Genomic DNA, 53,384 nt, shown 5'->3' on the forward strand with positions numbered 1-53,384 from the left:
GGCGGCCGGTCGGCGCGCCACGCCGGTGGCTGAAGAGGCTCGTATCCGAGATCGTGCAGCGCGGGTCCACCGCGACCCCGGCGACCCCGGCCTCGAGGAGCTGGCGGCGCAGGCCCGCCCGGAGGTCGAGGCCCGTGGTGCCCTTCTTGGTGCGACTGGCACTTCCGGGCAGATGCTTTTCGACGTCGGCCTGCATCGCCGGGGGCACCTCGTACTGCTCACCGGAGGCCGCCGGCCCGAGGAACGCACCGATCGACTCGACGCGCGCACCGAGTTCGACCATCACCTTCAGGGTCTCGCGCACGATGCCGACGCGAGCGCCCATGCGGCCGGCGTGGACGCCGGCGATCACCCCGGCCTCGTCGTCGCTGAGGAGCACCGGCACGCAGTCGGCCGACAGCACCGCGAGCGCGAGACCCGGCGTGGTGGTCACGAGCGCGTCGGTCGCGGGGACCGGCTCGTCGACGGGTCCCTCGACCACGGTCACATTCCGGCTGTGGATCTGTTCCATCCAGACGACCGACGATGCGGGCAACCCGATCTGCTCGGCCAGACGATTCCGGTTGGCGGCCACCGCCGCCGGGTCGTCTCCGACGTGGTCACCGAGATTGAACGAGTCATACGGTGCCACCGAGACGCCGCCGGCACGCGTGGTGACCACACGACGAACCCGCATGCGGGTCAGCGCTTCATGAAGGACGGCACGTCGACGTCGTCGTCGTCGAGGTGCACGGTGTTGCGACGCGGGGGCTCCGGCTCACGCTCGCCACCGAAGGGGTCACCCGAGCCCTTCGGCATGTCGCCGAAGAGCGGGTCGTTCTTCGGCGGCGCCGAGACCGCACCGGCCTGTCCCTGGCCGACGGCCGTGCGACCGGACGCGGCCGGGACGTCGGAACGCTTCTTCGGGGTGCCGCCGTCGAATCCGGCGGCGATGACGGTGACGCGGACCTCGTCGCCGAGGTTGTCGTCGATCACGGTGCCGAAGATGATGTTGGCGTCCTCGTGGGCCGCCTCCTGGACCTGGGTCGCCGCGTTGTGGATCTCGAACAGTCCGAGGTCGCTGCCGCCGGCGATCGAGATCAGCACGCCCCGGGCGCCTTCCATCGACGCCTCGAGCAGCGGCGAGTTGATGGCCGACTCCGCCGCCTTCTTGGCGCGGTCCTCGCCGCGGGCGGAACCGATACCCATCAGCGCGCTGCCGGCGTCACTCATGACGCCCTTCACGTCGGCGAAGTCGACGTTGATCAGACCCGGGGTGGTGATGAGATCGGTGATGCCCTGGACACCGTTGAGGAGCACCTCGTCGGCGCTGCGGAACGCGTCCATGAGGCTCACCTGGGCGTCGCCGAGCTGCAGCAGGCGGTCGTTCGGGATGACGATGAGCGTGTCGCAGGATTCACGCAGGGCGGTGATGCCCGCCTCGGCCTGTCCCCCGCGACGCTTGCCCTCGAAGGAGAACGGGCGGGTGACCACACCGACGGTGAGCGCGCCGAGTTTGCGGGCGATCTGCGCGACGACCGGAGCACCGCCGGTACCGGTGCCGCCACCCTCACCCGCGGTCACGAAGACCATGTCCGCACCCTTGAGGAGTTCCTCGATCTCGTCGCGGGCGTCCTCGGCGGCGCGTCGGCCGACCTCCGGGTCGGCGCCGGCACCCAGGCCACGGGTGGAGTCGCGACCGACGTCGAGCTTGACGTCGGCGTCGCTCATCAGCAGGGCCTGCGCGTCGGTGTTGATCGCGATGAACTCGACTCCCTTGAGCCCCTGCTCGATCATGCGGTTGACGGCATTCACGCCGCCGCCGCCGATGCCGACGACCTTGATGACGGCCAGGTAGTTGTGCGGTGGCGTCATGCGCTCGCCTTCCTCGTAATGGATCGTGCTCTGTGTTTCGGGTGCTGATTTCTCAGCACCAGGTGCTGGCAAAACCCTAAACCTGAACCATAGATTTAGAGTTATGTCAAGTAGTTCGTTGTGGAGATGACGCTAGGCATCGCGGGCCCCGGTATCCACAACAGCGCCCGGCGTGTCGGGAAGTCGCACCCGAATTTCGGTGAATCCGGCCGATCGTCAACGAATCTGGCGCCGCTCCGGCCGACGGAGACCGCCGGGATCACTTGTACGCCGGGAATTCGGGACTCGACACGTTGTACATCTTGGCGTCGCGGCTCAACAGGTACGTGAGGGTTCGCGCCTTCTCCGCTCCCCGGTCGCTGTCCCCCCACACGACCCGCCGGTTCTCGGTGAGGATGAACTCGATGTCGACCGGCGAGGTCGCCGTCACCCGGATGACCTGCCGCGCCAGCGATTCCGGGAGTCCGGCGACCGCGGCGATCGCCTCCCGGGTGGTGGGATCGGCCGGGCCGGGATTCGGGGTCTCGAGCACGGGGAGCTTGAGCACCTCGGGCGGCACGCCCTGGGCGCGGACATAGTGGAGGAAGGACACCCCCGAACGATCGAGGACGTGGACCTCGTCCCCGCTCGTCACGATCACCACCGGCATCCGCTCGACGACGGTGATCGTCAGCGACGACGGGTAGGACCGCTGCACCCGGACCGATTCGACCGACGGGATGGTGGCGACCCGCTGCGCGACGGCTCGGGTGTCCACCTGGAGCAGCGGGGTGCCCGGTGCGACGGCGGCGGCGCGGAGTATCTCGTCGGCCGGGACCGAACCGTTGTCCCGGATGTCGGTGTTGCGCACCGACATCAGCGGGGTCAGATAGGCGATCAGGACCAGCCCGACCCCGGCGGCGACGACCATGAGGGTGCCGAGGATCAGGCGCGACCGGCGGCGGGTCGGCCAGCGGATCACGGCACTCCCGTGAGGTCCCCGTTTCCGGAGCCCTCACCGTTCTCGTGCACGGCGTCGTTCCCGGTGCTCCCGCCGAGGGCGGCGAGGATCTCGGGTCCCTGCATGGTGATGTCGCCGGCGCCCAGGGTCAGCACGATGTCGCCGGGCCGGGCGAGTTCGGCGACCTGACCGGCCAGACGCGACAGATCCGGTGCGAACACCGACGGCGAGGTGAGCTGGTCCGCGATCGTCCGCCCGCTCACACCCGGGATCGGCGCCTCGCGGGCGCCGTAGACGTCGGCGACGACCACGGTGTCGGCGAGGTCGAGAGCGGTGGCGAACTCGTCGGCGAATTCGAGAGTGCGGGAATACAGGTGGGGCTGGAAGACCGCGATGACACGGCCGCGCGGCGCGTCGGGTCCGACCCGTGCGGCCATCATCGCCTGGGCCGCAGAGAGCACCGACCGCACCTCGGTCGGATGGTGGGCGTAGTCGTCGATGACCTCGACGCCGCCCCGGCGTCCGCGGAACTCGAAACGGCGATGGACGCCGCCGAATGCGCCGATCCCCGCGAGGACTCGGTCGAGGGCCCCGACCAAGTCGGTGCCGGTGTCGGCACCGTTCATCCGGACGGCGCCGATCACCGCGGCGATGGCGTTGAGCGCCATGTGTTCTCCCGGAAGCGGGAGCACGAGTTCACGGTCGACGACCGTGCCGGCCTCGTCGGCGGGGCCGGTCACCGGCGTCGTGAACCGGACCCGTGCCGCTCCCCCGGTGCCGCGCGGCTCCCAGGACAGCAGCGTCGCCACGTTGGGCACCACCGGCGCCAGCCCGGCGTGGGTCCCGCGGCCGTAGCCGACGGTCGTGACCCCGCGCGCGGCCAGGGCGTCGGAGACACGTCCGGCCAGTGCGGCCGATCCGGGGTCGTCGAGGCACACCACGAGGGTGCCGCCGGTCCGGATACGTTCGGTGAACTTGTCGAACACCTCCACATAGGCCTCGATCGACCCGAAGAAGTCGAGATGGTCGGCGTCGATGTTGGTGACGACGACGACGTCGGGGGTGTATTCGAGCAGCGAACCGTCGCTCTCGTCGGCCTCGGCCACGAAGACGGGGTCGCCGCCGTGATGGGCGTTGGTGCCGGACTCGTTGAGCTCGCCGCCGATGGCGAACGACGGGTCGCTGCCGGCGTGCTGGAGCGCGACGACGGCCATCGAGGTGGTCGAGGTCTTGCCGTGGGTCCCGGCGAGCAGCAGTGTCCGGTCGCCCTCCATGAGCTGGGCCAGCACGCGGGGGCGCAACAGGATCGGGATGCCCCGCGAGCGGGCGGCCACCAGCTCGGGGTTGGTCTTGGGAATCGCGGCATGCGTGGTCACCACCACCGACGGCCCGCCCGGGATCTGGTCGAGTGCCGACGGATCGTGCCCCACCTGGACGCGGGCTCCACGGGTGCGGAGTTCGAGGATTCCGCGGCTGTTCTTGGCATCGGAGCCCGACACCTGACCACCGCGGGCCAGCAGGATTCGCGCGAGCCCGGACATCCCGGCGCCGCCGATGCCGACCATGTGCACGCGGGCCAGCTGCGGCGGCAGTCCTCCGGTTCCCACGGTCGTCCCCTCGCTCATGTCGTCACCTCCCGCACCGTCCCGTCCGATTGTCACTGTTCGACGGCCGATCGGTGGGATCGAAACGCCCTGCGCGACGGCCTCCGGCCCGCACGGAACCCGCGGGCGAGTTCGAGAGCGGCGTCGGCCACGGCCGCGGCGGCATCGCGATGACCCGTACCCGCGGCGGCCGCCGACATCTTCCGCAGCCGCTCCGCGTCGTGCAGCAGTGCCGGCACCTCACGTGCCACCCACTCCGGGTTCACCGCCGAGTCCTCGATGATGAGTCCACCGCCGGCCTCGACGACGGGTAGCGCATTGAGCCGCTGTTCGCCGTTGCCGTGCGGCAGCGGCACGTAGATCGCGGGCAGACCGGTCGCCGAGACCTCCGCGACGGTCATCGCCCCGGACCGGCACATCACCAGATCGGCTGCGGCGTAGGCGAGATCCATCCGCTTGAGATAGCCGACACCGCGGTACGGCGGCGCGCCGTCGACGATCACCGGATCGATCGAGTTCTTGGGTCCGTACGCGTGCAGGACTCCGACGCCCGCTTCACCAAGAGCCTCGGCCGCCCCCGACACCGCATCGTTGAGACGTTGCGCGCCTTGGGATCCACCGAAGACAAGCAGGGTCGGGGCGTCCTCGTCGAGGCCGAAGTAGTGCCGGGCCTTGGCACGCAGGGCCGGGCGGTCGAGTTCGGTGAGGACACCGCGGACGGGCATGCCGACGACGGTCGCATCGAGTCCCGAGCCGTCGACGGCGGCCAGGACGCGGTCGGCGAACCGGGCGCCCACCTTGTTGGCGATGCCCGCCGAGGCGTTCGCCTCGTGGATGACGATCGGGATGCGGTTGCGTCGCCGCAGGTGCATCTGCGCGGCGAGGTAGGCCGGGACCGACACGTACCCGCCGAAGCCGATGACGACGTCGGCGTCCACGTCGGCGAGCACCCTCCGGGTCGCGGCGACCGAGGACACGAGCCGGCCGGGGGTCTTGGCGAGATCCATCCCGGGCTTGCGCGGCAACGGGACCGGCGGGATCAACCGGAGGTCGTATCCCCGCTCGGGCACCAGGTCGACCTCGAGTCCGCGGTTGGTCCCGAGCGCGGTGACGAGGGCCGTGGGGTCGATACGGGTGATCGCATCGGCCACGGCGAGCGCGGGTTCGATGTGGCCGGCGGTCCCGCCGCCGGCGACGACCACCGACAACGGCCGGCCACCCGGGCCTCCGGTCGTATCAGATTGTGCTGCACCCGAATTCACCGGCGTTGTCACTCCATCTCCAGCCACTGTGCACGTCTGTCCCGCGCAGCGAGATCCGTACCGCGAACACCGGATCAGCGGCGTCCCACACGGCCGTGTGTCGGCCGATCGCGCCCGGGATCGGCGGACCGCGGCGTACGCGGCTGATGCGCGCCCGCCCGCCATCCCGGTGACGCCGAGCGACGTGCACTGCCGGCGCCGGGATACCCGCCACGGTAGTCGACGCCCGCTCGTGTCGACGGCGCAGGTCGGGTGCGGCCACCCGTAGCAGGGCGCCGCGTCGACGCACCGCGTGCGGGTGCCGGTTCGGCGGACTTCGCCCGTTTCCACGGCATCGTGAAACGACCCCGGCTCGGAGCCGGCTCGGCCGGTCGTCCGCGACGGTTCGGCGCCCCGGTTCGTCCGGTCGCCCGAGGCCGTCCCGACGCACCCGGATGTCCGGCCGTCCGGCCGCCCGACGACCGGCGCTGGTCGAGACGATCGCGCAGGGTCTCCGCTCGCGACTGCCGGTAGCCCACCGGTGTCGGGAGCCGCAGTACACGGGCCAGCCGGCCCGGTGTTCCGGCGGTGAGCGCCGCGACCGCCTCCGGCTCGTGTCGTGCGGCGTTGGCCAGGAGACCGAGCATTGCGAGCACGGTCAGGGTCGAGGTACCGCCGGCCGAGATGAGCGGCAGCTGGATACCGGTGACCGGCAGCAGGCCGATCACGTAGCCGATGTTGATGAACGCCTGCGCGAGGATCAGCACGGTGATGGTCGCCGTCATCAGGCGCAGGAACGGATCGGTGGAGCGGTGCGCGATACGGAACCCGATGTAACCCAGCAGGACGAAGAGGAACACCACCAGCAGCCCGCCGAGGAGGCCGAGTTCCTCGCCGATGATGGCGAAGATGAAGTCGTTGTGCGCGTTGGGCAGATAGTTCCACTTGGCGCTCGACTGACCGAGGCCCACACCGAACACTCCGCCGTTGGCCAGGGCATAGGTCGCCTGGCGCGCCTGGTAGCCGGCACCCTGAGGATCGTCGATGCCGCCGAGGAAGCTCATCACGCGCTGCGACCGGTACCCCTCGGCGAGGGCGAGGATCACCGCGAGGATCACACCGGACACGGCGAACGCCGAGAAGACCTTGATCGGCAGACCGGCGAACCAGAGCATCGCGCCGACGATGATCGCGATGGTGATCGTCGTCGAGAGGTTCGGCTCGAGGATGATCAGCACGCAGACCAGCATCGCGACCGGAACCAGCGGGATCAGGAGTTCCTTGATCGACGCGTTGTCACGTCGCCGCGACGCCAGCAGGTGCGCACCCCAGATACACAGCGCCACCTTGACCAGCTCCGAGGGCTGCACCGACACGCCGGAGATGACGAACCAGCGCCGCGCGCCCTGGCTGAGCGTGCCGACACCGGGAATGAGCACCAGCCCGAGCAGCAGGATCGCGATGGCCATCGACGGCGCGGCGAAGCGCCGGAGCAGTCGGACGGGGACCCGCAGCATCAGATAGAAGACGATGAGACCCAGCCCGGCGAAGATGACCTGCGTCGTGAAGAGCCCGTAGGACGATCCCTCTTGCGAGTACCCCTCGACCGACGACGCCGACAGCACCATCACCAGACCGAAGGCCGTCAGCATGAACGCCATCGTGAGGACCAGCTGATATGAGGCCAGCGGTCGGGCCAGGAGGCTCCGGACGGCGTCGATGATCAGCGCCGGCAGCGAGGCGGTGACGGAGGCGGCGGTCGAGGCCGCCGCCGAGACGTCCGCGCCCGGCCTCGACCGTGCCGACGCGCGCTCCGACGCCGTGTTCCGCGCCGCACCGGACGGGTTCTCGCCGTCGGTCACGTCGTCCGTCGCATCGTCGAGGTCGCCGTCGTCCACCGCCGCGGCGTCGACCGAGGTCTTGTCGCTGCTCACGCGACTCACCGCGAGGACGAGGAGGTGCCGGCGATGTCCCGGGCGGCGTGCGCGAACGCGTCACCGCGCCGGCCGTAACCGGCGAACATGTCCAGCGAGGCCGCGGCGGGTGCGAGGAGCACCGCGTCGGGCGTCGGGTCACTCGCTGCGGCGAGCTCCCATGCCTCGGCGACCGCCCGGTCCATCACGGCGACGGCGCTGTCTGACTCCGAGGCTTCTGCCGACGACGAGAATGGTGTCGACGAGAGGACGGGTTCGGTCTGACCCTGGCGATGCACGTTCACCGTGCCATCGTCCCCTGTGAATACTGTGACTGTTGGGACTTCTGGGGCGTGTCGCACGATCGCTTCGACGACCAGGTCACGATCCCGCCCGATGGCGACCACCCCGGCGAGCCGATCGCCGACCGCGGTGAGCATCCCGTCCATCGACGCACCCTTGAGCAGGCCGCCGGCGATCAGCACCACGCGGTCGTAGGCGGCGACCGCCGCCTGGGCGGCATGGGGGTTGGTGGCCTTCGAGTCGTCGACGAAGAGGACGCCGTCGCGGGTCGCCACCACCTCGCCGCGGTGGGCGGCCGGCCGGAAGTCGGTCAGCGCCGCCTCGACGGCGTCGCGCCCGACACCGATCGCGAGGGCGAGTGCGGAGGCGGCGAGGGCATCGGACACACCTGATGGACCGGCCGGATGCACGGCGTCGGCGGGCAGCAGGCGACCGGCACCGAAGGCACGGTCGACGAGATGGCCGTCCTCGACCCCCAGCTGACCGTCCTGCGGCGCGCCGAGAGTGAAGCCGACACGGCGTCCCGCGCCCGGCAGGCCCGACGCGACCGGGTCGTCGAGACCCACGACCGCGATGTCGCCGCGCAGCGCGCCGGCCTTGGCGATCGCGTAGGCGTCGAAGGTGCCGTGCCAGTCGAGGTGGTCCTCGGCGACGTTGAGCACCACCCCCGCGGCCGGGCGGACCGACGGCGCCCAGTGCAGCTGGAACGACGACAACTCGGCGCACAGCACGTCGACGCGGGGCGTCGCCCGCATGGCGTCGAGGACCGGCAGGCCGATGTTGCCGCATGCCGCGCCGGCGCGGCCGGAACGCTCGACGATGTCGGCGAGCATCGAGGTGGTCGTGGTCTTTCCGTTGGTGCCGGTGACGACCAGCCAGGTGCGCGGCTCGCCGAGCAGTCCCGCGGCGTCGACACGCCAGGCCAGTTCGACCTCACCCCACACCGGTACGCCGCCCGCCGCGGCCTGACCGACGAGGTCGTGCGTGGGTGCGAACCCCGGTGACACGATCACGACCGCGGCGTCAGCGGTCCACGACGGGTCCGCGAGCAGATCGGCGATCGCGACCGCCTCCGCACCCTGCGAGAGCAGATCCGCGACCCCCGCCACCGCACGCACGGCCGCTTCCCGGGCGGCGGTCTCGGCGTTCCGCGAGGCGAACCGGTCGTCGGCGAGCACGATGTGGACGTCGCGGGTCACCAGGTACCGGGCCGCGGACATGCCGGCGGTACCCGCCCCGCCGACCACCACGGTCCGGCCGGTCAGCCCCAGCGGGTCGCTGCCCGGCGTGGGGTTCTCGGCGGTGAGCGGATCAGCCATTGGTGGTCAGGAACTCTCCGTAGAACAGGGACAGTCCCAGCGCACAGGCGATGGCCGTGAGCAGCCAGAACCTGATGATCACCGTGGTCTCGGCCCATCCGCCGAGTTCGAAGTGGTGGTGGAAGGGCGCCATCCGGAAGACCCGGCGGCCGGTGGTGCGGAAGAAGGCGATCTGGATGACCACCGACATGATCTCCGCCACGAACAGCGCGCCGATGACGACCGCGAGGAGTTCGGTGCGGGTCGTGATGGACAGACCGGCGAGCATGCCGCCGAGCGCCAGCGAACCGGTGTCACCCATGAAGATCTTGGCCGGTGCGGCGTTCCACCACAGGAAGCCGAGGCACGCACCGCCGCCGGCGACCGCGATGATCGCGAGGTCGAGTGGGTCGCGGACCTGGTAGCACCCGGTCGGGATGTCGCTGGGCGGCTTGGCGCCGCCGGCGCAGGCGTTGACGAACTGGAAGAACGTCACGAGGACATAGGACCCGAGGACCATCGCCATCGAACCGGCGGCCAGGCCGTCGAGTCCGTCGGTGAAGTTCACCGCGTTGGACCAGGCGGCGACCACCAGCCAGCAGAAGATCACGAAGACCACCGAGCCGAGGCCGATGGCGTTGATGTCGCGCACATAGCTGAGGTGGGTGCTGGCCGGGGTGAGGCCGTAGTCGTTGCGGAACTGCAGCACGAGGATGCCGAACAGGATCGCGGCGATGAACTGCCCGATCGACTTGGCGGTCTTGTTCAGTCCCAGGTTGCGGTGCTTGCGGATCTTGATGATGTCGTCGAGGAAGCCGACGATGCCCAGCGCGGTCGCCAGTCCCAGCACGAGCAGACCCGACGCCGTGGGGCCGTTGCCGGCATCGGTGAACAGGCCGACCAGGTGCGAACCGAAGTAACCCGCCCACAGCGCGGCCAGGATCGCGACGCCGCCCATCGACGGTGTGCCGCGCTTGGTCTGATGGCTCTGGGGACCCTCGACCCGGATCTCCTGGCCGAATCCCTGACGGGAGAACACCTTGATGAGCACGGGGGTCAGCAGGATCGACACCGCGATCGCGATCGCACCCGCGAGAAGGATCTGGGTCACCGTGTTGCCCTCGTGTTCGCTCGTCCGTTCCGGGCCACGCTCTTCTCTCCGACTCTGTTCGATGTTCTCGGCCGGCACGCCTTGTCGCGCGCCCTCATGGTGCGGTCCCTTCGTCCGCGGGACCGCCGCTCGTCTCCTCGCGGATCTGCCATCCGCAGCTCGTACCCCAGGCGGTGATCACCGAGTCCAGGTCGGCGCTCGCGGCCGCGAGGAGAATGACATCACCGGCGGCGGGACGCCAATCGGGGTCGGTGTCGACGAGCGCCGCGGCGTCCTCGACCGATTCGACGATGCGCGCCTCGTCACCCCAGGAACCCTCCATGACGGCGCCCTGGTGCAGGGCGCGCACCGATCGGGAGTCGCCCACGCAGAGAGTCTTGTCGACGGCCAACCGGACGGCCAGACGTCCGAGGAGATCGTGTTCGACGACACGCTGATTCTCGGCGCTCCCCTCGGGGGTGGCGACCTCGGCGATGATCGCCCAGGTGCGCGGCCGATCCCCCGCGGCGTCGCCGCGCATCTCCACCGAGGTGCTGCCCCGCATCGCACCGGCGTGCTCGGCGAGCCGGCGGATGAGCAGACGTGCGTCGTCGACCGTCACCGGCGTATCCCCGCGGATCACCGTGACGAACGGTCCGGTCATCGATCACCCTCCGCGGCCACCGAGCCGGCGGGTGCGCTCTGCGGGGTCGACGATTCCAGCGCTCGGGCGACGACGTCGCGGTCGTCGAACGGATGCTTCACGCCGTTGATCTCCTGCCCTGCCTCGTGTCCCTTGCCCGCGACGAGCACGATGTCGCCGGGACCCGCCCAGGCGATGGCCTCGGCGATCGCGGCCGCGCGGTCGGCGACCTCGCGTATCGGTTCGGCAGCCACCGGACGTTCGGCGGCGTCGACCGCACGCGCGCCCGCGAGAACCTCGGACCGGATGGCGGCCGGCTCCTCCGACCTCGGATTGTCGTCGGTGACGATGACGAGTTCGGCACCGCGTGCCGCGGCCTCCCCCATCAGCGGGCGCTTGCCCGCGTCGCGGTCTCCGCCGGCACCGATCACGATGGCCACGCGACCGGGTCCCTCGCCGAGCTGACCCCGCAGGGTCGCCAGGACAGCCTCGACGGCGCCGGGTTTGTGGGCGTAGTCGACCAGCGCGAGGAACGGCTGTCCACGATCGACGCGCTGCAGGCGTCCCGGGACACTCACCGACGCGACCGCGTCGAGGGCGGTGGAGATCGGCACCCCCGCGGCATGCGCCACGGCGACGGCCAGCAGGCCGTTCGCCACGTTGTAGCGGCCCGGCAGCGGGATGACGAGAACGTGGTCGCCGTCGGGTTCGGTGAAGGGGGTGTGCGAGGTGCCGTCGCCGACGAGATCCGACGGGCCGGCGTGCCAGTGTGCGGGCGTCGCACCGGTCGACACCGTCACCGGCTGCAGGTGCGCCGCCTCCCCCGGCCGGCGCGCGAGATCGGCCATCCGCCGACCCCACTCGTCGTCGACGCACACCACGGCGCGCACCGCATGGGTGGGCGACGACGGCACGAACAGCTGCGCCTTGGCGTCGAAGTAGGCGCGCATCGTCCCGTGGAAGTCCAGATGATCCTGCGAGAGATTGGTGAAGGCCCCGATCGCGAAGTGGGCGCCGTCGACGCGTCCGAGCGACAGCGCGTGGCTGGACACCTCCATGACGACGACGTCGACGCCGTCCTCGAGCATCGCCGCCAGCAGGGCCTGCAGGGTGGGCGCCTCGGGCGTCGTCAGCGAGCTGGGCTGGGCGACGCCGTTCACGCGGGTCTCGACGGTCCCGATGAGTCCCACCGAATGACCGGCGGCGAGCAGGGCCGCCTCGACGAGATACGACGTGGTGGTCTTCCCCGAGGTGCCGGTGATCCCGATCAGCTTGAGCCGCTGCGAGGGATTGCCGTACACGCGGGCGCTCACCGTGCCGAGCACGGTCCGCGGGGCCGGGTGGATGAGCACCGCGACTGCGGTCTCGGGCGGCAGGACGCGGCTGAGTTCGACCCGGCCGGCCGGGTCGGTGAGGATCGCGGTCGCACCCGCGGCGACCGCCTGGTCGGCGAAACGCGCACCGTGGGTGGCCGCTCCGGGCAGTGCCGCGAACAGGTCGCCCGGCTGCACGTCCTGGGCGCGCAGGGTCACGCCCTGCACGCTGGTGTCGCGGTCGGCGCCGCCGACGAGGTCGAGCCGGGCGCCGGTGGCCGTCGACAGGACGGTCGCCGATGTCGGCGCGACCTCACGCGGACGACCGGGGAGCTTCTTGCCCTTGCGCCTACCGGCCGACCCCTTGCCCGTGGAACCACGAGACGTCATGAGTTCGCCTCCTCGGTTCTTCCTGTCGGTGTACGTGCAGTCTGTCGGTCGGTGGTCGTGATCGGCGCAGAATTGCACTCACGATACCGACCGGGGATCGGCGATCGGGACGCGGTGCGCCGACCATGGCGGTCGTGATCAGTTGGCGGTGAGGGTCAGCCTCGGCGCCGGCGCGGAGAGCGGGACCTGGGCGCGTTGCAGCATCCACGACGCGATGGTCGAGAAGAGCGGACCGGCGGACTGTCCCCCGGAGCCGTCGGAGCTGCGCCGCGGGTTGTCGAGCATGATCCCGATGACGTAGCGGGGGGCGTCGGCCGGGGCGATCCCGGCGAACGTGATGTTGTACCGCGAGTTCGAGTAGCAGCCACAGGACGGATCGACCTGCTGGGCGGTGCCGGTCTTGCCGGAGACCTGATAACCGCTGACGGCGGCCTTGGTACCGGTACCCATCTGCACGCCCATCGGATCGTCCTGCACCACCGAACGGAACATGTCGCGAACGGTCCGCGCCGTCTGCTCGCTGACGACCCGCACCGGCTCCGGACGGGCACGCCCCTCCCGGGTACTGCCATCGCGCTCCTCGGAGACGAGGATGCGCGGCGGGACACGCAGACCGTCGTTGGCGATCGCCTGGTACATCGCGGTCATCTGCAGCAGCGTCATCGAAAGCCCCTGGCCGATGGGCAGATTCGCGAACGAACCGCCCGACCACTGACTCAGGGCGGGAACCTCTCCGGCACTCTCCGCCGGGAGTCCGACACCGGTGCGCTGGCCGAGTCCGAATCGCTTGAGCATGTCGGCGAAACGTTCCTCGCCGATCCGCTTCGCGAGCATCAGCGTGCCCACGTTCGACGACTTCCCGAAGATGCCGGTGGTCGTGTACGGCTCGACACCGTGCGGCCAGGCGTCCCGGACGGTGACACCGGACATCTGAATGCTGCCGGGCACCTGGTGGACGGTGTCCGGCCGGGTGAGGCCGTACTCGATTGCGGCCGAGGCCGCGACGAGCTTGTTGACCGAGCCGGGCTCGAACGGGGAGGTGACCGACGGGTTGCCGAGTTCGGCCTTCGGCTGATCCGACAGCGGCAGCGAGGCGTTGAACGTGCCGTCGTTGGCCATCGCCAGCACCTCGCCGGTCTTGGCGTCGAGCACCACCGCCGAGGCGGCGCGTGCACCGGATGCCTGTTTGGCCTTGATGACCTGGCTCTGGACGAACCACTGGGTGTCGGAGTCCAGGGTCAGACGAACGGTGGAACCGTTGATCGCCGGGTGCACGTTGCGCGTGCTGCCCGGGATGATCGCGCCGTCAGATCCGCGGTCATAGGTACGGGAACCGTCGCTGCCGGAGAGGATCGCGTCGAGCGAGGCCTCGAGACCGATGAGGCCGTTGCCGTCGTAGTTGACATCGCCGATGACGTTGGCCGCCAGGGAGCCTCCGGGGTAGAGCCGAATGCTCTCCGGGTCGGCGCCGACCTCCGGGAACTCCTCGGTGATGCGCTTGGCGACGTCCGGGCTGACCGCCCGCGCCAGGTACACGAAGGGCTCGTCGCCGGTCACCTTCCCGAGTAGGTCCTCTTCGCTGATCGAACCGCCGAGTGCGACCGACACGCCCTTGGCGATCTCTTTGAGCCGCTCGTCGACACCGGGCAGTTCGGCGTTCTTGCGGTGTTCCTCCTCGATCGACTTGCGAACCGCCTTGGGCAGGAACGTCAGTGACCGGGCCTCGTCCGTGTAGGCCAGCGGACGTCCGTTGCGATCGAGGATGGAACCCCGCTTGGCCGTGAGGACCTGGGTGTACTCGCGTTGCTGGGCGGCCTCGGCCGAGATGGACCCGGCCTGGACGGTGTGGACGACGATCATCTTGGCCGCCACCGCGAGGACCACGAGCAGCACGACGACACCGGCCACCCGCGTCCGGAAACCGAAGCTGTGCAGCCCCCCGCCCTTGCGCGGGCCGCCCTTGCCCGGCCCGCGGCCACGCGGGCCGCCGGCGGCGCTCGATCCCCGGCCCGGACGAAGTCCCGGGCCAGACGGCCCATGGCCCGGACGAGGTCCCGGGCCAGACGGCCCGTGGCCCGGACGACGTCCCGGGCGAGACGGCCCATGGCCGAGTCGCTCGAAGGTCGCACGTGTCATGGTCGTCAATTGTTCACCGCTTCAAGGTCGTGACAGGGATTTGGCATCGGCGGGTTGCAGATCGATGGGAGCACTGTGACGGCCCCCACGGCCGGCGAGCACCTCACGTACGGGGCACGACATTCGGTGCCGGGACCGGTGTCGAGGGCGACGGCTGAGGTGTTGTCCCCGGATCGGTCGACGTCGACGGACCCTCTCCCTGACCAGGTGTCGCCGATGGATTCGGTTGGGCCGGATCCGGATCGGGTTGCGTCGGGCTCGGTTGCGTCGGGCTCGGTTGCGTCGGACTCTGCTGCGCAGGCGGGTTGGGTGTGCCGGCGGCACCACCGCCGAGCCCGATCGAGTCGTCCACCTTGCGCGGATCGATGGTCTCGGTGGGGTCGGGCTTCGGCTCGGGGTTGAGATCGGCCATCGGCTTCCCCGATGCCGGTGCCGGCTTCCCGACGATACGGGGCCGTCGCGGGTCGTCGACGATCATCCGCGCCGGATTGTCCGCCGGGATCATGCCGAGACGCGTTGCCTCCCGGGACAGTTCGGGAGCAGAGTTGCCGGATTCGTAGCTTCGCTTCAGCGCATCCCGCTGATCGATGAGCGACTGGTTCTCCGTCCGCTCGATGCCGAGCTTGTAGGAGTCCTGGGCCGACTTGGTGGACAGCCACAGGCTCAGACCGAGACCCAGGACGAGCAACGCGATCACCGGGACCACGAAAGGCGTGTGCTGCAACCGTTCCCGGAACGAGACGCCGGACATCGACAGACCACCACGGACCGCGCGGGGTGCGCTCGTACCGGCCGCCATGCGCTTGTGACGGCGATCCAGCGCACGCTGGGCCGCCCGCGAGCGCGTCGCCCGCTCGGATTCGATGCGCGCCCTCCGCGACCGCCGGGTGTCGCGTTCCTCCTCGGAACGTCCGGTGTCGGAACGCCTGCCGCCGGAACGTCCGGAGCCGGGACGATTGGGGGCCTCGTGCAGGATCGTCATGATCAGCCCTTCTTCTCGACTCTTTCGACCGCCCGGACTCGCACCGGTGCCGATCGCGGATTGGTGGTCAGTTCTTCCTCGTCGGGACGCTCGGCGCCGCGGGTCAGGAGGCGGAACTCCGCGGCGGTTCCCGGCAACTCGACGGGCAGACCGGGCGGCGAGGTCGAGGTCGTGCGAGCCGCGAACTCCCGCTTGACGATTCGGTCCTCGAGCGACTGGTAGCTCATCACCGCGACGCGTCCGCCGACCGTGAGCACGGAGAGTGCTGTCGGCAACGCCTCGCGGAGGACGTCGAGCTCGTGGTTGACCTCGATGCGCAACGCCTGGAAGGTCCGCTTCGCCGGGTGACCACCCGTGCGCCGCGTCGCCGCCGGGATGGTGGCGTAGAGCAGCTCGACGAGGCGTGCGCTGGTGGTGAACGGTTCCTTCTCCCGCTCGCGCAGCACCGCCGAGGCGATCTTGCCGGCGAAGCGCTCCTCCCCGTATTCGGAAAGGACCCGGGCCAATTCGCCGTGGCTGTAAGTGTTGAGCACGTCCGCTGCGGTGAGCGGGTCGTCGGGGTTCATCCGCATGTCCAGCGGGGCGTCCACCGAGTAGGCGAATCCCCGGCCGGCCTGGTCGAGCTGCATCGACGAGACACCGAGGTCGAACAGGGCGGCGTCGATGGATTCCTCACCGGCCTCGTCGAGGACATCGGCGATCTCGTGGAAGGTGGCCTGGTGCAGCGAGATCCGGTCCGCGTGCGGTTCGAGTCTGCGTCGAGCGATCTCCAGGGCCGAGGCGTCGCGGTCGATGCCGACGAGGTGCACGTTCGGGAACGTGTTCAGGATGAGTTCGCTGTGTCCGCCGGCACCGAGCGTCGCATCGAGGAACACGCGTCGGTCTTCGGATTCCAGTGCCGGGGTGAGCAATTCGACGATCCGCCGGCCCATGACCGGGATGTGGCCGAACTCGCCGGAGCGGCGAGTGTCGTCACCAGTGTCATCCACGGAGGGCCCCCATCGGCGTGTCGGCCATGTCGGTCGGCAGAGTCGGCGTTTCGGTGCGAAAGGACTTGTCGGAGTGTCGTGTCGCGGACGGTGGACTCTCGCCTCGTGCCGCGCCCGGATGGAGCGAGGTCCCGACCCGATCACGCACCTGGCGTTGGGGAAGTACGCCAGGGTCGGACCGGATCGGGGCCTCGTGCCACCCGAAGCCCGTGCACCGCTTCCGCCTCGTCCCCTCTCGGCTACAAGACCGCGTTCAGCGCGGCCGAGTTCGCCGCCGAGAAGTTCTCCTCGTGCTGCGACTGGTACTCGTCCCATGCGGCCGAATCCCAGATCTCGAGGTGATCGAAGCTGCCGAACACCACGCATTCCTTGGACAGTCCCGCGTAGACGCGATGGTCGGAGGACAGGCTGATCCTGCCCTGGCCGTCCGGTCGCTGTTCTTCCGAACCGGCGAAGAACGTCCGCTGAAACGCACGCAGGTCAGGGTCGTTGCGTGACGCCTCGACGATCCTCGCCGCGATCGCGTCGAACTCTTCGGTCCGGTACACCGACAAGCTGTGGTCTTGGCCCTTGGTGACCACTACCCCTCCTGCCAGTGCGTCGCGGAACTTGGCGGGCAACGTGAGTCGCCCCTTGTCGTCCAATTTCGGCGTGTAGGTGCCGACAAATCGCACGGACATGTCGACACCTCCTGCCCCTGGGTTCCACGCTCCGGATCGCCTCACCCAGTGATGCCACAGTACCCCACTTTCCTCCACTTTCCACCCCAGAGGCCCACACCAGCTCCCACGATCAGCAAATTCGCAGTTCAGGCACGCAAAATATTTGGAGCTACCTGCGTGTCCACGGCGATCCGCGTCCGCTGGACGTCGGTCAGGCGTGTGACAGACGCGTTGGATGAGGCGCCAGATACCCGTGCGACCTGCGTCTCCGCGCCGGTGGGGCAAGGTGGGGTGCCCGGGTGGGGGAAAGTGGGGCCTCCCTGTGGGGGAAGGTGGGGAACCCCGGTTGGAGGAAGGGGCCGGGAGTGGGTCACGGCGGGGAGAGCCGAGGGGAGGACAGACAAAAGAGCCGCGCACCCCGTGGGGTGCGCGGCTCTTCTACGAGTTGTGCCCGTCAGGCCGGCGGAAACCTACTCCTGCTCGAACCGACGGTTGAATCGTTCTTCCATCCGCTCCGACAGCTTGCGCTTGGAGCCCGATGACCCGGACTGTTTCTTGCCTCCCCCGCGTGGCGAGGACGTCGCGGAGTCGCCGAGGTCGTCACCCCAGAGGGCGAAGAGGCCGGCACCGAACATCACCAGGAAACCCAGGAGGCTGACGATCGGAAATCCTCCGATGTCGATCTTGACGATGAGACCGCCGACGAGCATCACGAGGCCGACGACGAAGATCGCCACCGCCTGTAGGCGACGACGGCCACTCGACTTGCCCAGCCGACGACGCTTGACACTGGACGCAAACTTGGGGTCTTCCGCGTACAGAGCGCTCTCGATCTGTTCGAGCATGCGTTGCTCGTGCTCCGAAAGTGGCACCGACCCTCCTTCTCCCTGATCCGCGACGCCGACGACGGTCAACCACGACCAGTGAGGCGTCTGCGCCTTATTCTCCCATGATACGAGGTGAAATCTGCCGCGACCACCATTACTCGCTGTTGCAGCGCCGGATGCACATACCGGTACGACAACGGAACGCCGAAAGTGTGTCCGGCCTCACGCTGTTCGCCCGATTTGGGGGTCCTCTGTCCCGAATTTGCCTTGCTCGTAAGCGATGACCAGGGTTTCGACCCGACGAAGGAAGTCGAGGACGAGGAGTCGCATGCCGGCGACACTGTCGGGGTCGAGCGTTCGGATGATCCCCGACTCGATCTTCATCCGCACGGGCGACAGCGCGGCGAAGCGCGCCGCCAGCGGCGCGAGTTCAGGGGCGACCACACCTATCCGGGTCCAGGCGTTCGACGTCTTACGGCGAGCGGGACCGATCGGTTCACCGATCGCGAGCGCGGCTCCGGCGGCACGGAGCGCGGCAAGATAGAACTGACGGAATCGCTCGGCGTCGTCCTCGACCCCGTCGGCGTTGTCGAGTAGGAGATGTGCGCGCTGGAGGAGGTCGCGCGCGCGTCCGACCATCACCGGGTCGACCGGGGCGGACCGGCGGGATGTGGGCCGACCGGGCATGGCATCCTCCTCACTCGCGGACGACGGTGGCCGGTGGCAGACGCTTCCCTCGTCCGCCACCGGACCGTCATGTCGTCGGGATGAACGCGAACAGCTTGCGGAGGCACATTCATCGAACACCCGTTCGACACGTTCAATATAGCTAGCGGCACGCGTCTCTTCAAGGCGTGGGTCCGCGACCCGCACCCTTCTACAACACCGCGTCCCGCGACCCGATTCCGCCGAGTCCGCCGCACCGAGAGGACAGTCACGCCAGATGGTCGGAGAACGCTTGGCCGGGTCGGTGCGGGCCCGCACGGCGAGCCGGAAGACGACCCGCCGGTGACCGTCCGCCTGGTGAACCTCAGTGGTCAGGACTCCCGCGTGTGGCTGGAGCCCGCGCTCGACGTCTACGTGACCGCGATGGGATATCCCCGTGGGACCGAGGTGCACCGTGCCGCCCTCTGGCGCGAGCACATCGCCCGGCCGGGCTGGCGCGCGATCGGCGCGGTCGCCACGCTGCCCCCGCACGAGGCGCAGGCGATGCCGACCGCCCGGCGTCGGGTCGGAACGCCCGTCGGCACAGGTCCCGACGACGTTCTCGTGGGCATCGCCTACGGGTACACGGGGGCGACCGGCCAGTGGTGGAATCAGCAACTCCGGCTCGGGTTGCGGCAGACCGGGCGCTCGCCCGCGGAGATCGAGATGATCGCCCGCGACTACTTCGAGCTGACCGAACTGCACGTACACCCGACCGCACAGGGACGCGGCATCGGCCAGTTGCTGCTCGCACGCCTACTCGCCGACCGGCCCGAACGCCACGTTCTGCTGTCGACCCCGGAGATCCCGGCCGAGCAGAACCGCGCGTGGTCGCTGTACCGGCGGATGGGGTTCTCCGACGTGCTCCGGCATTTCACGTTCACCGGCGACCCGCGGCCGTTCGCATTCCTGGGTCGTCCGCTCCCCCTGGATCTCCAACCGCCGTCGGCTGGTCCAGCACGACCCGCAGGATAGAGGACATGGCACACCCGGAAACGATCGCGCACGGCACAGGACCCGCATGAGCGGGCACGGCGAGCGGCGCGACGCGGTGATCGTCGGCGCCGGCCACAACGGCCTGATCGCCGCGGCGTATCTTGCGCAGGCCGGACGGGACGTCGAGGTGCTCGAACGCGACGAGATCCCCGGCGGCGCCGTGTCGACCGTCGAGCGATTCCCCGGTCATCGGATCGATCGCGGTTCCTCGGCGCACCTGATGATCCGGCACTCCCCCGTCCTCGACGACCTCGACCTCGCCGCGCACGGACTGCGTTACGTCGACTGCGACCCCTGGGCTTTCGTCCCGGCGACCGCGACCGCACCGGCGATCGTCTTCCGCACCGACCTGGAGGCCACCTGCGCCTCCATCGAACGGGCCTGTGGCGCGAAGGATGCCGCGGCGTACCGACAGTTCGTCGAGACGTGGACGCCGCGGTCGGCGGCCGTCATGGATGCGTTCTACCGGCCCGCGACCATGCGGCAGTTCGGCCGGGCGTTCAGCGGTCTCGGTTCGACCGCCAGCACCGAACGCACCGGCCTCATCGGACGCCGCAGCGGCGCGATGATGAACCTGACCGCCGAGCTCATGGCTTCGGGCGACTCACTCCTCGACCGCTATTTCGACTCCGAACAGCTCAAGGCGGGACTCGCCTGGTTCGGCGCCCAGTCGGGACCGCCGATGAATGCACCCGGTAGCGCTCCGATGGTCGGGTTCGCCGCGCTGATGCACCGCATCCCGCCCGGCCGGGCGATCGGTGGCAGCGGTGCGCTGACCGACGCGCTCGTCCACCGCATCGAGGCCGATGGTGGGCGGATCGCGTGCGGGGACCCGGCCGTCTCGATCACCCGGTGCGGGAACCACTGGCGGGTGCAGACCGCATCCGGCGAACGTCGGTGCGCGCCGACGGTGATCAACGCCTGCCACGTGCTGACGACCCTGGACATGTTGGCGGCGGGCGGTTTCGACGCCGGGACCCTCGACCGCTGGCGACGGGACATCGTGGTCGGCAGCGGGATCGGGATGGCGGTGCGCCTCGGTACGACGGCACTGCCCGCCTATCGCGACCTCCCCGACGACCTGCCCGCGCACGGCGTCCACTCGGCCCTCGGGCTGCTGGTCACCGATCGCGCGCACCTGGTCGGCGCGCATGCGGCAGCGGCGGTCGGCGCAGTGCCACCGCGGCCCGCTGTCGTTGCGATGAGCTTCTCGGCGATCGATCCCACCCTCGCCCCGGAGGGTCGGCACGCGATCAACCTGTGGGCGCAGTGGCATCCTTATCGGCTCGCCGAGGGCGACTGGTCGACACTGGGCGCGCAGGCCGCAGCGGCGGTCTGCGCCGAGGTGGACCGTCACGCACCGGGTTTCGCGGAGTCGATCGCCCATCGTCATGTGCAGACCCCGGAGGACCTCGAATCCGAACTGGGCCTGATCGGCGGCAACATCATGCACGTGGAGATGTCGATCGATCAGATGTTCATGTGGCGTCCGACCCCGGACCTGGCGGGCCACCGTGTCCCCGGTGCCGACGGTCTCCTCCTGGCAGGAGCGTCGACACATCCCGGTGGCGGGGTGACCGGTGCGAGTGGATACATCGCCGGCCACGCCGCACTGCGTCGGAGGCGTTTGTTCCGTTGAGCGTCGGAGACGTTTGTTCGGCTGAGCGTCGGAGACGTCTGTTCGGCTGAGCGTCTGGCACGATGAGCAGCGTGCGATCGTCGATTCCCGAGCAGGGTGCACCTGAGTCCCTCCGCGATCAGTCTCGACGCCGCCGGCTGATGCCGGTGGCGGTGGTGATCGTGGCGCTCCTTCTGTCCCCGCTGATGGCCGGTTGTCTCGAGCGATCGACAACGGTGGGTGACCGGTATTCCGGCAGCGTCATCGTCGCGACGTCGCCGGACAATCCTCGTGGCGCGCCGCAGCTGGATCTCCCCGAATCGATGTTGGGGCAGGTCTCGGTGACCGAGTTCAAGGAGACGCCGGACGAGAGCGCGGAATCGGCCGCGCCGTCGGGGTCCGCGGGAGACGACAACGAGGACTCCGGTGACAAGCCCGACGAGGCGGTCACGCGCGTCGGCAGCCGCGCGAGTTTCACCGATCTCACCGCCGGCCAGTTCGGGCAGCTCGGCGACATCATCGCCGATGCGTACGGCGAGACCTCGCTGACGATGGACCTCACGGCCAAGCGCAGCGGCGAGGTCGTCCGCTTCCGCGGTGACACCGACCTCTCCGACCTCACCCCGGTCCGCGACTTCGTGCAGCTGACGGTCACGTTCGGCGGGCCGGTGACGGCCACCAACGGCGACCAGGTCGGCGAGTCGACGGTCACCTGGACCCCGGCGCCGGGCGAACCGTCGGACTTCAGCGCCGACGCCACCTACCCGGACCCGGCGACCGCCGCAGTGAGCAGTTGGTCGTGGTTCGTCGCCATCGTCTGCCTGATCGCGGTGCTGGTCATCGTGCGGATCGCCTATTCGAAGCGGTACCGCGGCCCACGGCCGGGACGACCGGTTTCCACCAACACCGCGCCGTCGACCCTGTCCGGCGAGGGACTCTCGGCAGCCGCCGACCCAACTGCGGCGACTGCGCCCAAGGACAGCTAGGGCCGCCGGGCCGGACGTCGGGCGGGGACGCTCAGGCCGGCACGTGCAGCGCGGCGTCGACGTCCACGCCGAGCCGGGCGAGCACCTCGCTGGTCGCCTTGGCGAAGTTGAGGCTGCAGAAGTGCAGGCAGGGTGCGCCCTCGGCGATGAGTCGTTCCGCGGTCTCGGTCGCGAAGTCGATGCCGACCGCGCGCACGGCGGCCCGATCCTCCTCGGGTCCGTCGCCCGCAGCCTTGGCGAACCGTTCCACCACCTTCGGCGGGATCACCGAACCGGACAGCTCGGCCATGCGCTTGATGCTGGCCAGCGAGGTCACCGGCATGATGCCCGGGATGATCGGCTTGGCGCCCTGCTCGGGGTCGGCCGCCTGCACCCGGTCACGCAGCCGCAGGTAGTCCTCGACGTCGAAGAACATCTGGGTGATGGAGTACTCGGCGCCCGCGCGCAGTTTGTTCACCAGGTTGCGGGTGTCGTGTTCGAGGTCGGGGGCACGGTGGTGACCCTCCGGGAACGACGCCACCCCGACGTGGAAGTCGCCGAGGGTGCCGATGAGACGGACCAGTTCCTCCGCGTATTCGACGCCGTCGGGGTGCTTGATCCACTCTCCGAGCGGATCGCCGGGCGGGTCGCCGCGGAGCGCGAGGATGTTGGTGATGCCCTGGTCGGCGTATGCACCGACGAGCGCGCGCAGTTCGGCGACGCTGTGGTTGACCGCGGTCAGGTGCGCCACCGGTAGCAGGGTGGTCTGGGCGGCGAGCTCGCCGGTGATGCGGACCGTGCGGTCGCGCGTCGACCCGCCGGCGCCGTAGGTCATCGAGACGAACGCCGGGGACAGCCGCTCGAAGATGCGCACCGCGCGCCACAGACGGGCCTCGCCCTCGGCGTCGCGCGGGGGCATGAACTCGACGGAGAACGGCACCGGTCCACGGTGCGGGGCGGACAGGCGTTCGACGATCGAGGGTGCCGGAGCGGTTGGGGTCACCCAAACAGTGTAGAGAGCGATTCGCATAGCCTGGCAGGGTGACCTCCGCCTTCCCCACGCCGGCCTCGCTCGATGCGGTCCCGGCGGCCGTCGAGACCGAATTGCGCAATTTCTTCGACGTCGCGGTACCCGCTGCGTCCGACATCGCCCCGGTGGTCGGCACCGCAGCGGAGCTGGTCCGGGATTTCGTGCTGCAGGGCGGGAAGCGGATCCGGCCGGTCTTCGCCTTCGCCGGGTGGCGGTGCGGCATGAGCGAGTCGGGGCGCGTCGACTCCGATGAGGCGTCGACCGTCGGCCGCGAGGCCCGCGACGCGCTGCGGGTGGGCGCGGCCCTCGAACTCGTGCAGGCCTGTGCCCTGATCCACGACGACATCATCGATCGGTCCGACACCCGGCGCGGACAGCCGACGCTGCACCGTGTGTTCCAGTCGCGGCATGCCGCGGCCTCCTGGGCGGGTGACCCCGCCGACCACGGGGTGGCCGCGGCGATCCTGGCCGGCGATCTCGCACTCGCGTGGGCCGACGACCTCGTGCACGATCACCGGCCGGGGGTTTCGACAAGCTCAACCAGCGGAGAAACAAGCTCAACCGGCGATCGGAGCTCAGCCACCCCCGAGTACCGTCCCCTGCCGCCCGCCGTCGGCGCCACCTGGGCGGCGATGCGCACGGAGGTGCTGGGTGGGCAGTTCCTGGACATCGTGAACGAGGCCAGCGGCGACGACTCCGCGGCCGCGGCCTATCGCGTGATGGAGTTCAAGACCGCCGCGTACACGGTGGCCCGCCCACTCGAACTCGGGGCGCGACTCGCCGGCGCGTCGGAGGATCTGGTCGCGACGCTGCGGAAGATCGGACACGACCTGGGCATCGCCTTCCAGTTGCGCGACGACCAGCTCGGCGTCTTCGGCGACCCCGAACGGACCGGCAAGCCGTCCGGCGACGACCTGGTCTCGGGTAAGCGCACCGCCCTGCTCGCCACCGCGCTGCGACGAGCGGACGACTCCGACCCCGCACTCGGGAGCCGCCTGCGCACGTTCATCGGCCGCCCTCTCGACGACGACGAACTGGGTTCCGCGCGAGCACTTCTCGTCGATGTCGGCGCGGTCGCCGAGATGGAGGGCAAGATCGACGACCTGCTCGGCGCCGCTCTCGCTGCACTCGACGCCGCCGACATCGGCGACGATATCCGCACCGAACTCACCGCGGTCGCCCACCGGACCGCACATCGCGAGGCGTGAACCCCGGCGTGGAAGCACCAACTGCGACGCCCACGCCCGCGGGCGGACGCGACCGTCCCGCACGTGGCGATCTGATCATCGGTGCGATCGGCTCGATCCTGGTGTGCGTGGGCAGTTTCGGAGTCGGTGATCCGCCCCGCAACAGCACGACGCTCACCGACCTGGGGCTGAGCTGGATCACCTACGGCCACGGCAAGAACCTCTTCGGGACCTTCTTCTGGCTCGGGGTCTTTCTGATGGTCTTCGCCTGGGTCCGGCTGGGTCGCCGGGTCGCGACCGGTTCCGCGAACTCCCCGTCCACCCGGACCCTGCAGCGGTGGCTACTGGTCTGGGCAGCGCCGCTGCTCGTGGCCGTTCCGGTCTACAGCCGTGACGTCTACGCCTACCTCGCCCAGGGTGCGGTGTTCGGTGCGGGATTCGATCCGTACGCCGACGGTCCGGCCCACCATCCAGGCCCGCTCGTCGACAGCATGGCCACGGTCTGGGCCACCACCACGGCGCCGTACGGACCGTTCACCATGGGACTGCTGCGTGTCGTCACCGAGATCACCGGTGACCATGCCGTCGCCGGCGTCCTGGCCGTGCGGCTCGTGCTGCTGCCCGGGCTGTTCCTGTCGCTGTGGGCGATCCCGCGACTCGCGCGCCACTTCGGCGCCTCGCCGCAGGCCGGTCTCTGGCTCGCACTGTTCAACCCGATGGTCCTCATCCATCTCGTCGCGGGACCTCACGTCGAACTCCTCATGGCCGGCGTGCTCACCACGGGTCTCGTCCTGGTCGTGACCGGCCGGCACGTCACCGGCACCGCGGTGCTGGCCCTCGCGGTGTCGATCAAGATCACCGCGGGGATCGCGATCCCGTTCGTGCTGTGGATCTGGCTGTCCCACATACGGTCCCGCCGCCCGGTGACCGCCCGCGACGTCGTCGGCGTCTTCGCCGCGATCGTGGGTGTCTCGCTCGCGGTGTTCGGCGTCTGGACTCTGCTGGTCGGTCTGGGATTCGGCTGGCTGACGGGTCTGGGCTGGGCCGACGTGATCATCAACTGGTTCACGCTCCCCACCTTCGTCGCCCATCTCGTCACGTTGGTCGCCGCCCCGTTCGCCGCTCTCAATCTGCAACCGGTGCTCGAGATCACGCGCGCGATCGGTTCGGTGATCCTCGCGGTCATACTCGTCGCGTTGTGGTGGCGTCACCGGCACGACGCCCGGGACGCGGTCGCGGGTATGGCGTGGGCGATGCTGGCCGTGCTCCTGCTCGAACCGTCCACGCTCCCCTGGTATTACACGTGGGTGCTGGCGATCGCGGTGGCGTTCACGCTGCCGCCGTGGGCACGGGCGAGCGTGGTCGGGGTGTCGGCCTTCATGCTGATCGTGTTCCAGCCCGACGATGCGATCGTCTTCTACAAGCCCGTCGAACTCACCCTGGCGTTCCTGCTGGCCGGACTCGCCGCCTGGTCACTGCTGCGCCCAGACCCGTTGCGGCTCGGCCGGTTCGGGCGATGGGCGTGGGGGTCGGACCGGACCGGCGCACCGGACGAGCCGGCGGCCGAGGAGGACGGGGTCAGAAGGCCTGAGCCTGCGCCCGGCGGATGACCTCGCGGGCGGAATCGGTGTGCAGGGCTGCGGCGGGATGCAGATCGAGGTCGTCCTGCACGGTGAACAGCCAGGTCATCGCTTCGTCCCGGGTGTAACCCCCGTCGAGCAGGACCCCGACGAGGCCGTAGAAGTGTTTGACGACGCCGTCGTCGTCGAAGAACAGCGCCGGGATCACCGGATGTCCACCGCGGGAGACGGCGAGCAGATTGTGGTCGCGGATGAGTGTGCGCACCCGGTTGGTGGACACCGCGAGCCGGTCGGCGACCTCGTCGACCGACAGCATCTCGACATCTGCGGACAGGGTGTCAGGCGACAACGGTATGGAACCCACGGGAAGAAGCGTAGCGGTACTTCCGGGTCCGGTGAAACCGCCGATCTCCGCGTGCCCGCCCGAGGTCCGACACCGACCGCAGCTCACACGCGCCGATGACCCCGACGGTACGGTGCTGCAGGTAGATTCAGCGGGGTGAACTCCCCCGTCGACCCGATGCTCGGGACCGTCCTCGAGGACCGGTACCGCATCGACGCTCCCATCGCGCGGGGTGGCATGTCGGCGGTCTATCTCGGTGTCGACCTCCGGCTCGGCCGCGACGTGGCGGTCAAGGTGATGGACTCGCGGTACTCGGGCGATCCGCAGTTCCTGCGCCGCTTCGAGTTCGAGGCGCGCGCGGTCGCCGGCCTCAAACACCCGGGTCTCGTCGCGGTCTACGACCAGGGCATCGACAACGGCATCGCCTTCCTGGTCATGGAACTCGTCGACGGCGGAAGCCTGCGTGAGCTGCTGCGCGAGCGCGGACCGATGCCCCCGCACGCCGTGGTGGCCGTCGCCGAACCCGTACTCGGCGGTCTCGGGACCGCCCACGCCGCGGGACTGGTCCATCGCGACGTCAAACCCGAGAACGTGCTGATCTCCGACGCCGGTGAGGTCAAGGTCGCCGACTTCGGACTGGTGCGCGCCGTCGCGGAGGCAGGGGTGACCTCGGCCAGCGTGATCCTCGGGACCGCCGCCTACCTCTCGCCCGAACAGGTCGAGTCCACCCACGCCGACGCGCGTAGCGACGTCTACTCGATGGGCGTGATGATGTTCGAGATGCTGACGGGCCGAACACCTTTCCACGGCGACTCGCCACTGTCTCTCGCCTACCAGCGACTCACCTACGACGTCCCCGCGCCGGGCGACGTGATCGCGGGTGTCCCCGCGGAATTCGACGAGATCGTGCTGCGCGCGACCGAACGCAACCCCGCCGACCGGTACGCCGACGGTTTCGAGATGCAGCGCGCCCTGCTCACCGTCGCCGACGACCTCGATCTGCCGCCGTTCACCGTGCCCGCGCCGAAGCGGTCGCGCGAACGCGAGATGAAGTCGCGCTACCGCGCGGCCGGACCGGTCGGTCACGGAACCCGGATCCAGTCGGCACCCGGCCCTTATGAACCGGGCGCCTCGGCGCCGGACTCCCCGGCGGCGCCGGTCCGGCCGGTCGCCGAACCCGCCGACGATCGGCCCGCCCCGCCCGCCCGCGAGCGGAACGACCGGCCGGGATCGCGTGGGCGGGACGCCGACACACGCGACCAGGCCCCGCTCGAACCCGAACTCGTCGGGGGCGGACGCCTGGGCGCGCTGCTGTGGATTCTCCTGGTGCTGCTGATCGCCGTCGGTCTGGGTGCTGCCGGGTTCTGGGTCGGCAGCACCTATCTCACGATCGGCTGACCTCGATACGGTCGGCGGAGAGAACCGCTGGTCGAGTAGCCGAGGAGCCTGCGACGAGCCCCACGACCGCCGGTTGAGTAGCCGAGGAGCCTGCGACGAGCCCCACGACCGCCGGTTGAGTAGCCGAGGAGCCTGCGACGAGGCGTATCGAAACCACTCGCCCCGTCGCCGGAAAGTGTCAGCCGCGCAGCATCTCCGCGACGAGGAACGCCAGCTCGAGCGACTGCTGGGTGTTGAGGCGCGGGTCGCATGCGGTCTCGTAGCGGCCGGCGAGGTCGAGGTCCGAGATCTCCTGTGCGCCACCGAGACACTCGGTGACGTTCTCACCGGTCAGCTCGACGTGCACGCCGCCCGGATGGCTGCCGAGCGCACGGTGGACCTCGAAGAAGCCCTGCACCTCGTCGACGATGCGGTCGAAGTGCCGCGTCTTGAAGCCGGTCGAGGCCTCATGGGTGTTTCCGTGCATGGGGTCGCACTGCCAGATGACCTTGTGACCGGTCGCCTCGACGGCGGCGACGATCGCCGGGAGCACCTCGCGCACCTTTCCGTTGCCCATCCGGGCGACGAGGGTCAGGCGGCCCGGAACGTTGTGCGGGTCGAGTCGTTCGACGTACTCGACGGCCTGCTCGGGCGTCGTCGTCGGTCCGATCTTCACGCCGATCGGGTTGTTGATCAGCTCGGCGAACGCGATGTGCGCGCCGTCGAGCTGACGGGTGCGCTCACCGATCCACAGGAGGTGTGCCGAGAGGTCGTAGAGGACCTTGTCCCCGCTCTTCGCGTCGGCCGCGGGGTCGTCGGCCAGTCGCAGCATGGCGCGTTCGTAGTCGAGGACGAGCGCTTCGTGCGAGGCGTAGATCGACGCCGAGTGGAGGCTCGAATCGGTGACGCCGCAGGCGTCCATGAACCGCAGACCGCGGTCGATCTCGGCTGCGAGTGCCTCGTACCGGGCGCCGGCGGGCGACGTCCGCACGAATTCGCGGTTCCAGTCGTGGACCCGGTGCAGGTCGGCCTCGGCCTGGGTGAGCGCACGGACCAGGTTCATGGCCGCGGCGGCGTTCGCGTAGGCGCGCACCAGACGCGACGGATCGTGGGCACGCACGGCCTCGTCGGCCGGGAAGCCGTTGACCATGTCGCCGCGGTACGACGGCAGGCCGAGGGCGTCGACGTTCGACGACCGCGGCTTGGCGTACTGGCCGGCGATGCGCGCGACCTTCACCACCGGAAGGCTCGCGCCGTAGGTCAGCACGACGGCCATCTGCAACAGCGTGCGGATGTTCGCCTTGATGTGGGGTTCGGTGTTGTCGGCGAAGGTCTCCGCGCAGTCACCGCCCTGCAACAGGAAGGCCCGTCCCTCGGCGACGTCGGCAAGCTGCGACGACAGCGACTGGACCTCGGCGGGCATGCAGATCGGCGGCACCGACTCCAGGACGGTGCGGATCTTGCGTGCCTCCTCGGCGGGCCAGCTCGGCTGCTGCAGCGCGGGGCGGCTCATCGCGTCGTCGAAACGCTCCTGGAGGCCACCGGGCAACGGCGGCAGCTCGGGGAGTTCGTCGATCGGAACGTCTACGGTCCAGTTCACCACTTGTCCAGCGTAAAGCAGACGCGCCCGCGATTTGCGCCGGGTCAGCCGGCCATCTTCCGCCGGGCCTCCTCGATCGCCTCCCAGCGGCGCAGGTTGTGCCGCGCGTCGCTCAGTGCGTCGTGGGCGTCGGAGGGCGCCGGCGGGAGTGCGGGACGGCCGGCGGCGTCCCAGTGCTGCCGGAGTTCCCGGGTGAAACGCGGGATGGGACGCGGCAGCGCGGTCATCGGACCCCACATCTGACACAGGACGACGTGGTCGTAGGCACCCACCCACGCCCACAGTTCGATGTCGGTCCCGTCGGCGGTGAGGAACTCGAGGAGGTCCTCACGGATCCGGCGGCGGTCCTTCCACACCGGCGACGACGGGGACGGCAGTTTGGGCAACACGTTCGCGCGCACCCAGTCACCGGCGCGGCCGGGATCGAACTCGGTGGACACCGCATAGAACTCACGGCCGTCCTCGCCGACGACCCCGATCGAGACCAGCTCGATGGTGTTTCCGTCCTCGATGAACTCCGAGTCGTAGAAGAACCGCATGGGGACAGTTTCACACGCCGTTTTTCCACGTCCCGGGACACCCTCGGACGGGACCCGCACACGCGCCCGGGCGATGTACGTTTCGCCATTGCCGTCGTTTGCTGGCTACCCTGGTAATTCGTGCGCTCCAGGTCTGTGCTGGCGACCGCTCTCCTGGCGGCGTCGATCATCGCGCGGCTCGTCTGGGACACGCTGACCGTGAACGGCAGGAACTTCGTCGACCTGCATGTTTACCGCGACGGTTCGGCGGGTCTCGCCGACGGGTCGCTCTATTTGTTCACCTATTCCGGTGAGACGGACTTCGCGCTGCCCTTCACCTACCCACCGTTCGCCGCGGTGGTGCTCTATCCCCTGTCGCTGATCCCGTGGGACATCGTGGCGATCGGCTGGCAGCTCGCGACCTTCGCCGCCCTCTACGCCTGTGTGGTGCTCGCGCTCCGACTGTGCGGCCGGTCCACCGACGTCCACGCGCTCGCGGCGCTGTGGACCGCACCGGCCATCTGGTGTGAGCCGGTCCGGGTGACCCTGGACTACGGCCAGATCAACGTCTTCCTGATGCTCGGCACCCTGATGGCGATCTCCTGGGCGCGTCGAGCCGACGGGACCCCGAGCGAGCGCGGTGTGCTCGCGGGCGGCGCACTGATCGGCCTCATGGCCGGCATCAAGCTCACCCCGGCCATCAGCGGCCTCTGGTACCTCGCCGTCCGCAAGCCGTGGGGTGCACTGTCGGCGGCGTTCGCCTTCGTGCTCACGGTCCTCGGCTGCCTGCTGCTCTTCCCGGAGGTCACCCGGACCTACTACGGCACCCTGTTCGGGGACGCCGAACGCATCGGCCCCGTCCAGGCGGTCATCAACCAGAGCCTGCGCGGGACCCTCTCGCGGTTCGTCGGCTTCGATGTCGGCACCGGTTGGATCTGGTTCCTCGGCGTCCTGGTCGCCACCGTCGTGGCCGTGTTCACCTGGCGCGCGGTGTCCGACGCCCTCGGCGTCCTGCTCGTCGTGCAGTTCTTCGGCCTGCTGATCTCGCCGATCTCCTGGGTCCACCACTGGGTGTGGGTGGTGCCCCTGGGCGTCTGGCTCGTACACGGCGCGGGCGCTCGACGCCCCGGCGCCCGCGCGATCCTGGGCATGTGGGTGGTCGTCGCCGGGCTCGGCATCCCATGGATCCTGCGCGTCCTCATCGAATACGGACCCGAGCCCCAGGCTGCCGTCGAGGCCGTGTTCGGAGCGGCCTGGTCGATCGCCACCTTCGTCACGATGGGCTGGCTGATCGCCACCCGTGCGGCGCGCGGCGCCCACCGAACCGACGACCGCCCGCAGGATGTGGTGGCAGCGGCCATCGTCGACGACGGTCGGGTTCTGCTCGCCCAGCGCGCACATCCGGCCGAGCTCGCCGGCAAGTGGGAACTGCCCGGTGGCCGAGTCGAATCCGGCGAGACCCACGCGACCGCTCTCACCCGCGAGATCCGCGAGGAACTCGGGGCCGAGATCGAGGTGGCGGCGCGTATCGGGGCGGAGGTCACCCTCCCCAACGGCCTGATGCTGTACGCCTACCGCGCCCGCCTACATTCCGGAACCCCGGCCGCCCTGGAACATCTGGACATGCAGTGGTTCTCGGCCGACGAACTACGCCGGCTCGATCTCGACGACGTCGTACCCGCCGACCGTGACTGGATTCCCGAGCTGTGCGCCGTCCTCGACGACGCGCGGGTGGGCGAAGCGGGTTAGCACCCCGGTCGTCAACGCTTTCCGCGCGTGGGTTGACCGCCGCTTCGCGCACCTCAGTGGCCGCGGTCGGCCGGCCGGGCCGTCGTGAAGGACGAGAGACTCTCTCGGCCGGACAACGCGTCACCGATCACGCGCGAGGGGTTCGGCGCGTCGGATGAGCGAGTGCGAAATGACGTCGCGTGCGACATCGCTGCAACTGTAGGAGCTCGGTCGACGTCGTTCACCCCTGGTCGATGTCGCACGCGACCTCGATCAGGGTGCCGTGCACTGGGTTGCGGGTCGCACTGCTCAGGCGGCCGCGTCGGCAGCCTGCGACTCGGTGGACGGGGCCTTGTTCTTGAGGCTCGCGGCGTAGACGTCGACGTACTGCTGGCCGGAGAGCTGCATGAGTTCGTACATGATCTCGTCGGTGACGGCGCGCTCGATGTAGCGGTTGCCCTCCATTCCCTCGAAGCGGGAGAAGTCGAGCGGCTTGCCGATGCGGACGGTCACCCTCGTGGGGCGCGGCAGGATCGACCCGGGCGGGTTGAACTTGTGGGTGTCGATCATGGCGACCGGGATGACCGGCACTCCGGTGTCCATCGCCAGACGCGCGAGTCCGGTCTTGCCCTTGTACAGGCGGCCATCGGGTGAGCGGGTGCCTTCCGGGTACATGCCCATCAGCTTGCCCTTGTCGAGTTGGCGGCGTGCGGCGGTGAAGGCACCTTCGGCGGCGGCCGCGCCCGACCGGTCGATGGGGATCTGACCGACCGCGGTGAAGAACCACCGCTGGAACGCGCCCTTGAGACCCGTGCCGGTGAAGTACTCGCTCTTGGCGAGGAAGTAGATCCGGCGGTCGACCATCAGCGGGAGGAAGAAGCTGTCCATCACCGCGAGGTGGTTGCTCGCCAGGATGGCGGGCCCGTCGACCGGGATGTTCTCGTGTCCCTCGATCCTCGGGCGACCCAAGACGCGGAGGAACGGTCCCAGGAAGATGTACTTGAACGCCCAGTACCACATGAGACTCTCCTCGCCGCGCATTACTCCTGACCCGATGCCGGTGTCGACAGCGGACCCCCACCGCCGGAACCCGCACCCCGTGGTCCCGACATCAAGACCTTACCTGCGTCGACTCTACCGACCGGCCCCGGTTTCCTCAGCGGGCGGCAGACGGCGGCGTCGAGCGACTCGCCGCCGTCCGAAGTGCTTGGCGCGCAACCTCGGCCGCGCCGACGACACCGGCTGTCTCACCGAGCTGGGTGCCACGTATCCGGGCGAGCTGACGGTGGCCGGCACCGGTGACCTGCCGCGCGTAGTGCTCACGCGCCTCGTCGAGGAACAAGCCCGAGGCCGCGCCGACGCCGCCGGCCAGCACGATCAGGTCCGGGTCGAAGATGTCTGCGATCATCGCCAGACCCTGTCCCAGGGAGGTCGCGAACCGGGCGAAGGCCGCCAGGGCCACGGCATCGCCGTCGGCGGCCGCACCGGCGACCCGCCGGCCGGTCAGGGAACCGGGGTCGGCGGCGACGTCGGCGGCGAGCTGGCTGCGCCCCCAGTCGCCGTCGGCCAGCAACTCGACCACGGTGTCAACCAAAGCGGTTCCGCTGCAATACCTTTCCCAGCATCCGCGTTTGCCACAGGCACAGGCACGACCGTCGGGGACGATCGCGAGGTGTCCGAGTTCCGGTGCGACGCCGTAACTCCCGCGGTAGATCTCGCCGTCGATCACGAGACCGGCACCGATGCCGGTACCGATCGCGAGCACCACCGTGTTGTGTCCACGCGCGGCCGCACCGAACCGCACCTCGGCCACCGCCGCCGCGTTGGCGTCGTGTTCGGCGAACACCGGGATGCCGACGCGTCGGGTCATGTCCTCGGCCACCGGGGCCTCACGCCACGGCAGATGGGGCGCGAACCGGACGATGCTGCGGTCGGTGGTCAGGAACCCGGCGATCGCGAGCCCGACGGCCTTCGCGTCCCACCTCGAGGTCAGCTCGCCGACGAGACGGTCCAGGCAGTGTTCGAGGGCCTGAGCGGTGGGCGGCGTCTGCGCGCGGAGGGTGTCGAGCATCGTGCCGCGGTCGTCGACCACCGACGCACGCACACTCGTGCCGCCGATGTCGATCCCGATCGTCAGCTCACCCATCACTGCTCCTGCTCGGGTGCGGTGGACGCGTCCGGACGACGCGGGCTGCCGATCCGAACCGCGATCGGCTCGTAGTTCCGCGGTTCCGACACCGAGCTGGGAGCCGACCGCAGAGCCTCCGCGATGGCCTCGAGGACGGCGATGACCGCCGCGAGAAGCCGGGCGATGAGGTCGCCGATCTCGCGCAGCAACGAGGTGATCTCCCCCGACGCACCGGCGAGTGTCTGGCCGACCGGGCCGTCGGCACCGAACGCGGCTACATACCCGGCGGCAGCCGCGCCCGCGTCCTGCGTGCCACCCGCGAAGAGACCCGCCAGCGCGTCGATCTGATTGGCCACACCGAGCAACAGGTCCCGGACCGGATCGCCGTGCGGACCACCGCGGTCGTCACGATCGGGCCCGTCACCCCGTGACGTCCCCTCGTCCGTGCCCATGCGCGTAGTCTCCCCTCACCGCTCGTACCCGGAGGCCTGGTGCCGCTCGCTCTCGCCATCATGAATGGACGGGCGTCCCAGCACCGTACCGTGTGGTCGCCGAACGCGCGTTCTCGCACACGACTGCGCGGGCGGTCTTCGAACGTACCCGGTGTCCGTGCGGCGTCGACTAGCGGCGCGGCCAGACGGCGGGGTCGGGGACGAAACAGACGGTCAGCCGGCCGTCGTCCCAGGCCGCGTCGACCACCGTGCACCGGCGCAACACCGACGGCAGACGCACCGGGTGACGGAACCCGGAGACGGTCACGAGCAGGTCGTCGCCGCTGCGGCCGAGGGCCAGCGAATCGGGTTCGGGCAGGCGCTGTGACCACGACAGCCGGAAGGAGACCGGCTCCTCGGAGGCGGTCTCGACGACCGCAGCAGCCGATCCGCGCGGGATACCGTGTGGATCGGGCAACCGGACCGCGAGTTTGCGCAGCCGCGCCATCCGGTCGATCGTCTCCGTGGACCGGTCCACCAGTGCGACCCGCACATCGCCGCGTCCGGCGAGAAGCCCCTCGACGTGCGCGGCGAGGTCTTCCGGCGACTCCGCGCCCACACCGCGGTTCACCTGAACCGAGGTGAGCGGTAGTCCCATGACGTCCGCCCCCGCGACATAGTGCTCAGCGAGGCGGCGTGCCCGATCCTCCGCGCCGAGAACCAGGTGGACGGCCACCGCATGCGCGTCGGCGAACAACTCGGCGACGTCCGCGCAGTCGCGGTCGATGGCGTCGACCGCGGCGGTCAACTGTGCCATCACCGGCCGTTCGGCCGCCATCGCGAGCCGCCGGTGCCGCGGCCAGAACCGGTTGAGGGCCTGACTCAGCACCGCTCCCCCACGCAGGAACTGCAAGGGGTCGCCACACCCCGAGCAGTCGACGACGATCCGTTGCCACCGACCACTCGTCGCCTCGTCGCGGATGCGCCGGAGCAACAGGAAGTCGTCGATACCCGGCAACGAGGTCAGCTCCGCGGCGTCGATGCCGGCGAGGGTCCCCACCCCCGGCATGACGGCCTTGCTGCGTCCGACCGTGTGCTCGAGGACGTCGACGAAGGCCGACCACGTGCGTTCGGTGAGATCGAGCCGGTCGAGTGTCAGCAGGTGCAGGAACTTCGAGACCGCCACCGGCTCACCGGGTTGCCGGTAGACGCGAGCCCAGTCGTGCACCGGCGACCAACGGTCGACCGTGATGAGCAGTGTGTGCTGCTCCGGTCGGGTGACGGCACGACGCGAATCCCTGGGCGTGCTGGGCCGTTGGGACGCCGCCGCGGCGGCGACAGCGGAGACACCGGAGCCTCCGGGACCGAGCACCACATGAATGGGTGTGAGATCGATCAGCCTTCGACCCTCTTCTTGAGCTCGTGCAGCGCGGAATCGGTGATCGCCTTCTCCGCACGACGTTTCAGCTGTCCGATCATCGGCACCTGCAGGTCGACCATCAGCTCATAGGTGACCTTGGTCGAGCCGGGAACCTGCTGGGTCAGGATGTAGCGGCCCCGCTGGTCCTTCTGCAGATCACTGGAGACCAGCCGCCACGACACCGACGTCCCGTCCGGATCCCACTCGTAGGCAAGCACATACGTGTCCTGCAGGACACCGGCGTCGAGCACGAACCGCACCTCGAGTGCGCGCCCGGCGGCGTCGGCGCGCAGCACCTCGACCTCACGCGCCGCGGCGACCCAGTCCGGGTAGTGCTCGAAATCGGAGATCACGGCCAGGATGTCCTCGGCGTCCGCGCCGATGACGATGTCGCGTTCGGTGTGATCGGCCATCACACGGCCTCGGCGGTCTCGGCACCGGCGGCCGGACCGCCCACGTGCCGGCCGGCCTCGAGGAGCTTCTTCACCTCGAAGGACATGTCCTTGCCCGCCACACGACGACGTTTGTTCTCCTCCGCCAGCGCGTCGGCGCGTGCGCGCGGATCGTCTCCCCGCTCGCCGCCCAGCGGCTGCGTCGGTTCCGCATGGAGGAAGTAGTGCAGTACGAAGCCGTCGAGAATGGCTTCGTTCCAGATCTCCATCGTTCCGGCCACCGGTCCGTCGACACGCCACCGGACCCCCTGCTCGGCACGGTCTTCGGTGACCGCCAGACGCAGGTCGGGCCACCATCGCCGCCAGTTCGCGGGGTCGCCGATCACGGCAGCGGCCAGGCGGGGTGCCGCGGCGACGAAGACCTCGTCGGCCACCTGGATGCTCGTCACGCCCACTAGCTTCACATACTCGTGTCGGCGCAGGGTAGTGCACCCGACGGGCGGTGCCGTGAACGTCCCGGTTCCCAACAGAGTTACGATCTGCACAACGGCATCTACTGGAGGGTAACCACGATGAGTGAGTACAGCGTGCCTGCGAAATTCTCGATCGCCGACGACGAGAACTGCACGAACATCATCTTCGATCTGGCACAGCGATCACCTCAGCACGTCGTGTTCCGCCACAAACAGGGCGATACCTGGGCGCCGATCACGGCCGCTGATGCCGCAGCACGCATCTCGTCGATCGCCAAGGGCCTGATCGCCTCCGGCGTGAACCCGGGCGACCGCGTCGCACTTCTCTCGCGCACCCGCCTCGAGTGGAACCTCTTCGACTTCGCGATCTGGTCGGCCGGCGCGATCACCGTGCCGATTTACGACTCGTCGTCGGCCAGCCAGATCGAGTGGATCATGCGCGATTCCGGCGCCGTCGCGATCGTCCTCGAAGACGACGGCCATCGTGCCGCCTTCGAGTCCATCGACTCGCTGACCGAATCGGTCAAGGTGTTCCAGATCGATCGCGCCGACGGACCGGGTGCCGTCGACGAACTCGTGTCCGCCGGCGCCGATGTCCACGACGACGAGGTCGCCAAGCGCCGCGCGACCGTCGGTGCCGCCGACCCGGCGACCCTCATCTACACCTCGGGCACCACCGGGCGACCGAAGGGGTGCGAGCTGACCCATTCGAACATGCTCTCCGAGGTGCGCGCGGTCCTCGCCGGCGACATCCTCGACGACCTCATCGCGCGCGACGAGAAGCGTCTCCTGATGTTCCTGCCGCTCGCACACGTCCTGGCCCGCGCCATCACCCTGGTCGCGATCGAGGCCGGCGCCGAGGTCGGGCACACCAGTGACATCAAGACCCTCGTCGACGAGTTCGCGGTCTTCAAGCCGTCGCTCATCCTCTCGGTGCCGCGCGTGTTCGAGAAGGTCTACAACTCCGCGCGCCAGAAGGCCCACGACGGCGGCAAGGGCAAGATCTTCGACGCCGCGGCCGAGACCGCCATCGCCTACTCCGAGGCGCGTGAGAAGGGTCAGATCGGGCTGCTCCTCAAGCTCAAGCACGCCCTGTTCGACGCGCTCGTCTACAAGAAGCTCCGCGACGCCCTCGGCGGCGAGTGCGGGATGGCGATCTCCGGTGGCGGCCCCCTCGGTGCACGCCTGGGCCACTTCTTCTCCGGCGTCGGCATCCCGGTGTTCGAGGGTTACGGCCTGACCGAGTCGACCGCCGCGTTCAGTGTGAACACCCCCTCCGCCTGGAAGATCGGCACCGTCGGCAAGCCCTTGTCGGGCAACGCCGTTCGCCTCGGCGAGGACGGCGAGATCCTGCTCAAGGGCGGCGTCGTGTTCAAGGAGTACTGGCAGAACCCGGAGGCGACGGCCACCGCGATCGTCGACGGCTGGTTCCACACCGGCGACCTCGGCACCGTCGACGCCGACGGCTTCATCACGATCACCGGCCGCAAGAAGGAACTCATCGTGACCGCGGGCGGCAAGAACGTCTCCCCCGCCGGACTCGAGGACGTCATCCGCGCCAACGCCCTGATCTCCCAGGCGATGGTCGTCGGCGACGCGAAGCCGTTCATCGGCGTGCTGATCACGATCGACTCCGAAGCGTTCCCCGCCTGGAAAGAACGCAACAACAAGCCGGAGTCGGCCTCGGTCGCCGATCTCTCCGACGACGCCGACCTGCGGGCCGAGATCCAGTCGGCCATCGACGCCGCCAACAAGACGGTGTCGAGCGCGGAGGCGATCAAGAAGTTCCGCATCCTGCCGTCGGACTTCACCGAGGAGACCGGCGAGATGACCCCGACCCTCAAGGTCAAGCGCAACGTGGTCGTGGAGAAGTTCTCCGACGACATCGAGGCGATCTACCAGAAGTGATCCTCCAGAAGTGATCTTCCAGAACTGATCCGTTCGCCGGATCAGGAATCAATCCGCCCGAGCACCCGTTGGTGCCACCATGCGTGCAATCACCTACAGCCGCTTCGGCGGCCCTGATGTCCTGGAGGTCACCGATCTCCCCACGCCCAAGGTCGGTCCGGACTCCGTACTGATCCGAGTGCGCGCCTCGAGTGTCAACCCCGTGGACTGGAAGGTCCGCGAGGGACACCTCGCCGAGATCATGGACACCGTGTTCCCGGTGATCCCGGGTTGGGATGTCGCGGGCGTGGTCGAGCAGGTCGGCCTGGACACGCCGGAGTTCCGGGTGGGCGACGAGGTGTTCGGTTACGTCCGGAAGGACGTCGTCGGCGGGGAGGTCGCCGGCGGCACGTTCGCCGATCTGGTCGCCGCACCGGTCCGCACACTCGCGCACAAGCCGTCCAGCTTGTCGTTCGAGGAGGCTGCGGCCGTACCGCTCGCCGGACTGACGGCGTACCAGACGATTCGACGGGCGGGCGTGCAGTCGGGTCACACTGTGCTGGTCCATGCCGCCGCGGGCGGCGTCGGGTCGTTCGCGGTTCAGATCGCGCGATCTCTGGGCGCACGGGTGATCGGCACCGCCTCGGAGTCCAATCACGACTACCTCCGAACCCTCGGCGCCGAGCCCACCACCTACGGGGATGGTCTGGCAGACCGGGTACGTGCGCTCGAGCCCGCCGGTGTCGACGTCGTCCTCGACTATGTCGGTGGAGAGGCACTCGATTCGGTGCCAGACGTATTGCGCGACGGCGGCACCGTCGCCTCCATCATCGACGCACGGGCGCGAGATGAGTTCGGGGGCCAGTACGCGTGGGTGCGTCCCGACTCCGCGGACCTCGCCGAGCTCGCCCGGCTCGCCGACGCGGGCGACCTCAAGCCGGAGATCGCCGAGGTCTTCGACCTGGCCGACGCTGCCGGCGCTCACGAGCGCAGCCAGTCCGGTCATGTGCGAGGAAAGATCGTGGTTCGAGTCTCGACCGGGGCGTAGGGACGACTCAGAGCAATTGGCGCAGCCGGGCCGCCATCTGACTCCACTGCCAGTTCTCCATCACGAAACGCCTTCCGGCAGCGCCCATATCGGCCGCCGCCGCCCGGTCGCCGAGGATCGCCAGGATCGCCAGGGCGACGGCGTCGACGTCGGTGCCGTCGACCGTCGTCCCCGTCACCCCCTCCACCACGGTCTCCGGCGCACCACCCGAGAGCCCGGCGACCACCGGCACGCCGGTCGCCGAGGCCTCGAGATAGACGATTCCGAGCCCTTCGACGTCGAGTCCGCCCCCGCGGGTGCGGGACGGCATCGCGAAGACGTCGGCGATGTTGTGATATGCCGAGAGTTCTTCGGCCGGAACCGATCCGGTGAAGATCACGTGATCGGTGACATCCGCCTCGGCAGCGAGTGCGTGCAGCTTCTCCGCATACGGGCCGCCGCCGACGACCACCAGTACGGCATCGGGCATCCGGCGACGGATCAGCGGCAGCGCCCGGATGAGCACGTCCTGCCCCTTACGCGGCACCAGTCGCGACAGACACAGGATGGTCGGCCGGTCCCCCAGGTCGTGACGGTCGCGGAACTTCTGCCGCAGAATCGGATCGGGCGCGAACCGGTCGACATCGACACCAGGCGGCAGGTATTCGAGTGCGGCATGCGGACCGAAGGCGGAGGCGAATCGGCCGCGCGTGTACCGGCTGACGAAGGTGATCACGTCGGTGTGGCGACCGATGTGTCCGAGTACCTGACGTGCCACCGGGAGCATCGACCAGCCGACCTCATGGCCGTGCGTACTGGCGAGCACGCGCTGGGCACCGGCACGCCTCATCGCGGGCGCCAGGACGGCCAGCGGTGCGGCCGCCCCGAACCAGACCGTCGAGATCTCTTCGCGCCGAACGATCTCCGCAGCACGTCGGGCGACGAACGGCGTCGGCAGCATCAGCGTCGTGCGATGGCGGTACACCCGGTACGGCGCTGCCGCGTCGAAGTCGATGTGCGACCGGCCGCGCCAGCGCGGCGCGTAGACGACGATGTCCTCCGGCGGTAGCAGATCTACCAGATTCTGCAGATAGGACTGGATCCCGCCCGGCCGCGGCGGAAAGTCATTCGTGATCAACAGGGTTCGTGACATCAGCGGACCTGTCCCTCGAGCCATCGACCCCACCCGGCCACCAGTTCATCACGACCGACGCCGAGCGCGGCCCGGATGGCGGCGTCCTGGCGAGCCGGGTCGGAGGTTGCCGCGACCCCGAGGTAGAGCCGCTTCAGACGCGCCTCGTCGTACCGGTCGGCGACATAGGCAGCCATCGACCACGCACTCTGATAGGCGATCTGGGAGTTCTGCCCGTCCACGGCGAAGGCAGCGTCGTCGGGCAACGCAGTGGGGGTGTTGCCCGCACGGACCGCCTGGGTCAGGTCGGGTGCGGCGTCGGGGAGTCGGGTGTAGGTGCCCTTGCGGCCGACGTACTCGGCCACGCCCTCGGTGATCCAGAGAGGGGCGTCGAGGGCGGTCTGGGCCCGGGCCGCGACGTGGGTGAGTTCGTGGCGCAGCACGACGGCGAGCGTCGGCGCGGCCAGGTCGTCGGCGGCTGGGGTGAAGACGATGCGCTGGCCGGTGGCGGTGCGCCGGGGGAAGTCCACTCGGCTGTACACGGTCGCGGCGGCCGCGGTGCCGGTCACCCCGCGTCCCGGCGCGACGAGCTCGTCGAACTCCTTCGGTGTCGAGGTCGCGACGAGCACTGCGCGTCGATCCCAGGAGTCGCCCCAGAAGGCGGTCACCGCGTCGACGGCATCGGGCAGCAGCCGGCGCAGGTTCGCCAGCGCCGGGTTGGTGCGCAGGTACCAGGCGATCACCGACGTCCCGCCCGCGGTCTCCACATCGGAGACCGAGAGTCCGGGGAGCTCCCACATCTGGGTCGGGGACGGTTCGCCGCCGAGCGCCTCGGCGTCGCCGACGAGCTTCCACTCGTCGCCGTACCTGGCGACCACGAACTGGTTGGTCACCACCACCTCGGGTTCGTCGACCCCGGGCGCACGCTCGCCTCCGAGGGCATATCGCAGCTCCACCGGCGCGACCCAGGAGTCGGAACTCCCCTTCACGTCGAGAAGCCCCTGGACATCGGCGGGCACCAGTGTCTCGGCTTCCTCGGTGGGTGCGAGCTGATAGCGAAAACGGGCGAACTGCAAGCGGCCGTCGGACTCGCCGCCGGAGAACGGCCGGGGACGGAAGTTCTCCGCGGCGGTCACCCATCGATTCGTGAAGGCCGGGGTCGCCGTGTCGTCCACGAGGCGGCCGATCGCCCGCAGGTCCCCCGCGGACACGGACGTGGTGAGGTCGTCGAGCAGGCGCGTCACACCCTCGGCACGCTGCTGCTCATACACATTCGCCGGGGTCGTCGACGTCGTGGTGGACCCGGTGGAGACCGATGCGACGTTCGAGGACGGACCCGGACCCCCACATCCGGTGGTCACACCGATCAGCAGCACCACCGCGGAGGTGAGCGTCGGGCGCCAACGCCCGCGGAGTGAGACCACCAGAGGAGTCTAGAACCGACGGCCGGAGTTGAAGGGGCCGGCCTCGTCGAGCGGGACGACCTTGACCGGGACACCGAAGGTCGAGGCGTGGATGACGTAACCGTCGCCGACGTACATCCCCACGTGGTGGGCGTCCGGGTAGTAGATGACCAGGTCGCCGGGCTTGAGGTCCTCGCGGGACACCGGCTGTCCGCCGGCCATCTGCGCCTCACTCGACCGCGGGAGGGTCTTGCCGGCCTGCTTGTAGGCCCACACCATCAGACCAGAGCAGTCGAAGGAACTCGGACCGGTGGCACCCCACACATAGGGATCACCGATTCGCGTCAACGCCGCCTGGACGGCGACGAGTGCGGCGGCGGTGCCCCTCGGGACGATCCGCGGGTCGAAGTCGAAGCTCGGGCCGCGCAGGGCGGCGAGCTGCTTGCCGGTCATCGACTGGTAGATCGCGCGGATCTGGATCGCCTGCATCTGCAGGTCGGCCTGCTTGGTCTGGAGGTCTCCGCGGACGCGTTCGGCGCGCGAGACCGCCTCCGACGCGGCGAGCGCGGTCTGGTCGGCGTCCTTCTTGGCGGCCGCGGTCTGGGCGCGGACCTTCTTGATGGCGGTCAGGTCCGATGCGGCCTGCCGCGAGATCATGTCGAGTCCCGACATCTGGTCGAGCAGGGCCTGCGGCGAGTCGCTGACCATCACCGCATAGAGTCCGCTGACGCGGGCTCCCTGGTAGCTGGCCCGCACGATGGCGTCGACCCTCGCCTGGTAAGCGGCGAGCTGCTCACGGCTGATGTCGAGCTTGCGCTGGGCGTCGGCGGCGGCCTTCTTGGCCTGCACGACGATCGAGCGCTGCTTGTCGTACTCGATCTTGGCGTTGTGCATCGCCTCGGTGGTCTTCTCGGCCTCGGTGCCGAGCTGCTTGTACCGATCGAGAAGCTGATCGGCAGATCGCGCGGGCACGGCCCGCGCCTGCCCGGTTCCGCCGGTCGTCAGTGGGACGACGGTCACAATGGCCGCCAGCAGACACATGACGAGCACCATCGGGCCCGATCGTGCACGGATACGAGTCGCGTTCACTCGCCCCTCCCCGGAAAGCACGGTGCCAGTCACTTCCTTACCGCTTCGTTATCGTCCGCGGACCACCGTAAGTTCCCCCGATGACCCCAAGGACCGGATCGGGCGGATCGCACCAAACCGCGACCCGCCCTTTCCCTGATGCTCTTGTTCAGTTGATGTCAGTAGCGGCGGATGCCGGTGAGCTGCCACTCCTTGACCGCGTCACGCTTGACGGGGGTGCCGTAGGTCGAGGAATGGACGAACTGTCCGTTTCCGGCGTAGATGCCGGCATGGCCGCCACCGTTGAAGATCATCACGTCGCCGGGCTTGGCCTCGCTGTACGAGACCGGGCGACCGCCACCGAGCTGGCCGTAGCTGTCACGCGGGATGGTCTTGCCGGCCTGCTTGTAGGACCAGTAGACGAGACCCGAGCAGTCGAAGGCGTTCGGGCCGGCCGAGCCGTAGGAGTAGGGCGAGCCGATCTTGCTCTCCGCGGCCTTGACGGCCTTCTCGCCTGCGGTCAGTTGGGGCTGCCCGAGCGGGGCGCCACCGTGCGGACGGAACTGGTCCGGGATCTGGTTCTGGCCGATGCCCGGGATGGTGAACTGGCCGACGTTCGGGATCTCGACCGTTGCGGCCGGCGACTTCGCGACGGGCTTGGGCGCGGGCGCAGCCTCGGGAGCCTTCTGCTCGCCGGGCAGAGCCGGGATCTCGAAGGTTCCGAGCGGGGTGTGGACCGGGGCCGCAAGAGCAGGGCCGGCCGCAGCAGCGAGCGAACCGAGCGTGATCGATCCAGCGATCACCGCCTTCTTGGCTACCTTGCTCCCACGATTGGGCTGTTCCAAACGATGTTTGGCCACGAAGCGAGTTCTCCTTCAGTTTCTCCCTGTACCGCCGACCGAGTTAGCTGTCGGGTTCGGGCCGGAAGAGTGGCCCTACGCGTTTTCGGCACAGCCGTATCCCGAGAGGACACGCTTGCGCGTTGACGCGATTCACCCCGATTCGGGACAGTCTCACCGGGTCGTGTCAGGACTGACATCGACTGGCCGCGCTGCCCGAAGTGTGTGGTTCCCCGGTTCGCCCGCAAGGGCGATTGAGCGGTGACTTGTGCGGACCACTTCTGTTGAAGCGGGACGCTCCGCAAAGGTCTCAGAAAGGTTACGAAATCGACGGCCCTGTGTCCACTACGCAACGGACACGCAGATCGCACCCGACTTTCAGCCCGCGCGGAGATCAGTCCCGGCGACGACCTGAAATGCCCTATGAAGTGCAGTTTTCGAGTTTCTTGCAGATCGTGCAGCATTGCTGGTGACCATTGCAGCAGACTGGAACACATCGATCGCGAGGTCCAGTTCAGCATCGTCGTCGAGGGCCTGCGCCGTTACCGTAACTCCACCTTCAGCGGGCCCATCGTCCCAGTTCGGGCCGCCGAAAAGCACTGTCATCATGCACCCGTCACAGGCGACGGGGCGGGCCGGGCAGGTCGCGCAGTCAACGTGCATGGTGTGATCTCCATCTCATCTTGGCGCCGGAGGCGTTTGACCTCCGAATCGGGCGGTTCGTGGGGGTGTGGTTCGCCGCCGCCGGCGACGATCTCTCACTTCGAGGTGGAGACTAGGGGGCACCACCGACAAACTCGTTCGCACAGTGTTCGACACATGCGTCACAGAGGTAACAGGCGACATCGACGAACGCCCCTCTCGCCGATCTCCGCCGAGAACAGAACGATCGATCGGGGTGTCACATCCGGCCTGTCGGTGCGTCGAACTAATGTTCGGCCCGTGACGCGCATGGATGGTGGCGGTGCAGCCGCGGGACAGACGACCTCGGGCCAACTGACCTTCGCCGACCTCGAAGCCGCCGATCAGGCCACCGGTGGCGACGCGACATCGAACGAGTTCAGCGACCGGGCACTCTTCGACACCACCCTCGTCGTCGTCGACCTCGAGACCACCGGGTCCGATCCCGCGGGCGACCGCATCACCGAGATCGGCGCCGTGAAGATCCGGGGAGGCGAGGTGATCGGCGAGTTCGCCACCCTCGTCGATCCCGGCCGCCCCATCCCGCCCCAGATCGTCACCCTCACCGGGATCACGACCGCGATGGTCACCGACGCACCCCGTATCGAGTCGGTACTACCGGCGTTCCTCGAGTTCGCCCGCGGGGCGATCCTGGTCGCGCACAACGCTCGCTTCGACATGGGGTTCCTCCGGCAGAACGCACTCCGGCTCCACCTCGACTGGCCGTTCAGCCTGAGTCTGTGCACGGTGACAATGGCCCGGCGCATCCTGTCGCGCGACGAGGCGCCGACGGTCAAGCTGAGCGCCCTCGCCGATCTGTTCGACGTCTCGGTCCGTCCCACCCACCGGGCACTGGACGACGCCCGCGCCACCGTCGAGGTCTTCCACCGTCTGCTCGAGCGCGTCGGGAACCAGGGCATCGCGACGGTCGGGGACCTCACCTCTTACCTGCCGCGCACCGATCCCCGTCTGCGCGGCAAACGTCACCTCGCCGACCGGGTACCGGCCCGACCCGGCGTCTACCTGTTCCGCGGGCCCTCGAACGAGGTCCTCTATGTCGGCACCGCGGTGGATCTACGACGCCGGGTCCGTTCCTATTTCTCCGGCAGCGATCCCCGGCGACGCATCACCGAGATGGTCCTGCTCGCCGAGCGTGTCGACGCCGTCGAGTGTTCCCACGCCCTGGAGGCGGCCGTCCGCGAGTTGCGACTGCTGGCGGCGCACGCACCTGCCTACAACGGACGTTCGACACAGCCCCACAAGGGGTGGTGGGTGACCCTGACCGAGGAACGTTTCCCGCGTCTCAAGGTCAGCCGCACCCCCACCGACGAATCCATCGGTCCGGTGGGCAACCGCAACAACGCGTCGACGGTTGCCGACGTGATCGCCGCAGCCGCCGGACTCCGCACGTGCACCAAACGCCTCGGGGTCACCGGCTACCACTGGTGCCCGACTCCCGACGGCGTCCGGCAGCCCGGCGGATGTCATGCCGCCGCCGCAGCGCCCCAGACGGTCCCGGACTATCTGCCGCGCGTGACCGCGGCCCGCCGCCTGATGCGTGGGGAGGCCGACGACCTCCTCGACGACCTCACCGCGCGCCTCGCGGATCTCTCCGAGGCGCAGATGTTCGAGACCGCCGCCCGCCACCGAGACCGGCTCGCCCTCACCATCGACGCCCTGGCGCGTTGTCAGCGGCTGGCCGCACTGTGTGCGATCGCCGAGATCGTCGTCGCCCGTCCCGACGACGACCGCGGCTGGCATTTCGCCGTCGTCCGCCACGGACGCCTCGCGGCGGCGGGACGTGCCCGTCGGGGCGTCTCCCCCATGCCGGTGGTCGACGCGCTCGTCGCCGCCGCCGAGACGGTCATCGCCGGACCAGGTCCGCTACGCGGGGCACCCGCGGAAGAAGTCGCGCTGATCTACCGGTGGATGACCGAGCCGGGTGCCCGGATCGTGTCCACGACCGATCCGGTGGCACTGCCGGCCGGATGCGCCGAGCGCCGGCGCGGCTGGTCGCAGTCGGCGCGAGAGGCACGCTCGGATGCCCACTCGGTGACGCACCGGACACCACGGCCCGCACAGCGCTCGCCGGTCCACCGGCTCGTGGCCACTAGGCTTGCGCCATGATCACTGCCATCGTCCTCATCCAGGCCGACGTCCACCAGATCCCGGAGACCGCTCAGGCCGTGGCCGACATCGCCGGCGTCGAAGAGGTGTACTCCTGCGCGGGTGACGTCGACCTCATCGCGAAGATCCGCGTCCGCGACCACGAGCAGATCGCGACAGTGGTGACCGGAGAGATCAACCGGCTGCCCGGGGTGCTCAAGAGCGCCACCCACATCGCGTTCCGCAGCTACTCGAGCTCGGACGTCGAGGGTGGCTTCTCCATCGGCGAGAACTAGTTTCGCGCGGCCGACCCCAACTGGGTGCTGAGTGAGGCCCAGCGGTCGAGCAGGGACGCCGCCGCCCCGGAGTCGATGGCGTCGGCCGCACGGTCCTTCGCGGCACCGAGCGCCTCGGTGAGTTCGGCGGAGGTCATCGGCGCCTGCTGTTCGAATGCCACGATCGCGCCGGCCGAGTTCAGCAGCACCGCGTCACGTACGGGACCGGTTGTGCCCGCGAACAATTCCCGCGCGATCGCGGCGTTTGCGACCGCATCGCCGCCCTGCAGCGCGGACAGCTCGACGCGCGCGATGCCGAGATCGGCCGGGTCGACGCCGAGCTGGGTGACGCTGCCGCCGACGACCTGCCACACCGTCGAGGTGGTGGTCGTGGTGAGTTCGTCGAGGCCGTCGTCGCCGCGCACCACCAGTGCCGATCCACCGCGGTCGGCAAAAGCGCCGGCGAGAACCGGTGCAAGGTCGGCGAAGGCGCACCCGATGAGGCCCGCGGTGGGACGTGCCGGGTTCGTCAGCGGCCCGAGCACGTTGAACACGGTCGGGATGCCGATCTCCTTGCGCGGCGGACCGGTGAAACGGAAGGCCGGGTGGAACACCGGCGCGAAGCAGAACCCGATACCGAGTTCGTCCACACAGCGCGCGACCGCGTCGGCGGACAGGGTGATGTCCACGCCGAGCGCCTCCAGCACGTCGGCACCGCCGCTCTTCGACGACGCCGCCCGGTTCCCGTGCTTCACGACCGCCACCCCGGCGGCCGCGATGACGATCGACGTCATCGTGGAGATGTTCACGGTGTGCGACCGGTCGCCGCCCGTACCGACCACGTCGACCGCCGGACGACTCACCTCGACGAGCGTCGCATGGTCGAGCATCGCCTGCGCCAGGCCGATGAGCTCGCCGGGAGCCGCGCCCTTCATCTTCACGCCGACACCGAAGGCGGCGATCTGTGCGCCGCTGGCACTGTCGGTCATGATCTCGTTCATCGCCCAGGCGGCCTCTTCGGCGGTGAGGTCGATGCGATCGGTGATCTTGCCGAGGATCTGCGGCCAGCTGAAGGCAGACTTTGCGGTACTCACAGGCAGAGAGCCTAGTGCCCCGCCCCGCCGGCCGGACGCTGCAGTACAGACCACCGTCGTGCGATTCCGCCGTGACGGGAACCCAGACTGGCCATGCGGGACCGTTCCTGGGACAGATGCATGGCGTCGAGCAACTGGACACGTGCGAGGACGAGCACCTCGAGCCGGTCGTCGCCGGCCTCGGGCCGCGGCCCCCAGCGGTCGTCGCCGACCACCTCATATCCGTCGAGTGCCGCCACCGCCGCGGCATCGCTCACGCGATCTGCCGGCAACTCGAGATCGTGACGGAGGATCACCTCCTCCTCCCCGCGCCAGGACGACTCGTCGAGGGCGACCGAACTCGCGATCGCATCGTCGTCCGAACCGGCGACGACAACCACCTCGTCCAGTAGACCGAGGGGAGCGGTGCCGCCACCGCTCCGGAGCCGGGATCGCAGGCGCGCCAGGCGACCCCGGGCGACGACCCGCCCGTTGAGGTCGCGGGGACCGGAGGAATCCGAACTCGACATGAACTCACCGTAGCTACCGTGCCAACGCCCCAGACAAGCCGCCGGACACGCCGCCGAACACGCCGGAGACGCGATCCCCGGCCCCCCGACCTGCAGCGGGACAAAAACCTGCCCCCAATATCCGACCCGGGTGGCCACCGCTTACTACGAACCGTCATACTTCACTTGTGACAAGCGCTGTAGGTACCTCAGGAACAGCCATCACCTCGCGCGTGCACTCGCTGAACCGGCCCAACATGGTCAGCGTCGGCACGATTGTGTGGCTGTCCAGTGAGCTCATGTTCTTCGCTGGCCTCTTCGCGATGTACTTCGTCGCCCGAGCCAACTCCGCCATCGGCTGGCCACCAGAGCCGACCGAGCTGAATCTCGCCCTCGCCATACCGGTGACGACGGTGCTGATTCTCTCGTCGGTCACGTGCCAGATGGGTGTGTTCGCCGCCGAACGAGGTGACGTCTTCGGCCTCCGCCGCTGGTACGTACTCACCTTGGCCATGGGCACGTTCTTCGTGTGCGGCCAGGCGTACGAGTACTACCACCTGGTGCACGAGGGCACGACGCTGTCGTCGAGTGCATACGGTTCCGTCTTCTACATGACGACCGGCTTCCACGGCATGCACGTCATCGGCGGACTGATCGCGTTCGTCTACCTCCTCATCCGCACCAAGCTCTCGAAGTTCACCCCGGCGCAGGCAACCGCCGCAATCGTTGTCTCCTACTACTGGCACTTCGTCGACATCGTCTGGATCGGACTGTTCGTCACGATCTACTTCATCCGATGACCCCGGCGACACCGCGCCACGCGCGATCCGCCAACCCAGAGCGCAGCTCGCTCTAGAACACCAGTCCGTCCCGCTTAGTAGAGAGTCACAGATGAGTTCATCTCCACCGCGACCGTCGGATAGCGGCACCGACGCCCGCCGCGCCAAGGCACGGCGCAAGCTCCGTCGACGCGCCAGCGGCACCATCGTGCTCCTGGCCGGTCTGGTCATGGCCGGTGTGCTGGCTTCGGTTCTGACCCCCGACCCCCAGGTCGCGGTGGCCGACGAGAGCAACGCCGCGATGATCAACGACGGCCGCAAGCTCTACGAGACCTCGTGCATCACCTGCCACGGCGCGAACCTGCAGGGTGTGCCCGAGCGTGGTCCCGCCCTGCTCGGCGTCGGCGATGCCGCCGTGTACTTCCAGGTGTCGACCGGCCGCATGCCGGCCGCACGTGGTGAGGCACAGGCACAGCGCAAGCCCGCGAAGTTCACCACCGAGCAGATCGACCAGCTCGGCGCCTTCATCCAGTCCGAGGGCGGCGGACCGCAGGTCCCCCGCGACGCCAACGGCGAGGTCGCCCAGGGTTCGCTCCGTGGCGACAGCATCGGACGCGGCAGCGAGCTGTTCCGCCTCAACTGCGCCTCGTGCCACAACTTCACCGGTCGTGGCGGCGCCCTGTCGTCGGGTAAGTACGCCCCGAACCTCGACGGCGTCAGTGAGGCACAGATCTACACCGCGATGCTGACCGGTCCCCAGAACATGCCCAAGTTCTCGAACCGTCAGCTGGATCCGGAAGAAAAGAAAGACATCATCGCCTACGTCAAGTATGCGACCGAGGCCAAGCCCAGCGGCGGACTCGGACTGGGCGGCTTCGGGCCGGTCAGTGAGGGCATGGTGATGTGGTTTGTCGGCGTCATCGCCATCGTCGCAGGCGCCATGTGGATGGGATCTCGAGCATGAGCGGCAGTGACAAGGACGTCCCGTCGCGGGACGAACTGGAGCAGATGAGCACGGATGAGCTCGTCAAACTCGGCACCAATCTCGACGGTGTCGAGATCATCCACCGGGCCGAGCGGTACACCGAGGCGGGAACCAGGGTCGAGAAGCGCGCCGAGCGCCAGGTCGCGGTCTGGTTCACGATCGCAGGTATCTCCGCACTCGCCTGCCTGGGCATCTTCCTGTTCAACCATTGGGAATTCGCCCTCCCCGACGATCCGAACTACTGGTGGTACACCTTCAACACGCCGCTCCTCGGTGCGACGTTCGGACTCTCGGTGCTGTCCATCGGCATCGCGATGATCCTGATCACCAAGAAGTTCATCCCGTCGGAGATCTCCGTGCAGGATCGCCACGACGGCGGTTCGGCCGAGGTCGACAAGAAGACGATCGTCGGACTCCTCCAGGACACCGGCACCACCTCGACCCTGGGTCGTCGCAAGATGATCATCGGTTCGGCCGGGTTCGGTCTGGGCGCCTTCGCGCTGACCGGCCTCGTGGCCTTCCTCGGTGGCTTCATCAAGAACCCGTGGGCCGAGCGCGAGAACGCCCCGCTGTGGCACTCGGGCTGGTCGCCGATCTACAACTCCAAGGAAGACCCCAACGAGACCGTCTACCTGCGTCGCGACACGGGCAACCCGTACCAGGTCGCCCTGGTCCGTCCGGAGGATCTCGACGCCGGCGGCATGGAGACCGTCTTCCCGTGGCGTCGTTCCAACGGGTTCGGCGAGACCGAGCACTCCCGTCACGCGCTGATGGAGAGCCTCCACGAGGTCCGCAACCCCGTCATGCTCATCCGTCTTCGTCCCGAGGACACGGCCCGCGCCATCAAGCGCAAGGGCCAGGAGAGCTTCAACTACGGTGACTACTTCGCCTACACCAAGGTCTGCAGCCACCTCGGTTGCCCCGCCTCGCTGTACGAACAGCGGAGCAACCGCATCCTGTGTCCCTGCCATCAGTCGCAGTTCAACGCGCTGGAGTACGCAAAGCCGATCTTCGGACCGGCCGCCCGCGCCCTCGCGCAGCTGCCGATCACGGTGAACAATGAGGGCTACCTCGTTGCGGCAGGCGACTTCATCGAGCCCGTCGGACCGGCATTCTGGGAGCGTAAGTCATGACCATCGCCGACCGCCTCGGCGCACAAGCCGAAGAAATGGACTCGCGGTATCACCTCGCCGCGGGTATGCGTCGCCAGATCAACAAGGTGTTCCCCACCCACTGGTCGTTCATGCTGGGTGAGATCGCGCTCTACAGCTTCATCATCCTGCTGATCTCGGGCGTCTACCTCTCGCTGTTCTTCGATCCGTCGATGACGCACGTCGTCTACGACGGCGCGTACCAGCCGCTCAACGGCGTCATGATGACCAAGGCGTACGAAACCACGCTGGACCTCTCCTTCGAGGTTCGCGGCGGCCTGTTCGTCCGCCAGATCCATCACTGGGCAGCTCTGCTGTTCGCGGCGTCGATCATCATCCACATGGCGCGCATCTTCTTCACCGGTGCGTTCCGTCGTCCGCGTGAGGCCAACTGGATCATCGGCTCCCTGTTGCTGGTACTGGCGATGTTCGAGGGCTTCTTCGGCTACTCGCTGCCCGACGACCTGCTCTCGGGCACCGGCGTCCGCGCCGCCATGAGTGGCATCGTCCTCGGCATCCCGGTCGTGGGCACCTGGATCCACTGGGCGCTGTTCGGTGGGGACTTCCCCGGCGACATCATCATCCCGCGCCTGTACGTACTGCACATCCTGCTGTTCCCGGGCATCATCCTGGCCCTGATCGGTGCTCACCTGGCGCTCGTCTGGTACCAGAAGCACACCCAGTTCCCCGGCCCCGGCCGCACCGAGAAGAACGTCGTCGGTGTCCGGATCATGCCGGTGTTCGCCGCCAAGGCCGGCGCGATGTTCGCCTTCGTCACCGGTGTGCTGGCCGTCATGGCGGGCATCTTCCAGATCAACCCGGTCTGGAATATCGGCCCGTACAACCCGGCGCAGGTGTCGGCAGGTTCGCAGCCGGACATCTACATGATGTGGACCGACGGTCTGATACGTCTGTTCCCCGCGTGGGAGCTCTACCTGGGCAACTACACCGTCGTGATGTCCAACTGGGTCGTCCTGATCATCACCATCATGTTCGGCGTGATGTTCGCCTACCCGTGGATCGAGAAGAAGCTCACCGGAGACGACGCTCACCACAACCTGCTGCAGCGTCCGCGTGACACCCCGGTCCGTACCGCGATCGGTGCGATGGCGTTCTCGTTCTACATCCTGCTGACGCTGGCCTGCATGAACGACATCATCGCGTTCAAGTTCCACATCTCGCTCAACGCGACGACATGGATCGGCCGGATCGGTCTGATCATCCTGCCGCCGCTGGTGTACTTCATCGCCTATCGCTGGGCGATCTCGTTGCAGCGCAGCGACCGTGAGGTCCTTGCTCACGGCATCGAGACCGGCATCATCAAGCGTCTGCCGCAGGGCGAGTACATCGAGCTGCACCAGCCACTCGGACCGGTCGACGACCACGGTCACCCGATCCCGCTCCCCTACCAGGGCGCTGCACTGCCGAAGCGGATGAACAAGCTCGGTTCCGCCGGCGCACCGGGTACGGGTTCGATCCTGACCGCCGACCCGGTCGAGGAGCAGCTGCGCAACGTCGAACTCGAGCACGAACTCGAGGCCGCCGAACGCAAGGCTCTCCGCGAACTCCAGGCCAAGGGTGGCAATCCCTTCGTCGAGTAGCTTCCGACGCAACAAAGCGGGCCGTCACGCACCATCCGGTGCATGACGGCCCGCTTTGTGGTGTTGCCCGCCGAATGAGCCGCTCGACGGGATGAGCGTTCCTTCGCCCGTTGAGCGTTCCTGCGCCGGTTGCGCGTTCCTTCGCCGGTTGAGCGTTCCTTCGCCGGTTGAGCGTTCCTTCGCCGGTTGAGC

Annotated in this window: 48 protein-coding genes and 1 riboswitch (1 of these 49 only partly in view); of the genes, 15 read left to right on the forward strand and 33 right to left on the reverse strand. The window is 68.9% G+C overall.

What is annotated here, in order from left to right:
• The 16 genes from pgeF to NWF34_RS05495 all read right to left on the reverse strand — a co-directional run.
• A protein-coding gene (gene pgeF, locus NWF34_RS05420; protein WP_024500371.1) for a peptidoglycan editing factor PgeF crosses the window boundary here: on the reverse strand, positions 1 to 676 show its 5' portion. 47 nt of this gene lie to the left of the window's left edge; 676 of the gene's 723 nt are visible here — the first part of the coding sequence; the start codon lies at positions 674 to 676; its stop codon lies off the left edge, out of view.
• A 5-nt stretch (positions 677 to 681) separates the two neighbouring features.
• The gene (gene ftsZ / locus NWF34_RS05425; RefSeq protein WP_024500372.1) at positions 682 to 1,854 is read right to left on the reverse strand and encodes a cell division protein FtsZ; all 1,173 of its coding nucleotides are present in this window, start codon (positions 1,852 to 1,854) and stop codon (positions 682 to 684) included.
• 259 nt (positions 1,855 to 2,113) lie between these two features.
• Positions 2,114 to 2,815, reverse strand: a complete 702-nt coding sequence (locus NWF34_RS05430; RefSeq protein WP_024500373.1) for a cell division protein FtsQ/DivIB — start codon at positions 2,813 to 2,815, stop codon at positions 2,114 to 2,116.
• Entirely contained in the window at positions 2,812 to 4,419 is a 1,608-nt protein-coding gene (gene murC / locus NWF34_RS05435; RefSeq protein ID WP_024500374.1) for a UDP-N-acetylmuramate--L-alanine ligase, read from the reverse strand. The genes NWF34_RS05430 and murC overlap by 4 nt, the downstream gene beginning before the upstream one ends.
• 32 nt (positions 4,420 to 4,451) lie before the next feature.
• A complete protein-coding gene (gene murG / locus NWF34_RS05440) occupies positions 4,452 to 5,660 on the reverse strand; it encodes an undecaprenyldiphospho-muramoylpentapeptide beta-N-acetylglucosaminyltransferase (protein ID WP_035761002.1) in 1,209 nt (402 codons plus the stop codon).
• Between the two features lie 74 nt (positions 5,661 to 5,734).
• Positions 5,735 to 7,582 carry a putative lipid II flippase FtsW gene (gene ftsW, locus NWF34_RS05445; RefSeq protein WP_024500376.1) on the reverse strand — a complete coding sequence of 616 codons (1,848 nt, stop codon included), beginning with the start codon at positions 7,580 to 7,582 and terminating at the stop codon, positions 5,735 to 5,737.
• Positions 7,579 to 9,174, reverse strand: a complete 1,596-nt coding sequence (murD, locus tag NWF34_RS05450) for a UDP-N-acetylmuramoyl-L-alanine--D-glutamate ligase (protein WP_024500377.1) — start codon at positions 9,172 to 9,174, stop codon at positions 7,579 to 7,581. The genes ftsW and murD overlap by 4 nt, the downstream gene beginning before the upstream one ends.
• Positions 9,167 to 10,264 (reverse strand): phospho-N-acetylmuramoyl-pentapeptide-transferase, encoded by a 1,098-nt coding sequence (gene mraY, locus NWF34_RS05455; RefSeq protein ID WP_024500378.1) that lies wholly within the window; start codon positions 10,262 to 10,264, stop codon positions 9,167 to 9,169. Before mraY ends, murD begins: the two co-directional genes overlap by 8 nt.
• Positions 10,265 to 10,358: 94 nt before the next feature.
• Positions 10,359 to 10,907 carry a hypothetical protein gene (locus NWF34_RS05460; protein ID WP_024500379.1) on the reverse strand — a complete coding sequence of 183 codons (549 nt, stop codon included), beginning with the start codon at positions 10,905 to 10,907 and terminating at the stop codon, positions 10,359 to 10,361.
• Positions 10,904 to 12,589 carry a UDP-N-acetylmuramoyl-L-alanyl-D-glutamate--2,6-diaminopimelate ligase gene (locus NWF34_RS05465; protein ID WP_024500380.1) on the reverse strand — a complete coding sequence of 562 codons (1,686 nt, stop codon included), beginning with the start codon at positions 12,587 to 12,589 and terminating at the stop codon, positions 10,904 to 10,906. Before NWF34_RS05465 ends, NWF34_RS05460 begins: the two co-directional genes overlap by 4 nt.
• 138 nt (positions 12,590 to 12,727) lie before the next feature.
• Positions 12,728 to 14,725: a penicillin-binding protein 2 gene (locus NWF34_RS05470; RefSeq protein ID WP_024500381.1), complete on the reverse strand. Its 1,998-nt coding sequence runs from the start codon at positions 14,723 to 14,725 to the stop codon at positions 12,728 to 12,730.
• 103 nt (positions 14,726 to 14,828) lie between these two features.
• On the reverse strand, positions 14,829 to 15,707 hold the full coding sequence (locus NWF34_RS05475) for a hypothetical protein (RefSeq protein ID WP_024500382.1): 879 nt from the start codon (positions 15,705 to 15,707) through the stop codon (positions 14,829 to 14,831).
• Positions 15,708 to 15,709: 2 nt separating this feature from the next.
• Complete coding sequence (gene rsmH, locus NWF34_RS05480) at positions 15,710 to 16,696, reverse strand: 16S rRNA (cytosine(1402)-N(4))-methyltransferase RsmH (RefSeq protein ID WP_024500383.1); 987 nt, start codon at positions 16,694 to 16,696, stop codon at positions 15,710 to 15,712.
• A 239-nt stretch (positions 16,697 to 16,935) separates the two neighbouring features.
• Positions 16,936 to 17,376, reverse strand: a complete 441-nt coding sequence (gene mraZ / locus NWF34_RS05485) for a division/cell wall cluster transcriptional repressor MraZ (protein WP_006434990.1) — start codon at positions 17,374 to 17,376, stop codon at positions 16,936 to 16,938.
• 452 nt (positions 17,377 to 17,828) lie between these two features.
• Positions 17,829 to 18,230 carry a DUF3040 domain-containing protein gene (locus NWF34_RS05490; RefSeq protein ID WP_006434989.1) on the reverse strand — a complete coding sequence of 134 codons (402 nt, stop codon included), beginning with the start codon at positions 18,228 to 18,230 and terminating at the stop codon, positions 17,829 to 17,831.
• A 177-nt stretch (positions 18,231 to 18,407) separates the two neighbouring features.
• On the reverse strand, positions 18,408 to 18,872 hold the full coding sequence (locus NWF34_RS05495; RefSeq protein ID WP_006434988.1) for an SAV_6107 family HEPN domain-containing protein: 465 nt from the start codon (positions 18,870 to 18,872) through the stop codon (positions 18,408 to 18,410).
• Between the two features lie 321 nt (positions 18,873 to 19,193).
• Between NWF34_RS05495 and NWF34_RS05500 the strand changes: the two genes are divergently transcribed.
• The 3 genes from NWF34_RS05500 to NWF34_RS05510 all read left to right on the forward strand — a co-directional run bounded on the left by NWF34_RS05500 (position 19,194) and on the right by NWF34_RS05510 (position 22,490).
• Complete coding sequence (locus tag NWF34_RS05500; RefSeq protein ID WP_258324362.1) at positions 19,194 to 19,865, forward strand: GNAT family N-acetyltransferase; 672 nt, start codon at positions 19,194 to 19,196, stop codon at positions 19,863 to 19,865.
• A 46-nt stretch (positions 19,866 to 19,911) separates the two neighbouring features.
• The gene (locus NWF34_RS05505; protein ID WP_258324363.1) at positions 19,912 to 21,525 is read left to right on the forward strand and encodes an NAD(P)/FAD-dependent oxidoreductase; all 1,614 of its coding nucleotides are present in this window, start codon (positions 19,912 to 19,914) and stop codon (positions 21,523 to 21,525) included.
• 62 nt (positions 21,526 to 21,587) lie between these two features.
• Positions 21,588 to 22,490, forward strand: a complete 903-nt coding sequence (locus tag NWF34_RS05510; RefSeq protein ID WP_258324364.1) for an LppM family (lipo)protein — start codon at positions 21,588 to 21,590, stop codon at positions 22,488 to 22,490.
• A 31-nt stretch (positions 22,491 to 22,521) separates the two neighbouring features.
• Here the strand turns inward: NWF34_RS05510 and metF are convergent, their stop codons facing one another.
• Positions 22,522 to 23,499: a methylenetetrahydrofolate reductase [NAD(P)H] gene (gene metF, locus NWF34_RS05515; RefSeq protein ID WP_258324365.1), complete on the reverse strand. Its 978-nt coding sequence runs from the start codon at positions 23,497 to 23,499 to the stop codon at positions 22,522 to 22,524.
• 11 nt (positions 23,500 to 23,510) lie between these two features.
• Here metF and NWF34_RS05520 point away from each other — a divergent pair, with 11 nt between their 5' ends.
• Both NWF34_RS05520 and NWF34_RS05525 read left to right on the forward strand, forming a co-directional pair.
• Entirely contained in the window at positions 23,511 to 24,707 is a 1,197-nt protein-coding gene (locus tag NWF34_RS05520; RefSeq protein WP_258324366.1) for a polyprenyl synthetase family protein, read from the forward strand.
• Positions 24,704 to 26,296, forward strand: a complete 1,593-nt coding sequence (locus NWF34_RS05525) for an alpha-(1->6)-mannopyranosyltransferase A (protein WP_375295625.1) — start codon at positions 24,704 to 24,706, stop codon at positions 26,294 to 26,296. The genes NWF34_RS05520 and NWF34_RS05525 overlap by 4 nt, the downstream gene beginning before the upstream one ends.
• Here NWF34_RS05525 and NWF34_RS05530 read toward each other — a convergent pair.
• On the reverse strand, positions 26,265 to 26,630 hold the full coding sequence (locus tag NWF34_RS05530; protein ID WP_258324368.1) for an Rv2175c family DNA-binding protein: 366 nt from the start codon (positions 26,628 to 26,630) through the stop codon (positions 26,265 to 26,267). The genes NWF34_RS05525 and NWF34_RS05530 overlap by 32 nt on opposite strands.
• A 135-nt stretch (positions 26,631 to 26,765) precedes the next feature.
• Here NWF34_RS05530 and NWF34_RS05535 point away from each other — a divergent pair, with 135 nt between their 5' ends.
• Entirely contained in the window at positions 26,766 to 28,007 is a 1,242-nt protein-coding gene (locus NWF34_RS05535) for a protein kinase (protein ID WP_258324369.1), read from the forward strand.
• A gap of 178 nt (positions 28,008 to 28,185) precedes the next feature.
• Here the strand turns inward: NWF34_RS05535 and NWF34_RS05540 are convergent, their stop codons facing one another.
• Together NWF34_RS05540 and NWF34_RS05545 are read right to left on the reverse strand one after the other, a co-directional pair.
• Positions 28,186 to 29,589 (reverse strand): class II 3-deoxy-7-phosphoheptulonate synthase, encoded by a 1,404-nt coding sequence (locus NWF34_RS05540; RefSeq protein ID WP_258324370.1) that lies wholly within the window; start codon positions 29,587 to 29,589, stop codon positions 28,186 to 28,188.
• Between the two features lie 41 nt (positions 29,590 to 29,630).
• Positions 29,631 to 30,125, reverse strand: a complete 495-nt coding sequence (locus NWF34_RS05545; protein ID WP_006434978.1) for a polyadenylate-specific 3'-exoribonuclease AS — start codon at positions 30,123 to 30,125, stop codon at positions 29,631 to 29,633.
• Positions 30,126 to 30,260: 135 nt separating this feature from the next.
• On the opposite strand from NWF34_RS05545, the gene NWF34_RS05550 reads away from it, so the two are divergent.
• A complete protein-coding gene (locus tag NWF34_RS05550) occupies positions 30,261 to 31,853 on the forward strand; it encodes a glycosyltransferase 87 family protein (protein ID WP_024500393.1) in 1,593 nt (530 codons plus the stop codon).
• A gap of 288 nt (positions 31,854 to 32,141) precedes the next feature.
• Here the strand turns inward: NWF34_RS05550 and NWF34_RS05555 are convergent, their stop codons facing one another.
• The 6 genes from NWF34_RS05555 to NWF34_RS05580 form a co-directional block, all read right to left on the reverse strand.
• On the reverse strand, positions 32,142 to 32,852 hold the full coding sequence (locus tag NWF34_RS05555) for a 1-acyl-sn-glycerol-3-phosphate acyltransferase (RefSeq protein ID WP_024500394.1): 711 nt from the start codon (positions 32,850 to 32,852) through the stop codon (positions 32,142 to 32,144).
• A 136-nt stretch (positions 32,853 to 32,988) separates the two neighbouring features.
• Positions 32,989 to 33,978, reverse strand: coding sequence for an ROK family protein (locus tag NWF34_RS05560; RefSeq protein WP_024500395.1), 990 nt, complete (start codon positions 33,976 to 33,978; stop codon positions 32,989 to 32,991).
• Positions 33,978 to 34,412 carry a hypothetical protein gene (locus tag NWF34_RS05565; RefSeq protein ID WP_024500396.1) on the reverse strand — a complete coding sequence of 145 codons (435 nt, stop codon included), beginning with the start codon at positions 34,410 to 34,412 and terminating at the stop codon, positions 33,978 to 33,980. The genes NWF34_RS05560 and NWF34_RS05565 overlap by 1 nt, the downstream gene beginning before the upstream one ends.
• Before the next feature lie 169 nt (positions 34,413 to 34,581).
• On the reverse strand, positions 34,582 to 35,766 hold the full coding sequence (locus NWF34_RS05570; protein ID WP_024500397.1) for an ArsA-related P-loop ATPase: 1,185 nt from the start codon (positions 35,764 to 35,766) through the stop codon (positions 34,582 to 34,584).
• Between the two features lie 20 nt (positions 35,767 to 35,786).
• Complete coding sequence (locus NWF34_RS05575; protein WP_024500398.1) at positions 35,787 to 36,224, reverse strand: SRPBCC family protein; 438 nt, start codon at positions 36,222 to 36,224, stop codon at positions 35,787 to 35,789.
• Entirely contained in the window at positions 36,224 to 36,667 is a 444-nt protein-coding gene (locus NWF34_RS05580; RefSeq protein WP_024500399.1) for a hypothetical protein, read from the reverse strand. Before NWF34_RS05580 ends, NWF34_RS05575 begins: the two co-directional genes overlap by 1 nt.
• A 108-nt stretch (positions 36,668 to 36,775) precedes the next feature.
• Here NWF34_RS05580 and NWF34_RS05585 point away from each other — a divergent pair, with 108 nt between their 5' ends.
• Positions 36,776 to 38,584 carry a long-chain fatty acid--CoA ligase gene (locus tag NWF34_RS05585; RefSeq protein WP_024500400.1) on the forward strand — a complete coding sequence of 603 codons (1,809 nt, stop codon included), beginning with the start codon at positions 36,776 to 36,778 and terminating at the stop codon, positions 38,582 to 38,584.
• A 79-nt stretch (positions 38,585 to 38,663) separates the two neighbouring features.
• A complete protein-coding gene (locus tag NWF34_RS05590; protein ID WP_024500401.1) occupies positions 38,664 to 39,611 on the forward strand; it encodes an NADP-dependent oxidoreductase in 948 nt (315 codons plus the stop codon).
• 7 nt (positions 39,612 to 39,618) lie between these two features.
• On the opposite strand, the gene NWF34_RS05595 is transcribed toward NWF34_RS05590, so the two are convergent.
• From NWF34_RS05595 to NWF34_RS05615, 5 genes are all read right to left on the reverse strand, one after another.
• Positions 39,619 to 40,743, reverse strand: a complete 1,125-nt coding sequence (locus tag NWF34_RS05595; protein WP_024500402.1) for a glycosyltransferase family 4 protein — start codon at positions 40,741 to 40,743, stop codon at positions 39,619 to 39,621.
• Positions 40,743 to 42,146: a hypothetical protein gene (locus NWF34_RS05600; RefSeq protein ID WP_024500403.1), complete on the reverse strand. Its 1,404-nt coding sequence runs from the start codon at positions 42,144 to 42,146 to the stop codon at positions 40,743 to 40,745. The genes NWF34_RS05595 and NWF34_RS05600 overlap by 1 nt, the downstream gene beginning before the upstream one ends.
• A gap of 9 nt (positions 42,147 to 42,155) precedes the next feature.
• Positions 42,156 to 43,235, reverse strand: coding sequence for a C40 family peptidase (locus NWF34_RS05605; protein WP_024500404.1), 1,080 nt, complete (start codon positions 43,233 to 43,235; stop codon positions 42,156 to 42,158).
• A gap of 137 nt (positions 43,236 to 43,372) precedes the next feature.
• Complete coding sequence (locus tag NWF34_RS05610; protein WP_024500405.1) at positions 43,373 to 44,053, reverse strand: C40 family peptidase; 681 nt, start codon at positions 44,051 to 44,053, stop codon at positions 43,373 to 43,375.
• Positions 44,054 to 44,070: 17 nt separating this feature from the next.
• Positions 44,071 to 44,303: riboswitch (cyclic di-AMP (ydaO/yuaA leader) on the reverse strand.
• Between the two features lie 107 nt (positions 44,304 to 44,410).
• Positions 44,411 to 44,641: a hypothetical protein gene (locus tag NWF34_RS05615; protein WP_258324371.1), complete on the reverse strand. Its 231-nt coding sequence runs from the start codon at positions 44,639 to 44,641 to the stop codon at positions 44,411 to 44,413.
• 342 nt (positions 44,642 to 44,983) lie between these two features.
• On the opposite strand from NWF34_RS05615, the gene NWF34_RS05620 reads away from it, so the two are divergent.
• Positions 44,984 to 46,840 carry a DEDD exonuclease domain-containing protein gene (locus NWF34_RS05620; RefSeq protein ID WP_193748699.1) on the forward strand — a complete coding sequence of 619 codons (1,857 nt, stop codon included), beginning with the start codon at positions 44,984 to 44,986 and terminating at the stop codon, positions 46,838 to 46,840.
• Positions 46,837 to 47,115, forward strand: coding sequence for an Lrp/AsnC family transcriptional regulator (locus NWF34_RS05625; RefSeq protein WP_024500407.1), 279 nt, complete (start codon positions 46,837 to 46,839; stop codon positions 47,113 to 47,115). Before NWF34_RS05620 ends, NWF34_RS05625 begins: the two co-directional genes overlap by 4 nt.
• Here the strand turns inward: NWF34_RS05625 and trpD are convergent.
• Both trpD and NWF34_RS05635 read right to left on the reverse strand, forming a co-directional pair.
• Positions 47,112 to 48,188 carry an anthranilate phosphoribosyltransferase gene (trpD, locus tag NWF34_RS05630; protein ID WP_024500408.1) on the reverse strand — a complete coding sequence of 359 codons (1,077 nt, stop codon included), beginning with the start codon at positions 48,186 to 48,188 and terminating at the stop codon, positions 47,112 to 47,114. The two genes, NWF34_RS05625 and trpD, sit on opposite strands and share 4 nt — an antisense overlap.
• 11 nt (positions 48,189 to 48,199) lie before the next feature.
• A complete protein-coding gene (locus NWF34_RS05635; protein ID WP_024500409.1) occupies positions 48,200 to 48,697 on the reverse strand; it encodes a hypothetical protein in 498 nt (165 codons plus the stop codon).
• Between the two features lie 167 nt (positions 48,698 to 48,864).
• On the opposite strand from NWF34_RS05635, the gene NWF34_RS05640 reads away from it, so the two are divergent.
• The 4 genes from NWF34_RS05640 (at position 48,865) to NWF34_RS05655 (ending at position 53,192) form a co-directional block, all read left to right on the forward strand.
• The gene (locus NWF34_RS05640; protein ID WP_024500410.1) at positions 48,865 to 49,476 is read left to right on the forward strand and encodes a heme-copper oxidase subunit III; all 612 of its coding nucleotides are present in this window, start codon (positions 48,865 to 48,867) and stop codon (positions 49,474 to 49,476) included.
• A gap of 91 nt (positions 49,477 to 49,567) precedes the next feature.
• A complete protein-coding gene (locus tag NWF34_RS05645) occupies positions 49,568 to 50,419 on the forward strand; it encodes a cytochrome c (RefSeq protein ID WP_024500411.1) in 852 nt (283 codons plus the stop codon).
• Entirely contained in the window at positions 50,416 to 51,573 is a 1,158-nt protein-coding gene (locus NWF34_RS05650) for a ubiquinol-cytochrome c reductase iron-sulfur subunit (protein ID WP_024500412.1), read from the forward strand. Before NWF34_RS05645 ends, NWF34_RS05650 begins: the two co-directional genes overlap by 4 nt.
• Complete coding sequence (locus tag NWF34_RS05655; protein WP_024500413.1) at positions 51,570 to 53,192, forward strand: cytochrome bc complex cytochrome b subunit; 1,623 nt, start codon at positions 51,570 to 51,572, stop codon at positions 53,190 to 53,192. The genes NWF34_RS05650 and NWF34_RS05655 overlap by 4 nt, the downstream gene beginning before the upstream one ends.
• Positions 53,193 to 53,384: the final 192 nt, after the last annotated feature.

It is taken from the genome of Gordonia sp. GONU (genome assembly GCF_024733855.1).
GTDB lineage: Bacteria > Actinomycetota > Actinomycetes > Mycobacteriales > Mycobacteriaceae > Gordonia > Gordonia amicalis.

What these genes read in the sequence shown, in the direction of transcription:
- NWF34_RS05505 (WP_258324363.1), top strand. Translation starts at nt 19,912, where the DNA reads ATGAGCGGGCACGGCGAGCGGCGCGACGCGGTGATCGTCGGCGCCGGC.
- NWF34_RS05565 (WP_024500396.1), bottom strand. Translation starts at nt 34,412, where the DNA reads ATGGGCACGGACGAGGGGACGTCACGGGGTGACGGGCCCGATCGTGAC.
- NWF34_RS05460 (WP_024500379.1), bottom strand. Translation starts at nt 10,907, where the DNA reads ATGACCGGACCGTTCGTCACGGTGATCCGCGGGGATACGCCGGTGACG.
- NWF34_RS05545 (WP_006434978.1), bottom strand. Translation starts at nt 30,125, where the DNA reads ATGCGGTTCTTCTACGACTCGGAGTTCATCGAGGACGGAAACACCATC.
- NWF34_RS05470 (WP_024500381.1), bottom strand. Translation starts at nt 14,725, where the DNA reads ATGACACGTGCGACCTTCGAGCGACTCGGCCATGGGCCGTCTCGCCCG.
- NWF34_RS05615 (WP_258324371.1), bottom strand. Translation starts at nt 44,641, where the DNA reads ATGATGACAGTGCTTTTCGGCGGCCCGAACTGGGACGATGGGCCCGCT.
- NWF34_RS05510 (WP_258324364.1), top strand. Translation starts at nt 21,588, where the DNA reads ATGAGCAGCGTGCGATCGTCGATTCCCGAGCAGGGTGCACCTGAGTCC.
- NWF34_RS05465 (WP_024500380.1), bottom strand. Translation starts at nt 12,589, where the DNA reads ATGACGTCTCGTGGTTCCACGGGCAAGGGGTCGGCCGGTAGGCGCAAG.
- mraZ (WP_006434990.1), bottom strand. Translation starts at nt 17,376, where the DNA reads ATGTCCGTGCGATTTGTCGGCACCTACACGCCGAAATTGGACGACAAG.
- NWF34_RS05575 (WP_024500398.1), bottom strand. Translation starts at nt 36,224, where the DNA reads ATGGCCGATCACACCGAACGCGACATCGTCATCGGCGCGGACGCCGAG.
- NWF34_RS05555 (WP_024500394.1), bottom strand. Translation starts at nt 32,852, where the DNA reads ATGTGGTACTGGGCGTTCAAGTACATCTTCCTGGGACCGTTCCTCCGC.
- metF (WP_258324365.1), bottom strand. Translation starts at nt 23,499, where the DNA reads ATGCGAATCGCTCTCTACACTGTTTGGGTGACCCCAACCGCTCCGGCA.
- murC (WP_024500374.1), bottom strand. Translation starts at nt 4,419, where the DNA reads ATGAGCGAGGGGACGACCGTGGGAACCGGAGGACTGCCGCCGCAGCTG.
- NWF34_RS05650 (WP_024500412.1), top strand. Translation starts at nt 50,416, where the DNA reads ATGAGCGGCAGTGACAAGGACGTCCCGTCGCGGGACGAACTGGAGCAG.
- NWF34_RS05625 (WP_024500407.1), top strand. Translation starts at nt 46,837, where the DNA reads ATGATCACTGCCATCGTCCTCATCCAGGCCGACGTCCACCAGATCCCG.
- NWF34_RS05645 (WP_024500411.1), top strand. Translation starts at nt 49,568, where the DNA reads ATGAGTTCATCTCCACCGCGACCGTCGGATAGCGGCACCGACGCCCGC.
- NWF34_RS05560 (WP_024500395.1), bottom strand. Translation starts at nt 33,978, where the DNA reads ATGGGTGAGCTGACGATCGGGATCGACATCGGCGGCACGAGTGTGCGT.
- NWF34_RS05635 (WP_024500409.1), bottom strand. Translation starts at nt 48,697, where the DNA reads ATGTCGAGTTCGGATTCCTCCGGTCCCCGCGACCTCAACGGGCGGGTC.
- NWF34_RS05655 (WP_024500413.1), top strand. Translation starts at nt 51,570, where the DNA reads ATGACCATCGCCGACCGCCTCGGCGCACAAGCCGAAGAAATGGACTCG.
- ftsZ (WP_024500372.1), bottom strand. Translation starts at nt 1,854, where the DNA reads ATGACGCCACCGCACAACTACCTGGCCGTCATCAAGGTCGTCGGCATC.
- NWF34_RS05595 (WP_024500402.1), bottom strand. Translation starts at nt 40,743, where the DNA reads ATGTCACGAACCCTGTTGATCACGAATGACTTTCCGCCGCGGCCGGGC.
- NWF34_RS05585 (WP_024500400.1), top strand. Translation starts at nt 36,776, where the DNA reads ATGAGTGAGTACAGCGTGCCTGCGAAATTCTCGATCGCCGACGACGAG.
- NWF34_RS05620 (WP_193748699.1), top strand. Translation starts at nt 44,984, where the DNA reads ATGGATGGTGGCGGTGCAGCCGCGGGACAGACGACCTCGGGCCAACTG.
- NWF34_RS05495 (WP_006434988.1), bottom strand. Translation starts at nt 18,872, where the DNA reads ATGCCCGGTCGGCCCACATCCCGCCGGTCCGCCCCGGTCGACCCGGTG.
- NWF34_RS05475 (WP_024500382.1), bottom strand. Translation starts at nt 15,707, where the DNA reads ATGACGATCCTGCACGAGGCCCCCAATCGTCCCGGCTCCGGACGTTCC.
- NWF34_RS05590 (WP_024500401.1), top strand. Translation starts at nt 38,664, where the DNA reads ATGCGTGCAATCACCTACAGCCGCTTCGGCGGCCCTGATGTCCTGGAG.
- murD (WP_024500377.1), bottom strand. Translation starts at nt 9,174, where the DNA reads ATGGCTGATCCGCTCACCGCCGAGAACCCCACGCCGGGCAGCGACCCG.